Here is a 54537-nt window from a genome sequence, read left to right as displayed (position 1 = left end):
GGAGATCCTCCCGCGCTTCCCGCGCTCGGAAATCGTCGACTTCAACCAGTCGCCGAGCCAGGAGCGCATCTACCCGCAAGGCTCGATCAGCCGTATCAGCGGGCGCCTACGCATGGAAGGGGAGGTGCGCGCCATCGGCGACCTGACGGCCGTGACCTACCGCCTGCCCGACGAGGATTCCAGCCAGAGCGCCTTCGCCGCCGCGCGCAAGGACTTGCTCAAGGCTGACGCCACGCCGCTGTTCTGGTGCGAGAGCCGCGATTGCGGCTCCAGCAACCTGCTGGCCAACTCAGTGTTTGGCAACTCGAAGCTGTTTGGCCCCGACGAACAGCAGGCCTACCTGCTGGTACGACTCGCCGCGCCCCACGAGGACAGCCTGTTGGCGGTTTACACCATCACCCGTGGCAACCGCCGCGCCTATCTGCACGCCGAACAGCTGGACAGCAGCAGCGCCCTCGGCGAACTGCTGCCCAGCCCGGCAACCTTGATGCGCCTGCTCAAGGCCAACGGCGAGCTGACCCTCAGCCACGTGCCGCAGGAGCCGGGCGGCGCCTGGCTTGACCTGCTGGTGCGCACCTTGCGCCTGGATACTGGCGTGCGCGTCGAACTGGCCGGCCAGCACGCCGGTGATTGGCGCGCTGCGCTCACCGCTCAGGGCGTGCGCGATGCGCGTCTGGAGCAGGGCAAGGATGAGGGCGACGGCTTGCATCTGACCTGGCTGCGCTGATTTCCCTGAACTGATTCTTCAAGCCGAATATCCTACGTTGAGAGCGGAAACGCCCTACACTGAGGCTTTCGAGCCAATCGGGGTGTCCAATGTTCGACAACGATCGCCTGTTGCTGCGCCTGCTGTTGCTTGGCCTGCTGGGCGCCAGTATCTGGGTGCTGCTGCCATTTTGGTCGGCGCTGTTCTGGGCCGCCGTGCTGGCCTTCGCCAGCTGGCCGCTGATGCGTCTGCTGACGCAGGCGTTGGGCGGTCGCCAGGCCGCAGCGGCGGGCCTGCTGACCCTCGGCTGGATCGTGCTGGTCGCACTGCCCCTGGTGTGGCTGGGTTTCGGCCTGGTGGATAGGGTGCGCGAAGGGGTCGAGTTGGTGAAGAACCTGCAGGTCGCCGGCCTGCCGCCGCCACCGGCATGGATGGCGCGGGTGCCGCTGATCGGCGACCGCCTGATCGGCTGGTGGTACCAGGCGGACCAGCAGGGCGTGGCGATCTTTTCCGCGCTCAAGCCGTACATGGGGGAGGTCGGCAACTGGGCCCTGGCACGTAGCGCCAAGCTGGGCGCCGGCATTTTCGAGCTGGTGCTTAGCCTGGTGCTGATCTTCTTCTTCTACCGCGATGGCCAGCGCCTGCAAGCGTTCGCCCACGGCGTACTGGAACGCCTGATCGGCGCCGCCGCGCAGCAGTACATGGACATCATCGCCGGCACCGTGCAGCGCGTGGTCAACGGCGTGATCGGTACAGCCGCCGCTCAGGCCGTGCTGGCTACCATCGGCTTTCTCATCGCCGGGGTGCCGGGTGCGCTGGTGCTCGGTCTGCTGACCTTCGTCTGCAGCCTGCTGATGGTGCCGCCGCTGGTGTGGGGCCCGGCCGTCATATGGCTGTTCTATCAGGAGAGCTACGGTTACGCGGTGTTCATGGCGATCTGGGGCTTCTTCGTGATCAGCGGCGTGGACAACATCCTCAAGCCCTACCTGATCAGCCGCGGCGGCAACCTGCCGCTGGTGGTGGTGCTGCTGGGCGTGCTCGGCGGGTTGCTCAGCTTCGGTTTCATTGGCCTGTTCCTCGGGCCGGTGCTGCTGGCGGTGGTGTACAACCTGGTCAGCGCGTGGGTGGCCAGTTCGCAGCGGCCTCCGCCGCCGCCTGTAGTTTGATGTGTCGAAGCGGGTGATGACGCTTGCTCCGGCGTTCCCATGGAGCGCTGTCCGCGAGCAAGCTCGCTCCTACAGTGAAGTTCCTGCGTAGGGCGAATAACCCGGAACGGGTTATCCGCCGCCATGGCGGATGACGCCTGGGGCGTCATGCGTCCTACGATCCGGCGACCTCAGATGTGCTGGCTCGTCACCTGCACCAGCTTGTCCCGCCCGGCGCCCAGGCCGAAGACGATCCCCGCTACCGTCACCACCACGAAGATCACCCCGGTCGCTGCCCAGCCGCCGGTGGCGTCGTGCACCACGCCGACCAGGAATGGCCCGCAGGCCGCCAGGGTGTAGCCCACGCCCTGGGCCATGCCGGAGAGGTTGGAAGCGACATGGGAGTCCGGTGAGCGCAGCACGATCAGCGCCAGAGCGATGCTGAAGGTACCGCCCTGGCCGAGACCGAGCACCACCGCCCAGCCCCAGATGCCAGAGAGCGGGGCGAACAGCAGGCCGAGCAGGCCGGCCAGGGTCAGGCCCATGACGATCACCACGGCGATGCGCTGGTCCTTGCCGCGGGTGGCCAGCCACGGCGCGGCGAGGGCGCTGAACAGCTGCACCATCACCGAGCCGGAGAGCACCAGGCCGGCTTCCACCGCGCTCAGGCCACGGTCGATGAGGATCGACGGCACCCAGCCGAAGACGATGTAGGCCAGCGATGACTGCAGGCCCATGTACAGCGTTACCTGCCAGGCCAGCGGGTCGCGCCACAGGCCCTTCACCTTGTACACCGTGCGGTGGGCGTGATGGTTCTGGCGGGTCTGCGGCAGCCAGATCGCCGCGGCGACGACGGCGGGGATGGCCCAGAACGCCAGCGCTACCTGCCAGTTGTTGTCCATCAATTTTGCCAGCGGCACGGTGGCACCGGCGGCCGTGGCAGCGCCCAGGCACAGGGCCATGGTGTAGACGCCGGTCATGGTCCCGGCGATGTGCGGGAAGTCGCGCTTGACGATGCCCGGCAGCAGCACGCCGATGATGCCGATGCTGGCGCCGGCCACCAGGCTGCCGAGGAACAGCCCGGCCACCGGGAACAGGCTGCGCAGGACGATGCCGCCGGCCAGAGTGAAGAGGATCAGCAGTACGGTGCGCTCGGCGCCCAGACGCCGCGCGAGCATCGGCGCCAAGGGCGCGAACAGGCCCAGGCAGAGCACTGGCAGGGTGGTCAGCAGGCCCGCAGCGGCAGCGGACAGACCGGTGCCGTCACGCACGGTGTTGAGCAGCGGCGACAGGCTGGAAAGCGCCGGGCGCAGGTTGATCGCCACCAGCACCAGGCCCATTAGCAACAGCCAGGTGCGTTGCGGGTGCGGCGCAGCTTTCGCGTCATCGTCCTCGGCGTCGATCAGCAGTTCTTCGGGCGGACAGGACACCTTGTGCTCGGCGTCTTTCGGGTCATTGGGCAAGGACATGGTGGGCATTCCAGGGCAGCAGGCAGAAGAAAGAATTCAGAGTCAGATCAGCAGCGCGCGGTTCGCTTTTGCGGCTGCGTCGGCGTCGCCACGGGCAATGGCGTCCAGCAGCTCTCGGTGTAGTTCGAAGCTCGGTTGAGGCCGGTTCGGGTCGCTGATCGTGCGTTCCAGGCCGGCGCGGATGACCTGGGAGAAATAGCGGTACAGCTCACTGAGCACTGGGTTGTGGGCGCTGTCCACCACACGCTGGTGGAAGGCCAGGTCGTGGGCGATGTATTCGTCCAGCGGGCCACCGTGATGCACGGCGGAGGACTCCAGCGCTTCGCGCAGGGCAGCGAGGTCGGCTTCGGTGCGGCGCTCGGCGGCCAGCCGGCTGGCCTCCACCTCGATGACGCCGCGTGCCTCGAGGGCCTGCTCCACCGAGCTGCGCGCCAGCACCAGCATGGTGTCCAGAGGGTTGGCGCAGGCGCGCACGTAGGTGCCGTCGCCCTGGCGAACTTCGAGCACGCCGGAGAAGGTCAGCACGCGCACCGCTTCGCGCACGGTATTGCGGCTGATACCCAGGGACTCAGCCAGTTCGGGCTCCGGTGGCAGGCGTTGGCCGAGCGGCCAGGTGCCGTCGTCGATACGCAGGCGGATCTGCTCGAGGGCGATGTCCACCAGCGAGCGCTTCTGAATAGGGCTTGGCATGGAAACATCCAATCATCGGATGAATTTGAAGGGGCCAAGATTAGGGCAGAGGTGGAGCGCTGGCAATGCGGGAAGACGAGGAGGCCGCCGGAGCGGGGGGGGCGCTCCGGCGGTGGGCATCGACGCGAATCAGGCGGCGATGTTCACCAGGCTGCCACTGGTCACCTGGAGGGCGGTGACTTCGCTGCTCTGGTACTGCTTGAGCAGGTTGGCCACCAGCTTCTGGTAGGCGGCGCCGGTGTTGGTGCTGGTCGAGGAGGCGCTGGAGGCGGTGGTCGTCGCGCTGTCCGAGGCAGTGCTGGAGGAGTCGTCGGACGAGCCGCTGGAGGCCGAAGCCGGCGGGGGCGGCGGCGGGCCGTCGGGGCGTTGGGCCTGCAGCGCGCTGGAAAGCTCCTCGCCGCTGATGGAGCCGCTGCCGTCGGCGTCGAGCTGGCTGAACAGTTCGCTCAGGCGCTCGCTGTCGTCATCGCTGCTGCCCAGGGCGGAGAGCTCGTCGCTGCTGATGCTGCCATCGCCGTCGCTGTCCAGGGCGCTGATCAGGTCTTCTGCGGAGTCGCCCAGGCTGCCCAGCCCACCCATCTCGCCGGGCGGTGGCGGGGGCGGAGGCATGGCCGCGGACAGCTCGTCCTTGGAAATGCTGCCGCTGTCGTCGCTGTCCAGTTCGCTGAGTAGGGCGTCGATATCGATGTCGCTGCTGTCCGATTCGTCGCTGGAGGATAGCGCGCTGGTCAGTTCGTCCTTGCTGATGCTGCCGTCGCCATCGCTGTCGATGGACTTGAACAGGTCTTCCTGGAATTTCGCCGCGCCCTGAGAACCGCCAGTGCTGCCGCTCTGCGTGGCGGTGGTGCTGCTGGCGGTCTGGGTCCGGGCGAGCGAGCTGGTGTAGTAGCTCGCATAGCTGCTGCTCACGCCGCTGATCATGGGAGATTCTCCGTGGTGGCCAAAGCGGAGGGTTCTCCGCTGATGACAGCCTCGGACCCGCCTGTGTCGCGGGTTTGTGCGCTTTGTCAGCTGGCGGCTACAACGGCGTTACGCTGTTGTGCTTCTGGGCAGGCGCAGCACGGCGGTGGCGCCGCCGCCCGGGGTTTCCTCGAAGAACAGGTCGCCGCCCTGGCGCCGCGCGGCATCGCGGGCGATGGAAAGGCCCAGGCCGACGCCGCCGGAGTTGCGGTTGCGTGAGCCTTCCAGGCGGAAGAACGGTTCGAACACCTGCTCGCGCAGCTCAGCAGGAATGCCGGGGCCGTGGTCGCGGACGCGGATTTCCACTTCGCGGGTGCCGTCGCGCAGTTCGATGCTGACGTCGCCGGCGTAGCGCAGGGCGTTGTCCAGCAGGTTGTTCAGGCACGAACGTAGCGCCATCGGCTGGACCTTGAGCGGCGCGCAGTAGCCTTCCACGCCGACGTCGGCGCCGCGTTCGCAGGCGTCTTCGGCGAGGGAGTCGGCCAGGGCTTTCACGTCGAACCACTGCAGCGGCTCGGTGGCACGTTCCTGCTGCAGGTAATGCAGGGTGGAGTCGAGCATGCCGATCATCTCGGCCAGGTCCTGGCCGATGCGCGTGCGCAGTTGCGGGTTGTCGATTTCCTCGACGCGCAGGCGCAGCCGCGACAGCGGGGTGCGCAGGTCATGGGAGACTGCCACCAGCATGCGGCTGCGTTGCTGCACCTGTTCGCGGATGCGTTCGCGCATGCGGTTGAAGGCGTGGGCGGCCTGGCGCGCTTCGCGCGGGCCAGTTTCCGGCAGCGGCGGGCTGTCCAGGTCCTCGGAGAGGCGCAGTGCGGCGTCGCCCATGCGCTGTACCGGGCGGGCGAGCAAACGGGCGCCGATACCGGCGGCGAGGATCAGCGCCAGCAGCTGGAAGGCGAACGGCGCGCTCCAGAACGGTAGCCGCGGCGGCGGGGGAGGCGGCGGGCGGAAACCTTCGGGCCCCGGCGCGAATCCTTGCGGCGGCGGACCACGCTCGAAGCCCTGCTCCGGCGGCGGGGGCGGCGGCATGTCGGGCCGGTGCGGGCCGTAATGATGGAACCAGGCGAAGGCCAGCAGGTGCGCCACCACGATGGCCAGCAGGAACACCCCGAACAGCCGGGCGAACAGGCTGTCGGCGCGCTCCAGGGGTTTTTCCTTCGCGCGCTCGGGCGCGGACTCAGGCGATATCGCGGACATCGAACAGGTACCCTTCGCCGCGCACGGTCTTGATCAGCCGGGGCGAGCGCGGATCGTCGCCGAGCTTCTGCCGCAGGCGCGAGACCAGCAGGTCGATGCTGCGGTCGAAGGCCTCGATGGCGCGGCCTCGGGCGGCATCCAGCAGCAGTTCGCGGTTGAGCACCCGCCGTGGGCGTTCGAGGAACACCCAGAGCAGGCGGAATTCGGCATTGGACAGCGGCACCACCAAGCCATCGGGCGCATGCAGCTGACGCAGCACGCTGTCCAGGCGCCACTGGTCGAAGCGCACCTGGGCCCGCGGCTCGCCGCGTGCGCCTTCCTCGCCGGTGAGGCTGGCGCCGCGCACACGACGCAGGATGGTCTGGATGCGTGCCACGAGTTCGCGGGGCTCGAAGGGCTTGGCCATGTAGTCGTCGGCGCCCAGTTCCAGGCCGATGATGCGGTCCGCCGGCTCGCAGCGGGCGGTGAGCATGAGGATCGGGATGTCCGACTCGGCGCGCAGGTAGCGGCACAGGGACAGGCCGTCTTCGCCGGGCAACATCAGGTCCAGCACTACCACGTCGAAGCTTTCGTTCTCCAGCGCGCGGCGCATTTCGACGCCGTCGGCAACGCCGTGGGCCTCGATGTTGAAGCGCGCGAGGTAGCCGCAGAGCAGTTCGCGGATCGGCTCGTCGTCGTCCACCAGCAGGGCACGGGTAGTCCAGCGGCGTGGGTCGTCGGTAGGGGTCGGGTACATGAAGAAACCTGTCGCGGGAAAACGTGGGGCAGGATGGCCAAGGGCCGCCAGGGGCATGCGACGCGCGCATGCTAACCCGTCATCGCGTGCGCGGGCCATGGTCGGCGAGGCTGCGGGGCGCGGGTGTCGCCAGCGTGTCCGCTCTGTATCGGGCTCGATACAAAGTCTTCCGATCACCGCGCCAGAGCGGTTTTTTACGCTTTCTTTATGCCGCCCGCCGGGGCTGGGAATCGCTCCTTTACGCGCCGCTTGCGGAAAATTTCCGTCAGGCGGCAACGGCCGCCCAAGCGATGGAGTCGCCCGCGTGAGGAGAAAGAAACCATGAGCGTGCTCGACGGTGTGTCACTGGTCCTGGCCACGGGACTGTTCATCTACCTGCTGGTGGCGCTGTTGCGCGCCGACCGTTCCTAGGAGTGGCCATGAACAGCCATGACGTATTGCTGATCGTCGCCTTCCTGGCGCTGGTGCTGGTGCCGGCGCCGTTCCTCGGGCGCTTCTACTACAAGGTGATGGAGGGGCAGCGCACCTTCCTCAGTCCGCTGTTCCTGCCGGTGGAGCGGGCAATCTACCGCGCGTGCGGCATCCACCCCGAAGATGAGCAGGACTGGAAGAGCTACACCCTGGCCCTGCTGGCGTTCAACCTGGTGGGGCTGGCGCTGTTGTTCGCCATCCTCATGCTGCAGGGGCTGCTGCCGCTCAACCCGCAGCACCTGCCGGGCCTGGAGTGGACGCTGGCGTTCAACACCGCGGTGAGCTTCGTCACCAACACCAACTGGCAGGCATACAGCGGCGAGGCTTCGCTGAGCTACCTGAGCCAGATGCTCGGCCTGACCGTGCAGAACTTCGTCAGCGCTGCCGTCGGCCTGGCCGTGCTGGTGGCGCTGGCACGTGGCATTTCGCGCAAGTCGACGAACAACCTGGGCAACTTCTGGGTCGACCTGACCCGTGCCACCCTCTACGGGCTGATCCCGCTGTGCCTGCTGCTGGCGCTGCTGCTGGTCTGGCAAGGCGTGCCACAGACCTTCCTCGACTATGCCCACGCGCTGACCGTGCAGGGCGCCGACCAGTCCATCCCGCTGGGCCCGGCGGCCAGTCAGATCGCTATCAAGCAACTGGGCACCAACGGCGGCGGCTTCTTCGGCGTGAACTCGGCGCACCCGTTCGAGAACCCGACCATCTGGAGCAACCTGTTCGAGGTCGTCTCGATCATCCTGATCCCGGCCGCGCTGGTGTTCACCTTTGGCCACTACGTGAAGGACCTGCGCCAGAGCCGCGCCATCCTCGGCTGCATGCTGGTGCTGTTCGCCCTCGGCCTGGGTGTATCGCTGTGGGCCGAGTACCAGCCGAACCCTGCGCTCAGCGCGCTGCCGGTGGAACAGGTCGCTCCGCTGGAAGGCAAGGAGAGCCGCTTCGGCACCACCGCCAGCGTGCTCTGGTCGGTGACCACCACGGCGGCCTCCAACGGCTCGGTGAACGCCATGCATGACAGCCTCAACCCGCTGTCGGGCATGGTCGCGATGCTCAACATGATGGTCGGCGAAGTGATCTTCGGCGGCGTCGGTGCGGGCCTCTACGGCATGCTGCTGTTCGTCCTGGTGGCAGTGTTCCTCGCCGGCCTGATGGTCGGCCGCACCCCGGAATACCTCGGCAAGAAGCTCGAAGCCCGCGAAGTGCGCCTGCTGGTGGCGACCCTGCTGGTGATGCCGGTCGGCGTGCTGGTGCTCGGCGCCATCGCCGCCAGCCTGCCGGGCCCGGCCTCGGCGGTGAGCAACCCCGGTGCCCACGGCTTCAGCCAACTGCTCTACGCCTACACCTCGGGCACCGCGAACAACGGTTCGGCCTTCGGCGGCTTCGGCGCCAACACCCCGTTCCACAACCTGATGATCGCCCTGGCCATGCTGATCGGCCGCTTCGGCTACATCCTCCCGGTGCTGGCGATCGCCGGCAGCCTGGCGGCGAAGAAGGCCACCCCGGTCGGCCCCAACAGCTTTCCGACCCACGGCCTGCTGTTCGTCAGCCTGCTGACCGCCACCATCCTGCTGGTGGGCGGCCTGAACTTCCTGCCGACGCTGGTGCTGGGCCCGGTGGCCGATCACCTGACGCTTGGCTTCTGAGGAGCTGCCTCCATGAATGCGAAAACCCAGGAACTGGCCGTGAACAAGGCCGTCGAAAAACGCCCCACCACCGCGCTGTCCGCCCTGTGGAAGCCGGCGCTGGTGCAGGCCTTCGTCAAGCTCGACCCGCGCCAGCTGCAACGCTCGCCGGTGATGCTGGTGGTGGCCCTGACCGCCGTGCTGACCACCGTGCTCTGTGTGGTGGGCGGTGAGTCGGTGCCCACCTTCGTCGCCGTGCAGATCGCCGTGTGGCTGTGGTTCACCGTACTCTTCGCCAACTTTGCCGAGGCCCTCGCCGAGGGCCGTGGCAAGGCTCGCGCAGACAGCCTCAAGGCCGGCACCCAGGGTCTGCAGGCCATGCGCCGGACTGCCAGCGGCAACTTCGAGAAAGTCGCCGCCAGCAGCCTGCGCAAGGGTGACGTGGTGCGTGTCGAAGCCGGTGAACTGATCCCCGGCGACGGCGAGGTGATCGAAGGCGTGGCGGCGGTCAACGAGGCCGCCATCACCGGCGAATCCGCGCCGGTGATCCGCGAATCCGGCGGGGACCGCTCGGCCGTGACCGGCAACACCCGGCTGGTCTCCGATTGGCTGCTGGTGAAGATCACCGCCAACCCCGGCGAGTCCACCCTCGACCGCATGATTGCCCTGGTGGAGGGCGCCAAGCGCCAGAAGACCCCCAACGAGGTGGCGCTGGACATCCTGCTGATCGGCCTGACGCTGATCTTCCTGCTGGTGGTCGTGACCCTGAAACCCTTCGCCCTGTTCGTCGGCGGCAACCTGCCGCTGGTGTTCCTGGTGGCGCTGCTGGTGACACTGATTCCCACCACCATCGGCGGGCTTCTTTCGGCTATCGGCATCGCCGGCATGGACCGCCTGGTGCGCCTGAACGTCATCGCCAAGTCCGGCCGCGCCGTGGAGGCAGCGGGCGACGTGCACGTGCTGATGCTCGACAAGACCGGCACCATCACCTTCGGCAATCGCCGCTGCAGCGCGCTGCACACCGCTCCTGGCGTGCAGCCGCTGGAGCTGGCCGAGGGCGCGTTCCTCGCCTCGCTGGCTGACGACACGCCGGAGGGCAAATCCATAGTGGAGTTCTTGAGGGCGCAGATCATCCTGCCGGAGCCGGACCGCAACCGCGTGACTCCGGTGGCCTTCAGTGCCGAGACGCGCCTGTCGGGCATCAACATCGACGGCCACGTGTACCGCAAGGGCGCGGTGGACGCTGCGCTGGCCTTTATCGGTATGGATCGTGCGCAGATGCCCGAAACCCTCGCCAAGGAGATCGAGCGCATCGCCCAGAGTGGCGGCACGCCGCTGCTGGTGGTGGCCGACGGCAAGCTGCTGGGCGCTATCCACCTGAAGGACGTGGTCAAGCCGGGCATCCGCGAGCGTTTCGCCGAGCTGCGCCGCATGGGCATCCGCACCGTGATGGTGACCGGCGACAACCCGCTGACCGCTGCCGCCATCGCCGCCGAAGCGGGCGTGGACGACGTGATCGCCGAAGCCACGCCGGAGAAGAAGCTGGCGCGCATTCGCCAGGAGCAGGGCGAGGGCCGTATGGTCGCCATGTGCGGCGACGGCGCCAACGATGCCCCCGCGCTGGCGCAGGCCGATGTCGGCATGGCCATGAACGACGGCACCCAGGCCGCCCGTGAGGCCGCCAACCTGGTGGACCTGGACAGCGACCCGACCAAGCTGCTGGACGTGGTGCAGGTGGGCAAGGAACTGCTGGTGACCCGTGGCGCGCTGACCACCTTCTCGGTGGCCAACGACGTGGCCAAGTACTTCGCCATCCTTCCTGCGCTGTTCGCCGGCATCTACCCGCAACTGGGCGTACTCAACGTGATGAAACTGGCCAGCCCGCAGAGCGCCATCCTCTCGGCCATCGTGTTCAACGCGCTGATCATCGTCGCGCTGATCCCCCTGGCCCTGCGCGGCGTGCGCGTGCAGGCCAGCGACGCTTCGCAGCTGCTGCGGCGCAACCTGCTGATCTACGGCGTGGGTGGGCTGGTGGCACCGTTCGTGGGGATCAAGGTGATTGACATGATTCTGGTGGGCGTAGGCCTGGCCTAAGGCACGCGGCTTCCCCCTCACCCTAACCCTCTCCCGGAGGGAGAGGGGACCGTTCGGAGTGATCGGGAAGCACCGATCTCGCCGGATACGCCGAACTACTCCCTCTCCCTCTGGGAGAGGGCTGGGGTGAGGGCAATCCCTCGCTCCGAACCTGACAAGAGGAACACGAACATGCTCAACCAACTCCGCCCCGCCATCGCCTCGCTGGTACTGCTCAGCGCCGTCACCGGCGTCGCCTATCCGCTGGCCGTCACCGGCATCGCCCAGGTCGCCTTCCACGACCAGGCCAACGGCAGCCTGGTCCGCGATGACCAGGGCAACGTGCGCGGCTCGGCACTGATCGCGCAGAAATTCGACGGCGCCCAGTGGTTCCATTCGCGCCCCTCGGCCGGCGACTTCGCCACCGTCTCCAGCAGCGCCAGCAACCTCGCACCCGGCAACCCGGCGCTGGTCGAACGCATCGCCAAGGATGCCGCCGCCCAGCAGATCGGTGCGCAACCGGTGCCGCTTGCGCTGGTTACCACCTCCGGCAGCGGGCTCGACCCGCAACTGCCGCGCGCCGCCGCGCTGTACCAGGTGCCGCGTATCGCCCTGGAGCGTGGCGTACCGGCGGCGAGCCTGGAGAAACTGGTGGAAGCCAACACCGAACGCCCGCTGATCGGCCCCGCCGTGGTCAACGTGCTGGCGCTGAACATGGCTCTGGCCAGCCTGCCTCGCTAGACTCCAGCGCCAGTACCGACGTCTGCCGCGGCACGAGGAAAAACGCCGGGCCGTCCATTGGCAGAGGACGGCTCCTTCTCCCTCTGGGAGAGGGTTGGGGTGAGGGTTTCCTGCAGTCTCATTCCACCCATGAAACGAGCGCCCGGAGCGCTCCGAGGATAGCCCCATGACCGACCCCAACCGTGCCGACGCCCTCCTGGCCGACCTGCCCCCCATGGGCCGTGGCCGCCTCAAGGTATTCCTTGGCGCCGCGCCGGGGGTTGGCAAGACCTACGCCATGCTGCTGGCCGCGCAGAGCCAGTTGCGCCAGGGCGTGAAGTTGCGCGTCGGCGTCGTCGAAACCCACGGCCGCGCCGAGACCGAAGCCTTGCTCGCTGGCCTGCCGCAGCAGGCGCTCAAGCGCTCGGTCTACCGGGGTATCACCCTGGAGGAAATGGACCTCGACGGCCTGCTCGGCGACCCGCCGGCCCTGGCGCTGGTGGACGAACTGGCCCACAGCAACGCCCCCGGCAGCCGTCACGCCAAGCGCTGGCAGGACATCCAGGAGCTGCTCTCCGCCGGCATCGACGTCTACACCACGGTCAACGTCCAGCACCTGGAAAGCCTCAACGACCAGGTGCGCGATATCACCGGCGTGCAGGTGCGCGAAACCGTGCCCGACTGGGTATTGCAGGAAGCCTTCGAACTGCTGCTGGTGGACCTGCCGCCGCGCGAGCTGCTGGAGCGCCTGCGCGAGGGCAAGGTCTACGTGCCCGAACAGGCGCGCGCCGCCATCGATGCCTTCTTCAGCCAGACCAACCTCACCGCGCTGCGCGAACTGGCCATGCAGACCGCCGCCGCGCGGGTCGATGCCGACCTTGCCCATCGCTATCGCCAGCAGGGTGGCGAGGCGCCGGCCGTGCGCGGGCGCCTGCTGGTGGGGGTGGACGGTGAGCACAACGCCGAGCGGCTGGTGCGCCACGCCTGCCGCGTGGCCGAGCGCCGGCACCTGCCCTGGTCGCTGGTGCATGTGGATACCGGCGATGCGCGCAGCGAAGAGTCGCGCATGCAACTGCAGAACGCCCAGCAACTGGCCGAGCGCCTGGGCGGCGACGTGGTGGAACTACGCGGTGGCGAAGTCGCGCGCACCCTCGTCGAGCACGCCAAGGAGCGCCGAGCTACCTTGCTGCTGGTCGGCCGTTCGCGCCAGCGTTGGTATCGCCAGCTGTTCGGCGGCGGTCTTGCGGCGCGCCTGCTGCGCCTGGGCGACGGGCTGGAGATCAGCGTGCTCGACAGCGAGGCTGACCTCGCACCGCCCAAGACCCGCCCGCAAACGTCCTGGCCCTGGGGCAACTACCTGCTCGCCACGCTGGCAGCCGGCTGCGCCAGCGCTCTGGCTTGGGCAGTGGCCAGCGTGCTGGAGCTGCCGAACATCTCCCTGGTGTTCCTTGCCGCCGTTCTGCTGGTGGCGGTGCGCAGCAGCCTCGGCCCGGCGCTGGCCTGCGCGGTGCTGTCGTTCCTGGCCTACGATTTCCTGTTCATTCCGCCGCATTTCTCCTTTTCCATCCAGCGCGAAGAAGACGTGCTGACCCTGCTGTTCTTCCTGCTCATGGCCGGCCTCACCGGCAACCTCGCGGCTCGCCAGCGCCGGCAACTACAGGCGCTGCGCGAGACCCAGGAAGAGACCAGCCAGATGCTCGATCTGTCGCGCAAGCTCACCGCCGCCACCGACCGTCAGGCGGTGATGGCCGCCGCCGCGCAGCAACTGGGCGGCTGGGACGGGCTGGATATCTGCCTGCTCGGCCGGGTCAACGGCGAGTGGAAACTGGAGGGCGGCCTCAACCGCGCGCTGGAGGACCAGGAGCGCGCCGCCGCCGATTGGGCCTGGCAGCACGTCCAGCCCGCCGGCCTGGGTACCGGCACGCTGCCGGGCGGGCGCTGGTGGTGGTGGCCGCTGTCCGGCGAGGACGGCCCGCTGGCGCTGCTCGGGGTCAGCCCGCGTGATTCGCAGCCTTTGTCCGGGTCGCGCCGTCGACTGCTGGCTGCTCTCGGCCAACCGCTGGCGCAGGCATTGGCCCGTGCGCGTCTCGCCGAAGACCTCGAAGCCGCGCGCCTGCATGGCGAAACCGAACAACTGCGCAGCGCGCTGCTGGCCTCGGTCAGCCATGACCTGCGCACGCCGCTGACTTCCATGCGCGGCGCCATCGACAGCCTTCTGGCCCTGGGCGATGCCATCCCGCCGCCGGATCGCCGCGAACTGCTGGAAAGCACCCGTGATGAGGCCGAGCGCCTGGACCGTTACATCCAGAACCTGCTGGACATGACCCGCCTCGGCCACGGCGGCCTGAAGCTGTCGCGCGACTGGGTGTCGCCCGGCGACATCGTCGGCAGCGCGCTCAATCGCCTGCGCGCGGTGGTCGCTCCGTACCGCGTGGAAACACGCGTAGCGCCGGAGCTGCCGCTGCTCTACGTGCATGCCGCGCTGATCGAACAGGCGCTGGTCAACGTGCTGGAAAACGCTGCGCGCTTCTCGCCACCGCAAGGCCGCCTGCGGGTGGCGGTGGAGCAGGGTGACGAGGAATTGCGCTTCCTGGTCAGCGACGAAGGGCCGGGCATTCCGCCGGCGGAGCGCGAGAAGATCTTCGACATGTTCTACACCGCCGCGCGTGGTGATCGCGGCGGCCAGGGCACCGGGCTGGGCCTGGCGATCTGCCAGGGCATGGTTGGCGCCCACGGCGGGCGGATCACCGTCGAGGACGGCATCGACGGGCGCGGTACCACCCTCGTGCTGCACCTGCCGCTGCAGCAGCAGCCGGACCTGGAGCAGCTTGATGCTGCTGTCTGAAAGGCTCAAGCTGGACGCCCCCAGCCAGCCCGGACTGCCGATGAACGCCAGCGCCGCCACGATTCTGGTCGTCGACGACGAACCGCAGATCCGCAAGTTCCTCCGTATCAGCCTCAGCGCCGGTGGTTACAAGGTGCTCGAAGCCGGCACCGGCGAGGAAGGCTTGGCGCAGGCGGCACTGGGCCGCCCGGACCTGGTGGTGCTCGACCTTGGCCTGCCCGACAAGGACGGCCAGGACGTGCTGCGCGAACTGCGCGAGTGGTCGCACGTGCCGGTGCTGGTGCTCTCGGTGCGCGCCAGCGAAAGCGAGAAGGTGCTGGCGCTGGACAGCGGCGCCAACGACTATGTGACCAAACCCTTCGGCATCCAGGAATTCCTCGCGCGCATCCGCGTGCTGCTGCGCCAGGGCGCCAGTGGCGAGACGCAGGAGGCGGTGGTCGCGGTGGGGCCGCTGAGTGTGGATTTCTCCTATCGGCGCGTATTGCTCGATGGTGAGGAAGTGTCCCTGACCCGCAAGGAATACGCAGTGCTCTCGACCCTTGCGCGACACGTTGGCCGGGTGGTGACCCAGCAGCAATTGCTCAAGGACATCTGGGGGCCGACGCATACCGAGGACACGCACTATCTGCGGGTGGTGGTCGGGCATCTGCGGCAGAAGCTTGCGGATGATCCGGCGACGCCGCGGTTCATTGTCACCGAAGCGGGGGTTGGTTATCGCTTGCGCGAGGGCTGAACGCACGGGGCCACTCTTGGCACGTAGGGCGCATAACCCGGAACGGGTTATGCGCCAATACCACCGCGGCGGATATCGCTGGCGCGTTATGCGCCCTACGAAACCGCCTCTGGGAGAGTTGGTCAGGGCGTCTTCTCTGCTCAATCCTGGCTGCGGGCTCCGTTTAGCGGGACGGTCGTGCAGGCTGACGCCATGGTTTCGCCTTGTGCCGGACGGTCCCCTCTCCCTCTGGGAGAGGGCTAGGGTGAGGGCAGATCCCAGCGCAGGCGTATCGGGTAGGAACGGACTCTGTCCGCGATGCTCTTGCTTCAGGCGGGGTGTTCATGCGCCGCTTCGGCGTACGCGCGGATTCCCTGTTTCGCCCCCTCGGGCGACCTACTTTGCCAAACGACGCAAAGTAGGCAAAGGTCTTGCCCCGGACATCCGGTTTTTCGCTTGGGGCGAAAAATACCCTCGTTGAACGGGGCAGTCGGCCTGCGCGGATATTTCTCTGGAAGTCTTCAAGAGCCAAAGCCAAAGCCAAAGCCGGATCAATGCGCACGCTCTTCGTAGGAGCGAGCTTGCTCGCGAACCGCCCAAAGTCGAAACCTGCCCGCGATTCATCGCTCTTGTCGGAAGAGCACCAGCCCGATCAGTAAGGATTCTCCGCCTCATACCGATCCAGCGTATCGCTGGCGATCTGCCGGCCGAGGGCGATGAGTTCGGGGGCCTTGTAGAACTCGAAGAAGCGGCAAACGCGCTTGGGCACGTTGATCAGGATGTCAGGCGGGTAGCCGGCGATCTTGTATTGCGCCAGCGAGGTCTGCATCACCTCGAAGCTCTGGTTCACCAGTTCCAGCAGCGAGGCCGGGCTGCTGCTGTCGATCACGTGGCTGCCGGTGGCCGAGCGGGGCGAGCCCTTGGCCTGCGGTGCGGCGGCCGGTTGCTGCATTTCCGGTTCGGCGGGTTCTTCCGACGTAGCCGGCACCGGGTGGAGCAGGGCGTCGGCGATCAGTTCCGGCGGCGGTTCGACTTCGCCGCGGCGGAAGAAGCTCAGCTTGTTCGACAACCCCGAGATCACCGAATCGAAGCGGCCCTTGAGCGCCGCCGGGCGCTCGATCACCGGCAGCGAATACTGGCGCTGGTTGGTGGCATTGAGGTTGACCGCGACGATCAGGTCGGCGTGGGTTGAGACCACCGGGACGATCGGCAGCGGGTTGAGCAGGCCGCCGTCCACCAGCATGCGGGTACCCTGCATGACTGGAGTGAACAGGCTGGGGATCGCCGCCGAGGCGCGCATGGCCTGGTGCAGGCAACCTTCCTGGAACCAGATTTCCTGCTGGTTGGTGAGGTCGGTGGCCACCGCCGTGTAGGGGATCGGCAGCTGTTCGATGTCGATCTCGCCGAGAATTTCGTGGATCTTGCCGAATACCCGCTCACCTCGAATGGCGCCGAGACGGAAGCTGACGTCGAGCAGGCGCAGCACGTCGAGGTAGTCCAGGCTTTCCACCCAGTCGCGGTACTCGCCCAGCTTGCCGGCGGCGTAGATGCCGCCAATCACTGCGCCCATGGAGCAGCCGGCGATACACACCACCTCATAGCCGCGCCGTTCGATCTCCTCGATCACTCCGATATGCGCATAACCGCGCGCGCCGCCGGAACCGAGTACCAGCGCGATCTGTTTTGACATGGGGCAACTCCGCGTGACGAACCCTGCGACGATACGCCGTGGGCAGCGGCCGCGCCAAGCCGGGCTTTGCTAGAATCGCCGTTTGATTTCCCTGCCCGGAGCCTCCCGATGAGCGAACCGATCCGCCTGACCCAGTACAGCCACGGTGCCGGCTGTGGCTGCAAGATTTCCCCCAAGGTCCTGGAGGTCATCCTCGCGGGCAGCGGCGCGCAGAACCTCGACCCCAAGCTGTGGGTCGGCAACGCCTCGCGCGATGACGCCGCCGTCTACGAAATCGATGCCGAGCGCGGCGTGGTGTCGACCACCGACTTCTTCATGCCGATCGTCGACGATCCCTTCGACTTCGGCCGTATCGCCGCCACCAACGCCATCAGCGACATCTACGCCATGGGCGGCGACCCGCTGATGGCCATCGCCATCCTCGGCTGGCCGGTGAACGTGCTGGCGCCGGAAATCGCCCGCGAAGTGATCGCCGGCGGCCGCAAGGTCTGCGACGAAGCCGGCATCCCGCTGGCCGGCGGGCACTCCATCGACGCTCCCGAGCCGATCTTCGGCCTGGCCGTCACCGGGCTGGTGGAGAAGCGCTTCATGAAGCGCAACGACACCGCCACCGCCGGCTGCAAGCTGTACCTGACCAAGCCGCTGGGCATCGGCATCCTCACCACCGCCGAGAAGAAGGCCAAGCTGCGCGCCGAAGACGTGGGCGTCGCCCGCGACTGGATGTGCACCCTGAACAAGCCCGGCGCGCGCTTCGGCAAGCTCGATGGGGTGAAGGCGATGACCGACGTCACCGGTTTCGGCCTGCTCGGCCACCTGGTGGAAATGGCCGACGGCAGCGGCCTGACCGCGCGCGTTCGCTACGGTGCCGTGCCGCGTCTGGCCAGCGTCGAGTATTACCTTGAAGCCGGTTGCGTGCCCGGCGGGACCCTGCGCAACTTCGACAGCTACGGCGAACGTATTGCGCCGTTGCCCGAACTGCACAAGCTGCTGCTGTGCGACCCGCAGACCAGCGGTGGTTTGCTGGTGGCGGTGGAGCCGGACGGCGAGGCGCAATTCCTAGCCACGGCGAAGGAGCTGGGCATGGACCTGGCGCCCATCGGCGAACTGGTCGGCCGACAGAGTCACGCGGTCGAGGTGATGTGATGCGCGACAACACCCGCCACTACCGCGAACTGTTCCTCGGCGATGTGAAGATGATGGACGTGCGTGCCCCGGTCGAATTCGACAAGGGCGCGTTCCCCAATGTGATCAACCTGCCGCTGATGAACGACATCGAGCGGCAGAAGGTCGGCACCTGCTACAAGCAGAATGGCCAGCAGGCGGCCATCGCGCTGGGTCACGAGCTGGTCATGGGCAAGCTCAAGGCAGAGCGCATCGAGGCCTGGGCGAACTTCGCCAGGGCCAACCCCGAGGGTTACCTGTACTGCTTCCGCGGCGGGCTGCGTTCGCAGATCACCCAGCAGTGGCTGAAGACCGAAGCCGGCATTGACTACCCGCGCGTGGTCGGCGGCTACAAGGCGATGCGTGGTTTCCTCTTCGACACCACCCGTGCTGCCGTCGAGGAATGCCAGTTCGTGCTGGTGGGCGGCCTGACCGGCACCGGCAAGACCGAAGTCATCGCCCAGCTGGCCAACAGCCTGGACCTGGAAGGCCATGCCAACCACCGTGGCTCTGCCTTCGGCCGGCGCGCCACGCCGCAGCCGGCGCAGATCGACTTCGAGAACCGCCTAGCCATCGACATCCTGAAGAAGCGCCATGCCGGCACGGAGCAGTTCGTGCTGGAGGACGAAGGGCGCATCGTCGGCAGCTGCTCGGTGCCGCTGGAGCTTTATCAAGGCATGCAGCACTACCCGCTGGTGTGGCTGGAAGACAGCTTCGAGCAGCGCGTCGAGCGCATCCTCAAGGACTACGTGGTGAACCTGTGCGCCGACCATGTGCAGGTAGTGGGCGAGGAGGGCGGCTTCGACTCCTTCGCCGTGTACCTGCGCAAGAGCCTGTCCGGTATCGTCAAGCGCCTGGGCGGCGAGCGTTATCAGCGTCTGGCGGCGATCATGGATGAAGCCCTGGAGGAGCAGAAACGCAGCGGCGCAGTGGACCTGCACCGGGGCTGGATCGAAGGGCTGCTGGGTGAATACTACGACCCGATGTATGCCTTCCAGCGCGAGAGCAAGGGCGAGCGCGTGGAGTTCCGCGGCACCCAGGACGAGGTGGTCGAGTATTTGCGCTTCCGCGCGGAGCGCTGATCCCCGTACCCAGTAGGGCCGCAATTGGCACCGGTATCACGGCGGAGCACCGACGTAGGATGGGTGGAGCTTGCGATACCCATGCTGCTGCCGGTGCACGAGAACGATGGGTATCGCTGCGCTCCACGCCATCTTACTCAAGCGCTGGTCGGGGAGGGGGGCAGGGGGCGGTTCGCGAGCAAGCTCGCTCCTACAGCACGACTGAACAGCGGAGCGCTCTTCGTAGGAGCGAGCTTGCTCGCGAACAGAACGTAGGGCGGATAACGTGCCAGCGTTATCCGCCGTTGTGGCATCGGCGGATAACCCGTTCCGGGTTATGCGCCCTACGGGCTGCAGCGGATTGACGGGTTCTTACGCGCTCTTGCCGTCGTACTCCTTCACCGTCAGCCCCGCCAGGTCCACGCCCGGCAGGCAGCGCACGTTGATCGCCGCCATCGGCGTGCCGTCCGGCATGGCGCCGTAGGCCAGCGGCGCGCAGCCGCAGGTGGGGCAGAAACGGTGCTCGATGCGATGGGTGTTGAACGTATAGGTGCTCATCGCACTTTCAGGAGTCGTCAGCTTCAGCTTGCCACGCGGCACGAACCACAGGAGCGAGCCCTTGCGTCGGCAGATCGAGCAGTTGCATGACACGACTTCACCGACATCCCCTTCCACTTCGAACGCGATCTGCCCGCAATGGCAGCTGCCCTGATGCACCATGATCCTTCTCCTTGTCGGGATACCCCGTGGGCAAACAGTGTAGTAGTCGCTTGAACGTCATCCGTCCGGTGGCATACTGCGGCGCGGTCCGGCAGGCCTCTGCGCTGCGTTCTAAGCTGGATTCACCCCCGAATACTTCCAGGAGTTTCGTCATGCCGCGTATTCCCCTGATCATCGCCCTGCTGCTCGCCGTCGCCGGCTGCTCGGGCAAGACCGTCAACCGCGACAGTTGCGCCAACGAACTGAACGCCGCCTGGCACGAACTGGACCTGGCCAAGGCCGAAGGTTTCGCCGGCACTGTCAGCTACTCCAAGGCCGTCGGCCTGCTGACTGCCGCCAAGACCCAGCAGCAGGTCGAGGCTTATGATGGTTGCTCCGACAAGGCCAGCCGCGCGCGCTTCTACATCAAGGAATCCCGCGCCGGCCGCTGAGCCGTGTATCGCCGGGCCGCCTGAAGCGGCCCGCGCCTTTCCCATCGCATCGCCCGCCGTTCTGCCAGGATCAGCCCATGCAACTCGACTTTACCCGACTGTCCAAGGCCGAGGCCTACCGCTGGCTGGCCTCCACGGTCACGCCGCGGCCCATCGCCTGGGTCAGCACGCTGTCCAAGGATGGCCAGAGCAACCTCGCGCCGTTCAGCTTCTTCCAGGTCATCAGCGATTCGCCGCCGACCTTGCTGGTCAACACCAGCGTGCGTGAGGACGGCAGCGTCAAGGACACCCTGTGCAACGTGCGCGAGACCGGCGAGCTGGTGATCCACCTGGTCAGCGCCGACCAGGCCGAGAACATGAACGCCACCGCCGCCTGGCTGCCCCACGGCGTCAGCGAGATCGAGCAGGCCGGCATCGCCACCGTGCCCAGCGAGCGCGTGGCGCCGCCCCGTGTGGTCGGCGCGCCGGTGGCCTTCGAATGCCAGCTGGCGGAAATCATGCCGTATCCAGCGGACAACCCTTCCAGCATGCTGATCTTCGCCCGCGTGCTGCTGGCGCACATCGATGAATCGGTGATGCAGGACGAGCGCCATGTCGATCCGGCGAAGCTGGACCTGGTAGGGCGCCTGGGCGGCACCCAGTACAGCTACACCCGCGACACCTTCAGCATGATTCGCCCGAAGTAGGGCTTTACGACTGGCGCTGCCGCGTCAGGCGAGTTCCAGCTCCAGGCCGAGCTGCCAGTGGACGCCGACCATGTGCGCCACGTCCAGCCGTTCGCCGAGCGCGAAGAGTTCCGAGAGCAGTGGGTCGCGGCGGTCGAATTCCAGCGTGCGGTCGTGAATCAGGCTGACGATGCCGCGCACCAGGCGCCAGCCGGTCCGGGTATCGAACCAGCCGTCCAGCCAATCGCCCTTGACCTCATCGCAGGCCAGCGGGCAGACGAAGCTGCGAATCGGTAATTGCCCGCGAGCCAGCAGCAGTGGGTCGAGGCGGCGCTGCTCGCGGTAAAGCTCCGGTAGTTGCAGTTCGCAGGCGAATCCCGCCAGCGGGAGCTGCAGGACCAGTTGGTAGTAGGCATTTATCCGAGCACCTGGAGAGAAAAGTCCGGTGTCGGAATCTGAACGATCAGGCTGTCAGCTCGCTGTCGGCGATTTCCGTATCTGGGCCAGGAAAGCCTTGTTCAGTGTTCTGGATACGACCTCCACGTATCTCTGTGCAGCATCACCGTGCCATCACCGTCGTGCCCTCTATCCAGTCGGTGCGCGGCGCTCCTAATGTTCCGCGCAAAAGCAGCGATAACGATCAGGAGACCTTCGGGGATTTCCTGCAACGCCATTGCGGATGGGGGGAGAAGCCATGGTTGCCTTCGTGCAGCGTCGTCTGGCCGATATGGGAACGGCGAAGAAACTGGCCATCGGGTTCGGCCTGGTGTTGTTGCTGACCGCCCTGGTGGCGGTGATCGGCGTGACCTCGCTACGGTCGATTTCCCAGCGTTTCGACCTGCTCGGCGACATGTCGACCATCAACCGCGAGTTGCTAGAGATGCGCCAGAGCGAGAAGGACTTCGTGATCGACGCCAGTGATGCCTCGGCCAAACGCCTGCGCGAACACGCCGGCAACCTCGGCGAAGCGGTGGCGCGGCTCAAGGCCCAGCCGGAGGAGGCAGCGGCCATGGCCCGCGTAGAGCAGGGCGTCGCCGATTACCTCGCGGCCTTTGCCAGCTTCGAGAAGTCCAGCAAGAGCCGGCGACTGTCGCTGGACGCCGCCACCTGGTCGGTCAACGGAGCGTCCAACAGCCTGGACATCCTGCAATCCAGCCTGGCCGATGACGGCGCCTACGAACTCAAGGATTCCCAGGGCCAGAAGGGCGAGGAACTGCTGCAGCAGGCGGCCCAGGTCAGCCAGCTCTATCGCCTGGTGCTGCAGGGCCTGAACGAGGCGCGCTCGCGCATGGAAGCTGGCGGCGAGGAGAAGGCCGAGGGCGGCCGCATCAAATCCGCCGCCGAGGCGCTGGAGCTGTCCGCCAAATTGCAGGAGGCGATCACCGATCCAACCTACGTCTCGGTGCTCAAGGACGTCATCACCAACATCAACGCCTTCGTCGAGAAGCTCGATGAGTACACCGCCAGCCTCGAGCAGGAAAAGCAGGTCCACGCACAGATGAACGATCGCGCGGCGCTGGTCATGCAGCAGGTCGACGACGCCTACGCCGCCCAACGCGCAGCCATGCAGAGCCAATTACGCACCAACACGCTGCTGATCGTCGCTTCGGCGGCGCTGGCGCTGCTGGTTGGTGCGCTGGCGTCGATGTTGATCACCTGGATGATCGTGCGGCCGCTGCGCCAGGTGATCGGCATGGCTCGACGCATCGCCGAGGGTGACCTGAGCGTGAGCATCGAGGTGCGGCGCAAGGATGAGGTCGGCCAATTGATGGGCGCAGTCGGCAGTATGGCGGACAGCCTGCGCGGCATCGTCAGCCGGTTGAGCGATGGCGTGGGGCAGATCACCGCCTCGGCACAGGCGCTGTCCAGCATTACCGAGCGCACGCAGCACGGGGTGAACAGCCAGAAGGCCGAGACCGACCAGGTCGCCACGGCGATGAACCAGATGGCGGCCACCGTCCATGACGTGGCGCGCAATGCAGAAGAAGCCGCCAGCTCCGCCGAACAGGCCGACGGCAAGGTGGCCAGCGGGCAGGACGTGGTGCGCCAGACGCTGGGCCGCATCGAGCAACTGGCCGATGCGGTGCGCGCGGCCACGCAGAGCATCGAGCAGCTTGGCCGCGAAAGCCAGAGCATCGGCAGCGTGCTGGACGTGATCAAGAATGTCGCCGAGCAGACCAACCTACTGGCGCTCAACGCCGCCATTGAGGCCGCGCGAGCGGGCGAGCAGGGCAGGGGCTTTGCCGTGGTTGCGGACGAGGTGCGGGCGCTGGCGCGGCGCACCCAGCAGTCCACCGCGGAGATCGAGACGTTGATTGCCGCCCTGCAGAACGGCGCGACTACATCGGTGCAACGTATGCAACGCAGTCACGCGCTGGTGGAAATGACCGTCGGCGACGCGGTACAGACCGAGGCCGCGCTGGGCACCATCGCCTCGGCGGTGGCGGTGATCCACCAGATGAACCAGCAGATCGCCGCCGCTTCCGAGCAACAGAGCGCGGTGGCCGAGGAGATCAGCCGCAGCGTCAGCAGCATCCGTGGCATCGCCGACGAATCGGCGCAGGCCATGGAGTCCACCGCGTCGTCCAGCGTCGAGCTGGCGCAGCTCAGCCGCGAACTACAGGGGCTGGTCGGGCAGTTCCGCCTGTGAAGCCTGGGCGCTGGTCGCCTGCTCGCGCTTGCGCTGCTGGTGCCAGCGCCGGTACGCGTTGACCCCCGCGCGCACCGAGCTGAACACCAGCGGCGGCTTCACCTCGCCCAAAGCACCGGAGCGCTTGAGCATCACCAGGGTTTCGCCGGTCACCCGTGCCAGGGACAGGTGCACGCCCTGAGCGTTGAGGGTCTGCTGCACTTCGCGCAGCGAGGTCAGGCCGCTGATATCCAGGTTGAGGATGCCTTCGGCATTGAGCAGCACCGCCCGCGCGTTTGGCGCCTCGGCCACCACTTCCAGCAGACGCTGTTTGAAGTAGTCGGCGTTGAAGAACAGGATCGGCGCGTCGAAGCGGTAGATCACCAGCCCCGGCAGGGTGTGGGCGTTGGGGTACTGCTCCAGCTCCACCTGGCCGTCGATGCCGTGCACCCAGCCCATCACCGCGTCGTGCGGGCGATAGGTGAGGTAGAGCAGGCGCAGCAGGGCAAGCATGATGGCGACGAAGATGCCCGGCAGTACGCCGACGCTGAGCACGCCGATGGTGGTCAGAACGCACAGCCCGAACTCGAATCGGCTCAGCGCCCAGAAGCCGCGCAGCGCGCGGAAGTCGATCAGCCCCCAGCCGGCCATCAGCAGCACCGCGCCCAGCGCCGGCATCGGCACCCAGCCCAGCGGCTTGCTGAACAGCAGCAGGACCAGGCCGATCACCAGCGCGGCCACTACGCCGACCATCTGGCTCTTGCCGCCGACCATGTCGTTCACCGCGGTGCGCGAGTCGGCGCCGCTGATGACGAAGCCCTGGGAAATCCCCGCGCCGATATTGGCCATGCCCAGCGCCATGAACTCGTGGTTGGCGTCGATGGCGTAGCCGTGGCGGGCGGCGAAGCTGCGCGCGGTGAGCATGGCGCTGCAGAAGCTGACGATGGTGATGCCCATGGCGTCGCGGAACAGGCTGCCCAGCTCCTCGTAGTTGGTCTTCGGCCAGCTCAGCTGTGGCAGTCCTTGCGGTACTTCGCCGAGCAGCTTGATGCCGTACTGGTCGAGGCCGAACACTGCGGCGATGATCGAGGCGAACAGCACGCCCACCAGCGCGCCGGGAATCTTCGGGTAGCGACGCGGCAGCAGGATCATCAGCGCCAGGGTGCCGACCCCTAGTGCCAGGGTCGGGAAATGCGTATCGGCGAGGTTGCGCACCAGGGCGATCAGGCCGCGGACGAAGCCGCTGGTCTCGCTGTGGTAGCCGAGAATCTTGCCGAGTTGCCCGGCGATCAGGCTCAGGCCAATGCCGTTCAGGTAACCCACCAGCGTGGGCCGCGAGAGGAAGCTGGCGACGAAGCCGGCGCGGGCGAAACCGGCAGCGATGGACATGGCGCCCACCAGCACCGCGACGATCATCGACAGCTGCAGCAGGCGCTCCGGGTTGCCGGCCGCCAGCGGTGTGATGGCCGCCGCGACCATCGCGGCGGTGGCGGCATCCGGGCCGACCATCAGCTGCCGCGAGCTGCCGACGATGGCGTAGATCAGCATCGGCAGGATGCAGGCGTAGAGCCCGACCTGCGGCGGGAAGCCAATGATCTGCGAATAGGCGATGGCGGTGGGAATCTGCACCGCGGCCACCGACAGGCCGGCCTGCACATCGCGCGGTAGCCAGTCGAAACGATAGTGCAGCAGGCTGTCCAGGCCGGGCAGCCAACGGGCGAGGGACATTCGGGGGGATCTTCCTTGGAATCGACCAGGGGAAATCCTAGCTGGAAAGGCTCAACAGAGCTTATCGGAAATCATCGAGATAGAGCGAGGAATGCAGAACTCCGGGAGCGGGCCATGTCCGCGAACATCCTCCCCCTGTGATTCTGGCGCAGTGCCTTTTCCCTCACCCCAGCCCTCTCCCAGGGGGAGAGGGAGCCGATTGTGCCGGCTGACGCTGTAGTTTCATCCTGCGCCGAACGCTCCGCTCTCCCTCTGGGAGAGGGTTAGGGTGAGGGCCGATCCGAGCACAGGAATCCTGGTGGGAGCGGCCGTCAGACCTTCAGCACCAGCTTGCCGAAGTTCTCGCCGCTGAACAGCTTGGCCAGGGTCTCGGGGAAGGTTTCCAGGCCTTCGACGATGTCTTCCTTCGACTTCAGCTTGCCTTCGGCGATCCAGGTCGCCATGTCCTTGAAGCCTTCCTGGAAGCGGTGGGCGTAGTCCATCACCACCATGCCTTCCATGCGCGCGCGATTGACCAGCAGCGAGAGATAATTGGCCGGGCCGCGCACGGCTTCCTTGTTGTTGTACTGGCTGATCGCGCCGCAGATCACCACCCGCGCCTTGGGCGCCAGGCGGGCGAGCACGGCATCGAGGATGTCACCGCCGACGTTGTCGAAGAACACGTTCACGCCCTTGGGGCATTCGCGCTTGAGGCCGGCGTTGACGTCCTCGGCCTTGTAGTCGATGGCGCCGTCGAAGCCCAGTTCATCCACCAGGTAGCGGCACTTGTCGGCGCCGCCGGCGATGCCGACCACGCGGCAGCCCTTGATCTTGGCGATCTGCCCGACCACGCTGCCCACCGCGCCGGCGGCGCCGGAGACCACCACGGTGTCACCGGCCTGGGGCAGGCCGACGTCGAGGAAGCCGAAGTAGGCGGTCATGCCGGTCATGCCCAGCGCGGACAGGTACAGCGGCAGCGGCGCGCGCTGGCTGTCGACCTTGTAGAAACCCTTGGGCTCGCCGAGGAAGTAATCCTGCACGCCGAGGGCGCCGTTCACTTCGTCGCCGACCTTGAAGTCCGGGTGCTGCGAGGCGATCACCTTGCCCACGCCCAGGGCGCGCATCACGTCGCCGATGGCCACCGGGGCGATGTAGGACTTCGCGTCGTTCATCCAGCCGCGCATGGCCGGGTCCAGCGACAGGTACTGGTTCTTCACCAGGATCTGGCCGGGGCCGGGCTCGCCGACCGGGGTTTCCACGTAGGCGAAGGTGTCGCGGGTAGCGGCGCCGACCGGGCGCTGGGCGAGCTGGAACTGACGGTTGATCTGGGCGGACATGGCAGTGGACTCAGTCAGGGGGAAAGCCTAGGTGATAGTCCGCGCGCGGCGTTGGGGCAAGTTCCGTCCGCCGGGGGAATGTCCGTCCATCGGTTCCAGTGATCCGGATTTGGCCGAATCATCATCGGCATGGATGCAACGACGTCGCCCCGCCTGATAGTGCTTCGCGCCCGCAACGCGCTGGCTAGACTGCGACGGTTATCCCCATTCGCTTCGCAACGCTTTCGAGGAACGCTCATGAGTCAGCTGCTTTCCGGCCAGGTCGCCCTGGTCACCGGCGCCGCCAACGGCATCGGCCGCGCCACCGCCCAGGCCTTCGCCCAGCAGGGCGTGAAGGTCGTGGTTTCCGACGTCGACGCAAAGGGCGGCGAAGGCACCGTCGAGCTGATCCGCGCGGCGGGTGGCGAGGCGACCTTCATCCGTTGTGACGTGACCCGCGACGCCGAGGTCAAGGCGCTGGTGGAAGGCACCGTGGCTGCCTACGGCCGCCTGGACTACGCCTTCAACAACGCCGGCATCGAGATCGAGAAGGGCAAGCTGGCCGATGGCGAGGAGAGCGAGTTCGACGCCATCATGGGCGTCAACGTCAAGGGTGTCTGGCTGTGCATGAAGCACCAGATTCCGGTGATGCTGGAGCAGGGCGGCGGCGCCATCGTCAACACCGCCTCGGTTGCCGGCCTGGGCGCCGCGCCGAAGATGAGCATCTATGCCGCCTCCAAGCACGCGGTGATCGGCCTGACCAAGTCCGCCGCCATCGAGTACGCAAAGAAGAAAATCCGCGTCAACGCGGTGTGCCCGGCGGTGATCGACACCGACATGTTCCGCCGTGCCTACGAGGCCGATCCGAAGAAGGCCGAGTTCGCCGCCGCCATGCACCCGGTGGGTCGCGTCGGCCGCGTCGAGGAAATCGCCTCCGCGGTGCTCTACCTGTGCAGCGACCACGCCGGCTTCACCACCGGCATCGCGCTGCCGGTGGATGGCGGCGCCACGGCGATCTGATCGTCCCGGGCTAGCCGCGCGCGGCTAGCCTCAGCACCCACGCTGCCCCGTCACACCTGTAGGAGCGAGCTTGCTCGCGAACGAATTTTCCGGACGCTTCGGCGCTGGGCGGTTCGCGAGCAAGCTCGCTCCTACAAAAGCCCGCTAGCCTGACGATCCCGCCCCGTTCGCTACAAACTTTCGCATTCTGTTACAGGAAGAAGTGGTATTGGCCTGCAAGGCCAGTTACAAGCGCCCAAGAGGCCGAAACAATCGGCCCATTCCAGTTGGAGAATAATGACAATGACCAACGATCCCTTGCTGACGCTGTTCATGCCCATCGCCCTGGGCATCATCATGCTGGGCCTCGGCCTGTCCCTGACCATCGCCGACTTCGCCCGCGTGGTGCGTTATCCCAAGCCCGTGCTGATCGGCCTGGTGTGCCAGATCATCCTGCTGCCCCTGGCGTGCTTCCTCATTACCCTGGGCTTCGCCCTCGAAGCGGCGCTCGCCGTGGGCATGATGCTGCTCGCCGCATCGCCCGGCGGCACCACCGCCAACCTCTACAGCCACCTGGCCCACGGCGACGTCGCGCTGAACATCACGCTGACCGCGGTGAACTCGGTGATCGCCATCCTCACCATGCCGCTGATCGTGAACATGTCGCTGCTGTACTTCATGAACGACGGCCAGACCATCCCGCTGCAGTTCGCCAAGGTGGTGCAGGTGTTCATCATCGTCCTCGGCCCCGTGGCCATCGGCATGATCGTGCGGCGCCTGCTGCCGGGCGTGGCGGCGGCACTGCAGAAGCCGGTGAAGATCCTCTCCGCGCTGCTGCTGGCGGTGATCATCGGCGTGGCCGTGACCAAGGACTGGCAGACGTTCCTCACCTATGCGCCCATCGTCGGCGCGGCGGCACTGTGCTTCAACCTGCTGAGCCTGGCCGTGGGCTACTGGATTCCGCGCCTGCTCAAGCTGTCCAAGCCGCAATCCATCGCCATCGGCATGGAAATCGGCATCCACAACGGCACCCTCGCCATCGCCCTAGCGCTCAGCCCGATGCTGCTGAACAACAAGACCATGGCGATCCCGGCGGCCATCTACGGCGTGCTGATGTTCTTCACCGCCGGCCTCTTCGGCTGGTGGGTCAGCCGTGGCGTGGCCAAGACCGCACCGGAGCAGGCGCCGGCCTGATGCGCTGAGTTCCCTTCAGGTTTTGTAAAGCATTGCGGGTCTGCCCCCCGCAGGATGGTAGGGAACCGGCCGGCGTTAGCCCGGCCAATGCCACGCCGGGGCATCGAACATGCCCTGGTCGCGGATGCTTGTCTGGCCCAGTTCCTTGTCCAGGTGCAAGCAGTTGCACTCGGGGTGCTCCTCCAGCGTGGCGATCAGCCGGCTGGCGTGGGACACGACCCAGACCTGGGTGTGCTTCGAGGCGGCGATGATGAGGCGCCCCAGCGCCGGCAGCAGGTCCGGGTGCAGGCTGGTTTCCGGTTCGTTGAGCACCATCAGCGACGGTGGGCGCGGGGTGAGCAGGGCGGCGACCAGCAGCAGGTAGCGCAGGGTGCCGTCGGAGAGTTCCGCCGCGCTCAGCGGGCGCAGCAGGCCGTATTGCTTTAGCGCCACGGCGAAGCGTCCGCCGGGCTGGCAGTCGATCTGCAGTTCGGCGCCGGGGAAGGCGTCGGTGATGGCGGTTCCCAGCGCAGTCGCGTCGCCGATTTCACGAATGGTCTGTAGCGCAGCGGCGAGGTCGCGGCCGTCGTGGTGCAAAACCTGCGTGCGGGTGCCGAGCTGCGGCTGGCGCGCGGGGGCGTCGGCGTCGGTGCGGAAGTGGTCGTAGAAGCGCCAGCCGCGAATCTGCTCGCGCAGCAGCAGGGCTTCGGGGCAGTCGGAGCCGCTGCCGATCTGGGTGAACAGGCTGTCGAAGGTCGGAATGTGCTGCTCCAGCACCTGCCAGCTGCGGCCTTCGCGGGCGCGCAGCATCGGCCCGTTGCGTTCCACCAGTTGCGAGGCGGGGCGGTACCAGGGGCCGGCCCAGATGCTTTCGTGCTTGATCTCCGGGTCCAGCCCGAAGGCGCTGACCACCGGAGGTGGCGGCAAGCCGAGGGCGATGGCGTAGCCGAAATCCTCGCCGGCAAAGCCCAGGCGCAGGCGCTTCACTTCGTTGCGCGGGCCGCCCTGGACTTCCACTTCGCCCGAGCGCATACGCCGGGAATGGGTTTCCGGCCCGGCCCAGAAGGTGGATTCCAGCCCACCCTCGCGCGCCAGCGCATTCACCACGCCGCCCTGGGCGGTTTCGGCGAGCAGGCGCAGGGCGCGGTAGAGGTTGGACTTGCCGCTGCCGTTGGCGCCGGTGATCAGGTTCAGCCGGCCCAGTGGCAGCACCAGCGAGTTGATCGAGCGGTAGTTGGCGACGGCCAGGGTGTGCAGCATGCGGGGCGATCCGGTTCGGGCAATCGCCCGCATGCTAGCAGAAGGGGCTTACGCGGAACGGCGCCAGTTCAGCACCAGTTGGGTCAGCAAGCCGGCCACCAGTCCCCAGAAGGCCGAGCCGACGGAGAACAGGGTGAAGCCCGAGGCGGTGACCAGGAAGGTGACCATCGCCGCTTCGCGCTGGCGCGCGTCAGCCATGGCGTTGGTCAGGCCGTTGGTGATCGAGCCGAGCAGGGCCAGGGCGGCGATGGACAGCACCAGCGCCTTGGGCAACGCGGCGAACAGTGCGGCCAGGGTGGCGCCGAAGATGCCGGCGATGCCGTAGAACAGCCCGCACCAGAGCGCGGCGGTGTAGCGCTTGTGCGGGTTCTCATGGGCTTCCGGGCCGGTGCAGATGGCTGCGCTGATGGCGGCCAGGTTGATGCCGTGGGAGCCGAACGGCGCCAGCAGCAGCGAGGCGATGCCGGTGGTGGAGATCAGCGGCGAGGCGGGCACCTGGTAGCCGTCGGCGCGCAGCACGGCGAGGCCTGGCATGTTCTGCGAGGCCATGGCGACGATGAACAGCGGGATGCCGATGCTGATGGTGGCAGCCAGCGAGAAGCTCGGGGTGGTCCACACCGGGCGGGCGATTTCCAGCTGGAAGTGGCTGAAGTTGAGCAGGCCGAGGAAGCCGGCCAGGGCGACGCCCACCAGTAGCGCGGCGAACACCGCATAGCGCGGCGACAGGCGCTTGGCGATCAGGTAGCTGACGAACATCGCCACCACCAGCGCTGTCTGCTGCTGCGCGGCGTTGCAGATTTCGATGCAGATGCGGAACAGCACGCCGGCCAGCAGCGCCGAGGCCAGCGAGCCGGGCACCTGGCGCATCAGGCGCTCGAAGCTGCCGGTGACGCCGCAGAGGGTGATCAGCGCGGCGCACACGATAAATGCGCCGATGGCCTCACCGTAGGGCACGCCGGGCAGGCTGCTGATCAGCAGTGCGGCGCCGGGGGTGGACCAGGCGATGACGATGGGTGTGCGGTAGCGCAAGGTGAGGCCGATGGTGGTCAGGGCCATGCCGATGGACAGCGCCCAGATCCACGAGGAAATCTGCGCGGTGGTCAGCCCCGCCGCCTGGCCGGCCTGGAACATCAGCACCAGCGAGCTGGTGTAGCCGGTGAGCATGGCGACGAACCCGGCGACGATGGCGGCGGGGGAGGAGTCTGCCAGTGGGCGCATGGGTGCGCTGGCGGGAGTGGTGTCAGTCATGCACGAACTTCCATCAGGTGCGGGTGAACAGAGGGTAGAGCGAAGCGACCAGCAGCGCCGCCATGCCGACATTGAACAGGCGAAGCCGCAGTGGGTCTTCCAGCCAGCGCCGCAGCAGACTGCCGAGCACCGTCCAGACGCCGACGCTGGGCAGGTTGACCACGGCGAACAGGGTGGCGATCAGCACCACGTTGCCGATCCAGCTATTGGCCGGCAGGTAGGTGGCGATGGCGCCTACGGCCATCACCCAGGCCTTGGGGTTGACCCACTGGAAGGCGGCAGCCTGGAGGAAGGTCATCGGCTTGGCGTGGTGTTCGCCCTTTGCTTCGGGCGCGCCGGAGCGGGCGATCTTCCACGCCAGATACAGGAGATACGCGCCGCCGGCGTAGCGCAGCGCGGTATAGGTGGCCGGGAAACGCTCGAACAGCTGGTGCAGGCCCAGGCCCACGGCGACCACCAGCAGCAGGAAGCCGATGCTGATGCCGAGCATGTGCGGGATGGTCCGGCGCACGCCGAAGTTCACGCCCGAGGCCAGCAACATCATGTTGTTGGGACCGGGGGTGATGGAGGTGACGAAGGCGAAGAGCACGAAGGCGCCGAGGAGTTCGAGGGGCATGGCGGTATACCGGTCTAGTTGTACGGCCAGCCTAATCCCGCGGGCTCCGGGCTGTCCCATAACAGCCAGCGGCCGAGTGGCCCGTACAGTGCGAACGGCAGTGGCGTGCGCGGGAGTGCGCCGGTATGGTGCGGGGAAGCCGTACGACTGATGGAAGATTGCCACCATGGAACAGAATCCCTATGCCGCCCCCAAGGTCGAGCTGGTGGATCAGAGCGCTCCGGGGGCCTTCCTCGCTGGGCGCTGGAACCCCGGCCACCTGCGTCTGCTCGGTTTCTTGAGTCTCGCGCTGCTGCTGTGCAATGTGGTGTTGTTCGCCTTGTCCTTCGCGGCAGCGCTGCATGAGTCGAGTACCTGGCAGCGCTACGAACTCTGGGTCGGCGTGCTCAGCACGGTGCTCGGCTGCTTCCTGCTGTGGCGCACCCGCCGCTTTCTCGAGGATCGCTTCAACGCCCGTGGGCTGGCCTGGCCGGTCGGGCTGTCGATTGCCATCGCGCTGGTGATGCAGCTCTACAGCCTGATCTTCGACGAGCAGCTCAGCGGCGAATTCAACGGCGCACTGATGGGCTTCATGGGGCTGTTCGTGCCCACTGGTATTGTCACCCTGTGGTACGGCATCCGTCTGCTGAAGATCGAATTGCCGTACCCGTCGGTGAAGATCATGGGCTGGCTGGAGGTCACCTCCGGCCTGTGCCTGCTCAGCGTCCTGCTGTTCCTGCCCGGCACTGCCCTGGCGGTGGCCAGCCTGCTGCCGCTGGCGCTGATGTTCCTGCGCGCTGCCCGCGAGCTGGAAGCCGCTGCGCGCTAATCCTCGTCCTGCGACCAGGCGATGGCCTGGTTGACCGCCAGCCAGCCACGCACCGCGTCTTCTCCGGCTTCATCGAAGGCGCGTTGCAGCAGGCGCCCCTGTTCCTGGCGCAGGGCCTTCTCCAGCTTGCCGCCTTCGGCCGTCAGCTCCAGCAGGCGCCGGCGCTTGTCGTTGTCGCAGGCTTCGCTACGGAGCAGATCGCGTTCCAGCAACTGGCGCAGCGGCACGTTCAGCGCCTGCTTGGTCACGCCCAGGGCGGACAGCAACTCGCTGACGGAGAGCCCCGGATTGCGCGCGATGAAGAACAGGATGCGGTGGTGCACACGGCTCAGGCCGCGACGCTCCAGCATTTCGTCCGGTTTCGCGGTGAAGGCCCGGTAGCTGAAGAAGAAGGCTTCCATGGCCTGGAGTTGCAGGGCATTTTTTATTAGGTCAGGCATATTGACGTATCCGTCTCGGGCGTCGTAGCTTCGGTCAAGCAGTTTGACTCATTCTCCCGTGCTCCCGCTACCGGTGACCCCATGGCCTTCTCCGAACGCATCGCCCGACTGAAAAGCTCTCTGATCCGTGAAATCCTCGCTGCGGCGCAGCGCCCGGAGGTGATGTCCTTCGCCGGCGGCCTGCCCGCCGAGCCGATGCTGCCGAAGGTGAATTGGGACGCCATGCCGGCGAGTATGGGGCAGTACGGAATGAGCGAAGGGGAGCCGGCGCTGCGCGAGGCGATTGCCGCCGAGGCACGCGCACTGGGCGTGCCCTGCGAAGCGAGCCAGGTGCTGATCGTCAGCGGCTCGCAGCAGACGCTCGACCTGGTCAGCAAGCTGTTCATCGATCCAGGCACCCAAGTGCTGCTCGAGGCGCCGACTTATCTCGCTGCGCTGCAGGCCTTCCAGCTGTTCGGCGCGAGCTGCCTGACCGTGCCGCTGGGCGCCGAAGGCCCGGACGTCGCCGCATTGCGCCAGCGTCTGCAGACCAGCAAGCCGGCCTTCGCCTACCTCATCCCGACGTTCCAGAACCCGTCCGGCGTGCGCTACAGCGAACAGCGCCGTGATGAAGTAGCCGCCGTGCTCGACGAGTTCGGCGTCACCCTGATCGAGGACGAGCCCTATCGCGAACTGGTGTTCGATGAGGGCGCCGCGACCCCGCTGGTCAGCCGCCTGAAGAAGTCCAGCTGGATCTACACCGGCACGGTGTCGAAGACGCTGCTGCCGGGCCTGCGCGTGGGCTTCCTGATCGCGACGCCGGACCTGTTCCCGCACCTGCTGCGCCTGAAACAGTCCGCCGACCTGCACACCAACCGCGTCGGCCAGTGGCAGGCGTTGCAGTGGTTCGGCACCGAGGCCTACCGTGGCCATCTGGCTGAGCTGCGCGATTTCTACCGCATCCGCCGCGACGCCATGCAGACGCAGCTGGAGCAGCATTTCGGCGATCTGGCCGAGTGGAACGTGCCCCAGGGCGGCCTGTTCTTCTGGCTCAGGCTCAAGCAGCCGCTGGACACCCGCACACTGCTGGACGCGGCGCTGGCGCAGAACGTGGCGTTCATGCCCGGTGAGCCTTTCTTCACCGAACCGGATGCCAACCCTGGCTATTTGCGGCTTAACTTCAGCCACGTGGCGCCCGAACGCGCCGGCGAGGGGTTGCGCCGCCTGGCGGCGGTGATCCGTGAAGCCCAGGCCCAGTGAGGAGATGAGCATGTACACCGTTTACGGCGATCAACTGTCCGGCAACTGCTACAAGGTCAAGCTGGCCCTGCACCTGCTCGGCCTGCCTTACCAGTGGCACGAGGTCAACATCCTCAAGGGCGAGACGCAGACCGCCGAGTTCCTGGCGATGAACCCCAATGGCAAGGTTCCCGTGCTGAAGCTCGAGGACGGCACCTGCCTGTGGGAGTCCAACGCCATCCTCAACTTCCTCGCCGACGGCAGCGAACTGCTGCCCAGCGAACCGCGCCTGCGTACCCAGGTGCTGCAGTGGCAGTTCTTCGAGCAGTACAGCCATGAGCCCTACGTGGCGGTGGCGCGCTTCATCGAGTTCTACCTCGGCTTACCCGAGGAGCGCCGCGAGGAATACGCGCGGTGCCACAAGGGCGGCTACAAGGCACTGAAGGTGATGGAGAAGCAGCTGGAGCAGACGCCTTATCTGGTGGGCGACACCTACTCCATCGCCGATATCACCCTGTATGCCTATACGCATGTGGCGCACCAGGGCGGCTTCGACCTGTCGAACTTCCCGGCCATCAACGCCTGGCTGGCGCGGGTGGCGGATCACCCGCGGCATGTGGCCATGCAGGACTGATCTGCGTCTGCTTCTTGAAAACGCCGTTTCCCTGGAAGCGGCGTTTTTCTTTGTGCGCCCGGTGCTCTTGGTAGGAGCGAGCTTGCTCGCGAACAGGTTTCCGGCAGCACCTGACCTTGGGCGATTCGCGAGCAAGCTCGCTCCTACAGGCTGATCCGGGCGTCGGTGAAGAAAACCGGCAAAGTGCCATCAGACGAATCCGAAAAACCGCTCTAAACCGCGGATTCCGGCGCTTTGGGGTTGACCGGCATCATGGCGGCGTTTTGTCGCCCTCCCTAATCTGGACGCGCTGCCATGCGGGATGTACCGATGTGGCCGGGCGCGAGCGGCAGGCAGTGTCGTTGTCCGGCATGGGGAGGGGAAAGATGGCCTATCTGGTTTGGCAGGCGGATCTCGATACCGGGATCGGAGTGATCGACGCACAGCACAAGCGCATCGTCGAAATGATCAACCAGTTGCACGAGGCCCAGGCCCATCACGACCGAGCGATGCTCGGCGGCGTGATCGAGGAACTGGTCGACTACACCATCTCGCACTTCGCCTTCGAGGAGACGCTGCTGGAAGACTCTGGCTACCAGTTCACCCGTGCGCACAAGAAGGTCCATGAACTCTTCATCAAGCGCGTTTCCGACTACCGCACGCGCTTCGATGCCGGCGAGGATGTCGCCGAGGAGCTCAAGGGCCTGCTGGGCCGTTGGCTGTTCAACCATATCCGTAATGACGACGCCAACTACGTGGACGCTGTGAAGGCGACCATGCACGAGCTGACCCGCGACCAGAGCCACGGCGGTTGGCTTTCGCGCTCGATGAAGCGATTCTTCGGCTGAATCGCCCCCTGTTTCGGCAGTGAATGCCGACGCGAATCGCCCCTGGCTGGCTATGCTCTGAGCACAACTACAAGCTATGTCACAGGGGTATTCGCGCATGAAGACGCTGTTGAAGTCACTGTTGCTGCTTTCTTTCCTGTCGTCCTTCCCATTGTTCGCCGCCCAGCCGACCGCCACCTCGGGCTCGGACGACCAGCGCGCCAAGGCGCTGCTATCCAAGGCGGTGGCCGCCTACAAGCAGGAGGGCGACAAGGCCTTCGCCGCATTCAGCCGTCAGGGAGAATTCGTCGATGGTGAGCTCTATGTGTTCGTAGTGGACAGCAAGGGCACCATGCTCGCCAGCGGCGGGCCGTCGGTGGTGCTGATCGACCGGGACGTTTCTTCCACTCTCGATCCGTCGCTCCAGGCACAGTTCGCCAAGGCGCTGAAGTCCCCTGAAACCGGCAAGGTGCAACAGGCCGACTATCGCTGGAAGAACTGGGCGGATGGCAAGGTGGAGCGCAAGCACGTCTATTACCAGCGCGTCGGCGAGCGTTTCCTCGCAGTGGGTTACTACATTCCGCGGGCGTCGGCGCAGCAGGCGGCGGCCATGCTGGACAAGGCGGTGAAAGCCGTCGAAGCCGACCCGGACGGGACCTTCAAGAAGATCACCGCACGGGACAAGACCTTTATCGAGGATGACCTCTACGTCTTCGTGGTCGACCTGGACACCTCGAAGTTCGTCGCCCACGGCTTCAACACGCGGATGGTCGGCACCGATTTCGAATCGCTCAAGGACCCGGGCGGCAACCCCATCGGCCACGCCATGCTGGAACTGGCCAAGTCAAAGGGCGAAGCCGAGTTCGAGTACCAGTGGCGCAACCCGGTGACCAGCAAGGTGGAGAACAAGCACGCCTTCCTGCGCAAGGCCGGGCACTACCTGGTGGCGGTGGGTTACTACACCCGCTGATCTCTGTTGCGCAGGCACAAAAAACCGGCCCGAGGGCCGGTTTTTTCATGGCGGCGGTTCGCGATCAGCGGATCAGGCTGAGGAACTCGCTGCGGGTGGCGGCGTTCTCGCGGAACTCGCCGAGCATCACCGAGGTGACCATCGAGGAGTTCTGCTTCTCGACACCGCGCATCATCATGCACATGTGCTTGGCTTCGATCACCACGGCCACGCCCAGCGCGCCAGTGACCTGCTGCACAGCCTCGGCGATCTGCCGCGACATGTTTTCCTGGATCTGCAGGCGCCGGGCATACATGTCGACGATGCGCGCGACCTTGGACAGGCCCAGCACCTTGCCATTGGGGATGTAGGCGACGTGGGCCTTGCCGATGAAGGGCAGCAGGTGGTGCTCGCACAGCGAGTAGAGCTCGATGTCCTTGACCAGCACCATCTCGCTGTTGTCGGAGCTGAACAGGGCGCCGTTGACGATCTCCTCCAGCGTCTGCTGGTAGCCGCGGCAAAGATACTGCATGGCCTTGGCGGCACGCTTGGGCGTGTCGACCAGACCTTCGCGGGTGACGTCCTCACCGAGCTGGCTGAGGATCGCGGAGTAGTTTTGTTCCAGGGACATGATCTACCTGTGGCAATGACAAAAATAAAAACCGTGGCGCAGGGTAGGGCGCGCGGCCCCCTCTGGCAAGCGCCTGCTGCCGGTTGGCGCGTTATGGCTGATGGTTTGGTGCCATGCGCTGCACCTGGATTACCGTGCCGGATTTATTCGTCGCGACCTTCGAGCATGGTGCGTCGCAGCATCACGTAGATCGCTCCGGTACCGCCGTGGCGTGGCAAGCAGGAGGCAAAGCCGAGCACCTGCGGATGCTGGCGCAGCCAGGTGTTCACGTGGCTCTTCACCATCGGGCTGCGGCCATCGACGCGTGCGGCCTTGCCATGGGTGACGCGGACGCAGCGGATCTCGAAGCGAGTGGCTTCGGCGATGAAGTCCCAGAGGGTTTCGCGGGCCGTCTCGATCTTCATGCCGTGCAGGTCGAGGCTGCCCTCGAAGGCGATCTGGCCGGCCTTGAGCTTGCGGATCTGGCCTTCCTGGACACCATCGCGAGCCCAGTAGAGTTCGTCTTCGGGGCCGACGTCGATGACGAACTGGTCGGACAGACCGTCCACCCGGATGTTCTCGGTGCGCACAGTCGCGTTCTGCCGCAGCTCCTTGAGCTGCTTGCGGTCGGCCTTGGGTTTGCCGGTGTCGGCCTGGTCCACGGTGATGCGCTTGACGCCGCGCATTTCGCGGGCGAACTGGGAAAAATCGTCGTCTTGCATGCGCACCTCCTCGAAGAGCCGCGCAGTCTAACGGATCGTGCCGGTCCTACGGAAATTCGCCCAGGAAATCAGTTGCGGCGCTTCATCAGTCGCGGCGACAGGCTCAGGCCGTCGCGGCCACGGGCACGGCGGCGGGCGGCGCGCCAGAAGGTGACGCCCAGCCAGAGACATAACAGGCCGATGACCAGCAGCACGGCGCCAGCGCCCGGTTCGATGTGCAGCACGCCCACCGCGGGCTGGCGGCGGAGCAGGGCGGCGACGCCGGCCATGCTGGACAGGATGCCGAAGGTGGCGATCACCGCGGCAATCGCGGCGGCGAAGCGCCAGCGCCAGCGGCCCGGACGTTTCGGGCGCAGGCTGGGTGGATCGAACTTCTCGGTCATCTTCATCCCGACTTCCTCATCTGTTGAACGAGGCTATGACCGGTGGGGAGGGGTGGGGTTCCAACCCCAGGGTCGGGAAGCGCGGCGAACCCGCTGGGTGAGCGGGTTCGCGGGCTTTCGCGCCTAAACTGAGCCTAACCCCTGGCGCTTGTCGCTGCCGCCCGTCGGGACGAATGGCTTCAGACCAGCGCCTGGGCCTGTGCGACCACGGCGGCGAAGTTGTCGCCCAGGGCGGCGATTTCCGCACGGTGCAGGTCGCGGGCGGCGAGCACGCCACCTTCGGGAGTGGGAATGTCGCGGGTGGCGCAGGCTGCGTCCACCAGGGTGCAGCGATAACCGTAGTCCTTGGCGGCGCGGACGGTGGTGCTGATGCTGGAGTGGGTCATGAACCCGCAGACGATCAGGTCCAGGCGACCGCTGGCCTGCAGGCGGTCATGCAGGTCGGTGCCGGCGAAGGCGTTGGGCAGGCGCTTGTCCACCACCACCTCGCCCGGCAGCGGGGCCAGCTCCGGCAGGAATCGGCCGCGCGGGCCCTGCGGGTCGAGCAGGCCACCGACCACGCCCAGGTGATGCACATGGACGATGGGAGTGCCCATGTTCCGGGCCGTCTCCAGCAGCAGGCGAATCTGCGCCACCGCCGCGTCCAGGTCAGGCAGGGCGAGCACGCCGCTGCGGTATTCCTCCTGGGCGTCGATGATCAACAGAGTGCTCTGGCGCAGGGTGGCCGGCGGATATCCGCGCCCACTGATCTGCAGCATGCTGAGCGGATGGGACATGTCTGGACTCCTGTAAATGCATGTTCACTCATTGTGGGCCGTAACGCGTCCGCTGTGAATCTTTGCGAACTCGCGCCAAAGTGGTAATGGCATTCTTTGACGGAACCGCCCGGAGGCGCCCCAGAGCCCCCACGTTCCGCTAGAATGCGCCACTTTTTGCGAGCTGCGAGGACTGCTGCCGTGACCGAATCCCGTTTGCTGACCCTGCGTGACCACATCCGCTGGGCCGTCAGCCGCTTCCACGCCGAGGAACTGTTCTTTGGCCACGGTACCGACAACGCCTGGGACGAAGCCCGCCAGCTGGTGCTGGGCGCGCTGCACCTGCCCTGGGAAATGGCCGATGCCTACCTGGACTGCCGCCTGGAGGACAAGGAGCGCGAGTACCTGATGCACCTGTTGCGCCGGCGTATCGAGGAGCGCGTGCCCACCGCCTACCTGCTGGGCGAAGCCTGGTTCTGCGGCATGCCTTTCGTGGTGGATGAGCGCGTGCTGGTGCCGCGTTCGCCCATCGCCGAGCTGATCGAACGCCGCTTCGAGCCCTGGCTCGCGGCCGACCCCGCGCGAATCCTCGACCTGTGCACCGGCTCGGGCTGTATCGGCATCGCCTGTGCCAGCGCCTTCCCAGACTCCGAGGTGGTGCTGGGCGACCTGTCGTTCGACGCCCTGGAAGTGGCCAACATCAACATCGAGCGCCACGAGCTCGGCGAGCGCGTCTACACCGTGCAGGGCGATGGTTTCGAAGGCCTGCCGGGCCAGCGTTTCGACCTGATCGTGTCGAACCCGCCCTATGTCGATGCCGAAGACTTCGCCGACATGCCGGCCGAGTACCACCACGAGCCCGAGCTGGGCCTGGCCTGCGGCAACGACGGCCTGGACCTGGTGCGGCGCATGCTGGCCGAGGCCGGGGACCACCTGACCGAGCGCGGCACGCTGGTGGTGGAAGTGGGCAACAGCCAGGTGCACGTGGCGGCGCTTTATCCGGAAGTGGACTTCACCTGGCTGGACTTCGAGTACGGCGGCCATGGCGTGTTCCTGCTCTCGGCGCAGCAGTGCCGCGAACACCAGGCGCTGTTCAAGTCCCGCGTAAACGCCTGAATCCGAACCTGTAGGAGCGAGCTTGCTCGCGAACAGGGCTCACCAGTCGCGACGAGGCTGGGCGGTTCGCGAGCAAGCTCGCTCCTACAAAAAGCGGCTTCGGGTGGGTTCAGCGCGATCGCTCGACGGCCTCGCCGATGCGTCGGCGGGGCGCAATGGCTCAATGCGTGGCGATCCAGATCAGCAACCCCGCCTGGAACACGGCGAACACCGTCAGGCAGGCAATGGTGAAGCGCAGGCTGGTGTCGTCGCGGCGGAAGGTCTCGATGCGCTGTTCCAGCCGGCGGATTTCGTTGGACTGGGTGGCGAGGTTCTGGTCGGCCTGTTCCAGCATGGAGCCGGCCTCCAGCAGCGGGAGTATCTGCACCTTCTCCTTGTGCCAGTCGTCATACAGCTCGCTGACCCGGCCGACGCTGTAGCGCGCCTTCAGCAGCCGCGAATCTTCGTAGATCACGTCGAAGCCCTGGGCGCGCAGGAAGTGGTCGCGGCGTTGCCGGGCCTCTTCGTTGGGTGCGTCCTTCATCGCCAGCGCGCCGCCCTCGACGCGGTAGTGCGACCACTTCTTTTTCGCCCAGGCCACTCCCTGGGCCAGCAGGAAGCGCCCGAGGCCGCGGTTCAGCGGATCGGTGGCAAAGCCTGAATCGGCGCCAAAGCGCACTTCCTTGTTGCGGTGGTCCGCCCAGACCTCCAGCAGGTTCACTTCCTTGCGCAGCACCTGGCCGGGCACCTGAACGGTCAGGCGCAGCAGGCTCTGCTCGGCGTTGTGGCGTTCCACCCGGCCCAGCTGGACGAAGCGCAGCGGGCGCGCGCCGGTAGTGCGGTCGGTGGGCAGCGGCGCCAGGCGCAGCAGGCGATAGTGTTCCGGCGCCAGCTCGGCCCACGGGTGCGGGCGGGCGGCGGCCTCGTCGGCGGCGACGGCGGTCTGTTCGGCTTCGGTCATGGGGATCTACCTCGGGGCCTGGTGGGCGTGACCAGGGCTCTCCCGTGGTTTATCGACGCAGCGGCGGATTTCTTGAGACGTTCGCTCCAGATTCCGCCAGCGTGCCTCCAGGCAGGGTCTGCGCCTGCCGGATGAACGCCGTGACGCGCTGCACCAGCTCGCGGGCCAGCGGCAGGTTGGGGTTGTTGTAGGAGGCGAGTTGCTGCGGACCGCTGGTCGGAACGATGCGCAGGATGTGGTTCATCCCCGAGATCAGGTGGAAGTCGCTGTCGGGCTTGGCGCGCTTGAGCGCCTGGGCATCCTCGACACCCACCTGGATGTCGTTGGTGCCTTGAAGGATCAGGGTGGGCAGCTTGAGCGCGGCGAAGGCGTGGGCGGGGTCCTGGCGGAACAGCGAAATCAGGTACGGCTGCACGCTGGGACGGAACAGCACTTTCAGCGGCTCCGGCACCCTGGGCTGCAATTGCCCGGCCTGCAGGCCGTCGATCAGTTGGTCGGCTTGCGCCAGCAGGGGCGGGGGCAGGCGGCCCTGCAACTGCTCGCGCAGGACTTCGCCGATCGGGCGGGCGCTGCCGGCCAGGGAAATCAGGGCCTCGGCGTGGGTTTGCGGCGCGGCGAGGCTGGCGATCAGCGCGCCTTCGCTGTGGCCGATGAGAATCTGCCGGCCGAAGCGCGGGTCGTGGGCCAGCTTGTCGCTCCAGGCCACCACGTCGCGGACGTAGGCCTCGACGCTGAGTTCTTCCTCGCGCGGCGCCGCGGGCAGGCTGCGGGCCACGCCGCGCTTGTCGTAGCGCACGCTGGCGATGCCATTCTCCGCCAGCGCCTCGGCCAGTTTGCGCAGGTAGGCGTTCTGCCCGCCCTCGGGGTTGTTGCCGTCGCGGTCGGTGGGGCCGGAGCCGGCGATCAGCAGGGCCACCGGTGGTGGACTGTCAGTCTGCGGCAGCAGCATCGTGCCGCCCAGCACACCGTGACCTGTGTCCAGGTCATAGGGGCGTTGCAGGATGCTGGTGGGGGCTGCCTGGGCAAAGGAAGAAATGAGCAGGAAGTAGAACAGGGCGAGACGGCGCATCGATGACTTCACGATGGGGCTGATGGCGCTTTGATCCTCGCGGGCCGCGAAGGTTCGCAGGGCGGATTGACGCAGGTATACTGCTCGGCCTTTTCGAATCCCAGTCTTTTCGCGGAGCCTCGCATGTCCGGCAACACCTACGGCAAGCTGTTCACCGTCACCACCGCTGGCGAAAGCCACGGCCCGGCGCTGGTCGCCATCGTCGACGGCTGCCCGCCCGGCCTGGAGATTTCCCTGGAAGACCTGCAGCGCGACCTGGACCGCCGCAAGCCCGGCACCAGTCGCCACACCACCCAGCGGCAGGAAGCCGACGAGGTGGAAATTCTCTCCGGCGTGTTCGAGGGCAAGACCACCGGCACCCCGATCGGCCTGCTTATCCGCAATACCGACCAGAAGTCCAAGGACTACTCGGCGATCAAGGACCTGTTCCGCCCGGCCCACGCCGACTACACCTACCACCACAAGTACGGTGTGCGCGACTACCGTGGCGGCGGCCGCTCCTCGGCGCGCGAGACCGCCATGCGCGTGGCCGCCGGCGCCATCGCCAAGAAGGTGCTGGCAGGCATGGGCATCCGCGTGCGCGGCTACATGAGCCAGCTCGGCCCGATCGAAATCCCCTTCAAGACCTGGGACAGCGTCGAAGAGAACGCCTTCTTCAGCCCCGACCCGGACAAGGTCCCGGAGCTGGAGGCCTACATGGACCAGCTGCGCCGTGACCAGGATTCGGTCGGCGCGAAGATCACCGTGGTCGCCGAAGGCGTGCCGCCGGGCCTGGGCGAGCCGATCTTCGACCGCCTGGATGCCGAACTGGCCCACGCGCTGATGAGCATCAATGCGGTGAAGGGCGTAGAGATCGGCGCCGGCTTCGCCAGCGTCGCCCAGCGCGGGACCGAGCACCGCGACGAGCTGACCCCGGAAGGCTTCCTGTCGAACAATGCCGGCGGCATCCTCGGCGGCATCTCCTCCGGCCAGCCGATCGTCGCCCACCTGGCGCTCAAGCCGACCTCCAGCATCACCACCCCCGGCCGTTCCATCGACGTGAACGGCAACCCGGTGGACGTGATCACCAAGGGCCGCCACGACCCGTGCGTGGGCATCCGCGCGACCCCCATCGCCGAGGCGATGATGGCCATCGTGCTGCTCGACCATCTGCTGCGTCATCGCGCGCAGAATGCCGACGTGAAGGTCGGCACTCCGGTCCTCGGTCAGCTCTGATCGACCTGAACCTTCCGCGGGCCAACCGGTTCGCGGAAGGTTCGTCGCGCCGCCGATGACGCAGGTCCCTTACTGGCGGTTGTCCAGTTTCTACTTCTTCTACTTCTGCCTGCTGGGCGGGACGGCGCCGTTCCTCGCGCTGTATTTCCATCACCTGGGCTTCTCCAGCGCGCGCATCGGCGAGCTGGTCGCCATCCCCATGCTGATGCGCTGCGTGGCGCCGAACCTGTGGGGGTGGCTGGGCGACCGCAGCGGCCAGCGGCTGGCCATCGTGCGCTTTGGCGCGGTGTGCACGGCGCTGTGCTTCGCCGGCATATTCCTCGGCCACAGCTATGCCTGGCTGGCGCTGATCATGGCCGGGCACGCGTTCTTCTGGCACGCGGTGCTGCCTCAGTTCGAAGTGATCACCCTGGCGCACCTGAGTGGGCGCACCGAGAGCTACAGCCGCATCCGCCTGTGGGGTTCCATAGGCTTCATCTGCACCGTGGTCGGTCTGGGCAGATTGTTCGAGTTTGCCAGCCTGGACGCCTATCCGCTGGCGTTGCTGGCGATCATGCTCGGCATCGTCGGGGCCAGCTGGTGGGTGCCGAACGCCCAGCCGCCGGCGCGGCAGGACGAAGCCAGCGCCGGTGGCTTCCGTCAGCAACTGCTCAAGCCCGGCGTGCTCGCGTTTTATCTCTGCGTGTGCCTGATGCAGCTGTCCCACGGCCCGTACTACACCTTCCTGACCCTGCACCTGGAAGCGCTCGGCTATGCCCGTGGCCTGATCGGCCAGCTCTGGGCGCTGGGCGTGGTGGCCGAGGTGCTGCTGTTCCTGGTCATGCCGCGCCTGCTCAAGCGTTTTTCCCTGCGCCAGGTGCTGGTGGCGAGCTTCCTGCTGGCGGCCTTGCGCTGGCTGCTGCTGGGCACGCTGGCCGGGCACCTGTCGGTATTGCTGTTCGCCCAGTTGCTGCACGCGGCAACCTTCGGCAGCTTCCACGCCGCCGCTATCCATTTCGTCCAGCGCAGCTTCCAGGCGCGCCAGCAGGGCCAGGGCCAGGCGCTCTACGCCGCGCTGGCGGGGACCGGCGGCGCGCTGGGCGCGCTTTACTCCGGCTACAGCTGGGGTAGCCTTGGCCCGGCCTGGACCTTCTCCATCGCCAGCCTTGCCGCGCTGGCCGCCGCCTTCATCATCTGGACCCGTCTGAACGAGGACCCGCATGAACGACACCCGTGAACAGCTGACCCGGCAGATCATCGACGCCGGCCGCTTCCTCTATGGCCGCGGCTGGTCGCCGGCCACCAGCAGCAACTACTCGGCGCGCCTGGCGGCCGCCCGCGCGCTGCTCACCGTCTCCGGCAAGCACAAGGGCCAGCTTGGCGAGGACGACGTGCTGGAAACGGATCTTTCCGGCAACAGCCTGGAGCCCGGCAAGAAGCCTTCGGCGGAAACCCTGCTGCACACCCAGCTCTACGCCTGGCGCGCGGAGATCGGTGCGGTGCTGCACACCCATTCGGTCAACGCTACCGTGCTGTCGCGCCTGACCGCCGGCGACCGCCTGGAGCTGGAGGACTACGAGCTACAGAAGGCCTTCAGCGGCGTCACCACCCACGAAGGCCGCGTGACCGTGCCGATCTTCGACAACGACCAGGACATCGCGCGCCTGGCCGCCCAGGTACAGCCCTGGCTCGATGCGCATCCGGACTGCCCCGGTTACCTGATCCGCGGCCACGGCCTGTACACTTGGGGCCCACGCATGGCCGATGCCCTGCGCCAGATCGAAGCCTTCGAATTCCTCTTCGAATGCGAACTGAAAGTACTGAGCCTTCGCGGCGGCACGCGCTGAGCGAATCCGGCCCGCTTTTGCGGAAACAGCCCAGAAGGATAACGACCATGAGCAGCCTGACCGTCTATCACGAATCCAACCCCGAGCAGCCACTGAAGCTGCTGACCCATGCCGAGGACATCGCCTCCACCCTGGGCGAGCTGGGCGTGCGCTTCCAGCGCTGGGCGGCCAACGCCCCCATCGTCCCCGGCGCCAGCCAGGAAGAAGTGATCGCTGCCTACCAGCACGAGATTCGCCGCCTGCAGGAAGAAGAGGGCTACGTCACCGTCGACGTCGTCAGCCTCACCGCCGACCATCCGCAGAAGGACGAGTTGCGCGCCAAGTTCCTCGACGAGCACCGCCACGGGGAGGACGAGGTGCGCTTCTTCGTCGCCGGCCGAGGGCTGTTCACCCTGCACATTGAGGATCACGTCTATGCCGTGCAGTGCGAGAAGAACGACCTGATCTCGGTTCCCGCCGGAACTCGCCACTGGTTCGACATGGGCGAGCGCCCGCACTTCGTCGCCATCCGTCTGTTCAACAACGCCGAGGGCTGGGTTGCGAAGTTCACCGGTGACGAGATCGCCAAGCGGTTTCCGTTGCTGGAAGACTGAAACTATTGCGCGAGCGTGTTCGCGTCCAAGTATCGTCGTTACCTGAACCACCCTCTCCCTAACCCTAGCTACGCGCCCCGCTCCGAAGGGAGAGGGGACTGGTCGGTGCCGGCTGACACTCTGGCTTCAATTGGCACATACGGCTCCCTCTCCCTTCAGGGAGAGGGAGGGGGTGAGGGGGCTCTTGCACGAGCCGTTCAGCTTTCCTGGAGTTCCCATGACAATCAAGGTCATCCTCACTGACATCGAAGGCACCACCAGCGCAGTCAGCTTCGTCTTCGACGTGCTCTTCCCCTATGCCGCCGCGCACCTGCCGGACTACGTGCGCGAGCACGCCGCCGAGCCCGCCGTAGCCGAGCAGCTGGCTGCTGTGCGCGCCGACAGCGGCGAGGCGAACGCCGACACCGACCGCTGCATCGAAATCCTCCTCGGCTGGATCGCCGAAGACCGCAAGGCCACGCCACTCAAAGCGTTGCAGGGCATGGTCTGGGAGCAGGGCTACCGCGCCGGTCAACTCAAGGGCCACGTCTACCCGGACGCTGTCGACGCGCTGCGCCAGTGGCACGCCGAGGGCTACCAGCTGTACGTCTATTCCTCCGGCTCGATCCAGGCGCAGAAGCTGATCTTCGGCTGCTCCGAGGCCGGCGACCTGTCGCCGCTGTTCTCCGGCTACTTCGACACCACCAGCGGGCCCAAGCGCGAGGCTGATTCCTACCAGCGCATCGCCGCTGCCATCGGCCTGCCGGGCGAGGAAATCCTCTTCCTGTCCGACGTGGTCCAGGAGCTGGACGCCGCGCAGCTGGCCGGCCTGCAGACTATCGGCCTGGCCCGCGAGGGCGGTGTGTTGGAAGGCCACGACACCGTGGCCAGCTTTGCGGTGATCGACCCGGCGCGGGTCTGAGCGCCACTGTTGGCTTACGCCCGTGCCGTTGCGGCGCGGGCGGCTATGCTGATCAGGCCGACAATCGCATAGAGGGATCTTCTATATGGGTTCGACCCTGAGTGGCCTGATCAGCCTGATCATCTTTGCCCTGGATATCTGGGCGATCATCAACGTGGTGAAAAGCAACGCCGAGATGTCGATGAAGATCATCTGGATTCTGGTGATCGTCATCCTGCCGGTGCTGGGCCTGATTATCTGGGCGGTAGCGGGGCCGCGGGGGAATGTGAAGATCTAGTGCTCCCTGTAGGAGCGGGCCCTGCCCGCGATCCGCCGGCAGGGCCGGCGCCTCTTTCCGCCCCGATGTTGGTCCTGTATTGCTGCGTTAGCTTGGGTATTTCTGCGTCGCTTCGGCGTGCGCGCGGACTTCGTGTTTCGCCCCCCCTGGCGACCTACTTTGCCAAACGACGCAAAGTAGGCAAAGGTCTTGCCCCGGACATCCGGTTTTTCGCCTAGGCGGAAAATACCCTCGTTGAATCGAAGTTTCAGGGGCCCGCGTTGACGGGCCATCCCTGGCCAGACAACGCTCTCGCGACATCCATGTCGCTCAACCCCTGAAACTCCAATTCAACGAGGCCTCCTGAACGGGGCGTTCGGAGTGCGCGGGTATTTCTCTGGAATTCTTTCTGAGCCAGAGCCAGAGCCAGAGCGGTGTGCGGCTTTTCGTAGGAGCGAGCTTGCTCGCGAACCGCGTTGCTCCGGAGCCTCCATCAATCAAACCGATAATGCATCCGCACGCACCCCGGCTCGATGACCTTGGCCGACAGCAATGTCGGCGACACTCGCAGACCGGTCGCCGGAAACAGCGGGAAGCCGCCGCCGATGATCTCCGGCATCACGTAGACCTCCAGCTCATCCAGCGCCCCGCGCTCGAGGAAGGCCATTTGCAACTGGCCGCCGCCGAGCATCCACACGTCGCCATCCTCCTGCGCTCGCAGCTCCGCGACCAGCGCGTCGACATCGCTGCGGATTTCCAGCGGGCCCTTCGGGTCATCGATGGGGCGAGAAGTCACCACCAGCACGCGTTGTGCGCCGTAGGGCCAGGGGCCGGGATCGGCGGCGAGGAAGTCGTAGGTCGCACGGCCCATGACGACCACGCGAATGCGCTGGAGGAACAGGCTGTAGTCGTGTTCGCCCAGCTGCAGTTGGTCATGCTTGAACAGCCAGTCCAGCCCGTGTTCCGGGGTGGCAATGAAGCCGTCGAGGCTGCTGGCGATGTAGCCCAGAATCCTGGCCATGTGGGGGCTCCCTAGGTAAGCTTTGCACCAATATATAAATGAATGCTCATTTATAAAAGAGGTTGGCATGGCTCGAACCAAGACGGTAAGTGACGAAGCGATACTCGACGCCGCCATGGCGCTGATGCTGCGTGAAGGGCCGGAGGCGGTGACCTTCGCCGCTGTCGGCCGCGAGGTCGGGCTGTCCGCCGCGACGCTGGTGCAGCGATATGCAACCAAGGCCGAGTTTCTTCGTGCCGCGCTGCTGCGCGCCTGGGATCAACTGGATGAGCAGACCGCGTGCCTGGACGAGAGCGCCGAACTGAGCCCGGAAGGTGCTGTGCAGATGCTCGTGGCGATGTTCCCAGTGGGCGAGGGCGAGACGGATTACGCCGAAGGCCTGCTGATCCTGAGGGAAGACATGCGCGATCCGCTGCTGCGAGAGCGCGGTGCGCAGTGGGGCGCCACGTTGGCCAAGGCATTGGGGCGGCGATTGAGCGATGACCCGCTGAGGCAACCGGTACTCGGCCGGCTGATGGCCAGCCAATGGCAGGGCGCGCAGCTATGGTGGGCCTTCGAGCGCCAGGGCGACCCGGCCAGCGCCATCGGCGCAGAGTTGCGGTGCTGGTGCGAAGTCGTGCTGAAGGCGGAAAGAGTTGCGGGATAGGGCGCAGGGATAGAGACTCATCCGATGCATTACTGCCTGATCGAAACAGACCTCGGCTGGTTCGGGCTCGCCTGGAGCCCGCAAGGGATCACGCGCGCCTATCTGCCCGGCGACGCCGTGCACGGCGTGCGCGAGCGCTTCGACAAGCTCGGCAGCGAAACTGCCCACTGGCCGGCGTTCATCGACGAGGCGCGCCAGCTGATCCTGGGGTATGCGCGGGGCGAGGCAGTGTCCTTCGGCAATCTGCCACTGGACCTTTCCGCGGTGAGCGGTTTTCACCGCCGGGTCTACGACGACATTCTCCAGCTGGGGCGCGGCGAAACCACGACCTACGGCGAGATCGCCCGGCGCCTGGGTGATGTCGGCTTGTCCCGCGCGGTGGGTCAGGCGATGGGCAACAATCCGATCCCGCTGATCATCCCGTGCCACCGTGTGCTCGCCAGTGGCGGCAAGACTGGCGGCTTCTCCGCGCCGGGCGGCAGTACGTCGAAGATGCGCATGCTGGCGCTGGAAGGTTACGTGGACCCGCAGGCAGCGCAGACCGCTTTCGATTTCTAGCTAGGCCCTTTCCAGCGCTCCTTCCAGGCGCAACAACAGCTCCTTGCGCGGCAGGCCGCCGGCATAACCGGTGAGGCTGCCGTTGCTGCCGATCACTCGGTGGCAGGGGACGATGATGCTGATCGGGTTGGCACCGTTGGCCGCACCCACTGCGCGGATTGCCGTGGGCCGGCCGATGCGCCGCGCGAGTTCCGCATAGACGGTGGTGTAGCCGTACGGAATCTCCACCAGTGCCTGCCAGACCTGGCGCTGGAACTCGGTGCCGCCTGTATTGAGGCGCACATCGAAACGCTGGCGCTTGCCGGCGAAATATTCGTCCAGCTGTCGCGCCACTTCGTCCAGCAACGGGCTGCCCTGTTGCCAGTGCGGTTCGGGATAGTGGCGCGTCTCCAGGTCCATGTAGAGCATTCGCAGGCCGCCCTCGTCGCCGGCCAGCAGCAGGCGGCCGGTGGGGCTGTCGTGGTAGCGGTAGTGCATGGTCATCCTCCGGTGCGGCCGGCTTGGGAATAGGCGTGCCACAGATAGACGGCGGCGTAGGCGCGCCAGGGGCGCCAGGCTTCGGCGCGGCGTTGCAGTTCGCGGGCGGTGATGCCGTCGGCGCCCCATACCGGCGACTTGAGCAGGCCCAGGTCGGCGGCGGGGAAGGCGTCCGGATCGCCGAAGGCGCGCAGGGCGACGTACTCGGCGGTCCAGGGGCCGATGCCGGGGAGGGCGCAGAGGCGTTTCACCAGGTCCTCGGCGCCGTCGTCCACGTGCAGCGCCAGCGCGCCGCTGGCGCAGGCGGCGGAGAAGCGCTGCAAAGTCTCCACCCGTTTGCCCGGCATGCCGATACCGGCGAGGTCGGCTTCGGCCAGGGCCTCGGGCGTCGGGAACAGGCGGGTTGGCTGGCCTTCGACTTCTCCGGGCAACGTCTCGCCCAGACGCTGCACCAGCCGCCCGACGATGGTCACCGCGGCTTTCACCGTGACCTGCTGGCCGACGATGGCGCGCACGGCCTGTTCGAACGGGTCGAACGCGGTGGGCAGGCGCAGGCCGGGGGCTTGCAGTAGGAGCGGGCCGAGGACGGCATCTTCGCCCAGGTGCCCGGCGATAGGCGCGGGGTCGCTGTCCAGGTCGAACATCTTGCGCACCCGAGCCGTCAGCGCCTCGGCGTGACGGGTCGGCAGGTGCAGCTCCAGTTCCAGCTCGGCGCAGTCATCCAGCGGCGTAACGCTGAACCAGCCGCTGTCCGCGCCCAGCCGGACGCTGCGGGCGTAACGCCGGGGCGACAGGCATTCGACTCCGGCCAGGCTGCGCAGGGCGAAGTGCTCGTGGAACTGCTGCCAGTCCCAGGGGGCCCGGTAGGGCAGGCGGATGCTGCGGGAGTCGGTGGCTGTGTTGTTCATGCGGCGACCTTACCTGTTGCGCGGCGGGCTGTCCTCCCGCGCCTGACTTTCAAACTGTCGCGCTCAGGCTGTTTATATGGAAGGCGCCGACAGCAGGGTTCGACCTGTCATCTTCCGGCACGTAGAATGCGCGCCTCTTTCGGGGCGGCCCGGCCGTCCCCTCCTTGTGTCTTGTCCCGACGGGAGCCCACTGCATGCACGATTACCAGGAAACCCTCTACGACGGCTATGGCCAGCGTTTCAGCGTCGACAGGATGCTCCACGAGGTGCGCACCGAGCACCAGCACCTGGTGATCTTCGAGAATGCCCGCATGGGCCGGGTGATGGCGCTGGACGGCGTGATCCAGACCACCGAGGCCGACGAGTTCATCTACCACGAGATGCTCACCCACGTGCCGATCCTCGCCCATGGCGCGGCCAAGCGCGTGCTGATCATCGGTGGCGGCGACGGTGGCATGCTGCGCGAGGTGTCGAAGCACGCCAGCGTCGAACACATCACCATGGTCGAGATTGACGGCACCGTGGTCGACATGTGCAAGGAATTCCTGCCGAACCATTCCCAGGGGGCCTTCGACGATGCGCGCCTGAACCTGGTGATCGACGACGGCATGCGCTTCGTCGCCACCACCGCGGAGAAGTTCGACGTGATCATCTCCGACTCCACCGACCCGATCGGTCCGGGCGAAGTGCTGTTCTCGGAGAACTTCTACCAGGCCTGCCACCGCTGCCTGAACGAAGGCGGCGTGCTGGTGACGCAGAACGGCACGCCGTTCATGCAACTGGACACCGTGCGCAACACCGCCGGCCGCATGAACGGCCTGTTCGCCGACTGGCACTTCTACCAGGCGGCCGTGCCGACCTACATCGGCGGCTCGATGACCTTCGCCTGGGGTTCGACCAACCCGGCGCTGCGCAAGGTCGACGCCGCTGCCCTGGCCCAGCGCTTCGCTGCCAGCGGTATCCAGACCCGCTACTACAACCCTGCCATCCACCAGGGCGCCTTTGCCCTGCCGCAGTACGTGCTGCAGGCCATCGGCAAGCCGGCCAACGACTGATCCACTGCTGCCCGCTGCGCCCCTGCGCGGCGGGTGGGGGGGCGGCAGTTATCCGCCGGGCGGAACACTTTCTTCACATGCTGCCCGGCACTATGCCCGCCGTCAGGCGGTCCCACCTCCGCCTGTTCACGCTTGCATCATCTCGAAACGAATCAGCGGCTAGGGTTAAGGTCCGCTTAAGGCGCGCACAATAGAATGCGGCGCCGCTGCTTTTGCGGTGTAATGCCGCAGCCTTTCGCGCTCGCGCGGGCAGCCGTTCTGCCCGGCCATGGCGACGCTCCTTCGAACCCGAACGTTCATAACGGAACCAAGAAATGGGCCAATCAGAAGTCCTGACCAACCGCCAGACCGGTGCGAGCCTTACGCGGCCGACCGTGTCCAGCCACCTGGCATTCACCGCACTAAGCGTCGTTACGCTGATGGTGATGTACTCGCTGCTGCGCCTTGCGCTGTTCATCTACAACCGCGAGCTGATCGGCACCACGCCGGCGTCCACCTTCGTCGAAGCCTTCCTCACCGGCATGCGCTTCGACATCCGCGCGGTGGTCTACATAGTCGCGCCGCTGGTGTTCGCCGTGGTCAGCGTACGCGCCATGGGTTGGCGTTGGTTGTGGAAGACCTGGCTGACTATTGCCGCGAGCATCACGCTGTTCCTCGGTGTGCTGGAGATGGACTTCTACCGTGAGTTCCACCAGCGCCTGAACAGCCTGGTGTTCCAGTACATGTCCGAAGACCCGAAGACGGTCATGAGCATGATCTGGTACGGCTACCCGGTGGTCCGCTACCTGCTGGCCTGGGCCATCGCCACCTGGCTGCTGTACATGCTCTTCCGCGGGATCGACCGCGCCACCCGCCCGGCCGTCAACGGCCCTTCGGCTGCCGCCTGGTATATCCGCGTCGCCGTGCTGCTGGTGCTGATCGTGCTGTGTGTCGTCGCTGCCCGCGGCACTCTGCGCCAGGGCCCGCCGCTGCGCTGGGGCGATGCCTTCACCACCGACTCGCAGTTCGCCAACCAGCTCGGCCTGAACGGCACCCTGAGCCTGATCAAGGCTGCCGAGAGCCGCTTCTCCGAAGACCGCGACAACATCTGGAAATCCACCCTGCCCCAGGACCAGGCCCTGGCCACCGTGCGCAAGATGCTGGTGATGCCGGACGACAAGCTGGTCGACGCCGATGACGCACCGGTTCGCCGCGACTACACGCCGCCGGCCGATGGCACTCTGCCGGTGAAGAACGTCGTGGTGATCCTGATGGAAAGCTTCGCCGGTCACTACGTTGGTGCGCTGGGCGCTCCAGGCAACATCACACCGTACTTCGACAAGCTGGCGAAGGAAGGGCTGCTGTTCACCCAGTACTTCTCCAACGGCACCCATACCCACCAGGGCATGTTCGCCACCATGGCGTGCTTCCCTAACCTGCCGGGCTTCGAGTACCTGATGCAGACGCCCGAAGGTGGCCACAAGTTCTCCGGCCTGCCGCAGCTGCTGTCGGCGCGCAAGTTCGAGGATGTTTACGTCTACAACGGCGATTTCGCCTGGGACAACCAGTCGGGCTTCTTTGCCAACCAGGGCATGACCTCGTTCATCGGTCGTAATGACTTCGTCAACCCCGTGTTCTCCGACCCGACCTGGGGCGTGTCCGACCAGGATATGTTCTCCCGCGGTAACGAGGAACTGGACAAGCTGCACGCTACCGGCAAGCCGTTCTATGCGCTGCTGCAGACCCTGTCCAACCACGTTCCCTACGCGCTGCCCAAGGACCTGCCGGTACAGCCGGTGACCGGCTATGGCAGCCTGGACGAGCACCTGACCGCGATGCGCTACTCCGACTGGTCTCTGGGACAGTTCTTCGAGAAGGCCAAGAAGTCTCCGTACTACAAGGACACCATCTTTGTGGTCGTCGGCGACCACGGCTTCGGTACTCCCGAGCAGCTGACCGAGATGGACCTGTTCCGCTTCAACGTACCGCTGCTGGTCATCGCCCCCGGCATCCAGGAGAAGTTCGGCGCTACCCGCGACACCGTCGGCACCCAGATCGACATCGTGCCGACCATCATGGGCCGCCTGGGCGGCGAAGCGCGTCACCAATGCTGGGGCCGGGACCTGCTGAACCTGCCTGAGGGCGACAAGGGCTTCGGCATGATCAAGCCGTCGGGTAGTGGCCAGGACGTGGCGCTGGTTTACGGCAACCGCATCCTGATCAAGCCTAAGGAAGGCGACATCCGAGTCTATGACTACAAGCTGGGTAAGGACTTCGGCGCGACTCGTATCGAGAACACGCCGGAGCAGTCGGAGATGAAGACTCGTCTGGAATCCTTCATCCAGACCGCCACCCAGGCCCTGCTGGACAACAAGACCGGTGTTGTCGACGGCAAACCTGACGTGAAGTGATCGAGCGGTAAGCGAAAAAGGGGCCTTCGGGCCCCTTTTTCTTTGGCATTTCGTAGACGTGAGCGTGCTCGCGAAGAACTTTGGCGACAGTGCCACGGTGTGGTTCGCGAGCAAGCTCGCTCCTGCAGGGGAAGCAGCTTGCCAAAGCCTTGGCGTGGGAATAGATAAGCGGACACGCGGCAAGAAGAAGTTATAAAGTAAGACGATATCGATCTA

54 protein-coding genes and 1 pseudogene (1 of these 55 running past the window's edge) are annotated in these 54537 nt (G+C 66.4%); 32 read left to right on the top strand and 23 right to left on the bottom strand.

All coding sequences use genetic code 11. The annotated features are described in order from the left end of the window. A protein-coding gene (locus IB274_RS19620; protein WP_412548434.1) for a DUF4892 domain-containing protein crosses the window boundary here: on the top strand, nt 1–727 show its 3' portion. 164 nt of this gene lie to the left of the window's left edge; the window shows 727 of its 891 coding nt (coding positions 165–891); its start codon lies off the left edge, out of view; it ends in the stop codon at nt 725–727. Nucleotides 728–816: 89 nt separating this feature from the next. Further along, nucleotides 817–1872 carry an AI-2E family transporter gene (locus tag IB274_RS19615; protein WP_192433899.1) on the top strand — a complete coding sequence of 352 codons (1056 nt, stop codon included), beginning with the start codon at nt 817–819 and terminating at the stop codon, nt 1870–1872. 170 nt (nt 1873–2042) lie between these two features. Here the strand turns inward: IB274_RS19615 and IB274_RS19610 are convergent, their stop codons facing one another. From IB274_RS19610 to IB274_RS19590, 5 genes are all read right to left on the bottom strand, one after another. Next, nucleotides 2043–3320: a CynX/NimT family MFS transporter gene (locus IB274_RS19610; protein WP_192433897.1), complete on the bottom strand. Its 1278-nt coding sequence runs from the start codon at nt 3318–3320 to the stop codon at nt 2043–2045. Nucleotides 3321–3362: 42 nt separating this feature from the next. After that, nucleotides 3363–4010, bottom strand: a complete 648-nt coding sequence (locus tag IB274_RS19605; protein WP_192433895.1) for a FadR/GntR family transcriptional regulator — start codon at nt 4008–4010, stop codon at nt 3363–3365. Between the two features lie 129 nt (nt 4011–4139). Next, nucleotides 4140–4931, bottom strand: a complete 792-nt coding sequence (xopAW, locus tag IB274_RS19600) for a XopAW family type III secretion system calcium-binding effector (RefSeq protein WP_192433893.1) — start codon at nt 4929–4931, stop codon at nt 4140–4142. A gap of 108 nt (nt 4932–5039) precedes the next feature. Then, nucleotides 5040–6170 (bottom strand): sensor histidine kinase, encoded by a 1131-nt coding sequence (locus tag IB274_RS19595; RefSeq protein ID WP_192433891.1) that lies wholly within the window; start codon nt 6168–6170, stop codon nt 5040–5042. Further along, nucleotides 6151–6906 (bottom strand): response regulator, encoded by a 756-nt coding sequence (locus IB274_RS19590; RefSeq protein ID WP_192433889.1) that lies wholly within the window; start codon nt 6904–6906, stop codon nt 6151–6153. Before IB274_RS19590 ends, IB274_RS19595 begins: the two co-directional genes overlap by 20 nt. 321 nt (nt 6907–7227) lie before the next feature. On the opposite strand from IB274_RS19590, the gene kdpF reads away from it, so the two are divergent. The 6 genes from kdpF (at nt 7228) to IB274_RS19560 (ending at nt 15370) form a co-directional block, all read left to right on the top strand. After that, on the top strand, nt 7228–7317 hold the full coding sequence (gene kdpF, locus IB274_RS19585) for a K(+)-transporting ATPase subunit F (RefSeq protein WP_009618573.1): 90 nt from the start codon (nt 7228–7230) through the stop codon (nt 7315–7317). 8 nt (nt 7318–7325) lie between these two features. Beyond that, entirely contained in the window at nt 7326–9020 is a 1695-nt protein-coding gene (gene kdpA / locus IB274_RS19580; RefSeq protein WP_192433887.1) for a potassium-transporting ATPase subunit KdpA, read from the top strand. A 12-nt stretch (nt 9021–9032) separates the two neighbouring features. Further along, nucleotides 9033–11093, top strand: coding sequence for a potassium-transporting ATPase subunit KdpB (gene kdpB, locus IB274_RS19575; protein WP_192433885.1), 2061 nt, complete (start codon nt 9033–9035; stop codon nt 11091–11093). Nucleotides 11094–11264: 171 nt separating this feature from the next. Then, nucleotides 11265–11813, top strand: coding sequence for a potassium-transporting ATPase subunit KdpC (gene kdpC / locus IB274_RS19570; protein WP_192433883.1), 549 nt, complete (start codon nt 11265–11267; stop codon nt 11811–11813). A 166-nt stretch (nt 11814–11979) separates the two neighbouring features. Continuing rightward, nucleotides 11980–14637 carry a sensor histidine kinase gene (locus IB274_RS19565; protein WP_192433881.1) on the top strand — a complete coding sequence of 886 codons (2658 nt, stop codon included), beginning with the start codon at nt 11980–11982 and terminating at the stop codon, nt 14635–14637. A gap of 40 nt (nt 14638–14677) precedes the next feature. After that, nucleotides 14678–15370, top strand: a complete 693-nt coding sequence (locus IB274_RS19560) for a response regulator (RefSeq protein WP_192433936.1) — start codon at nt 14678–14680, stop codon at nt 15368–15370. A 631-nt stretch (nt 15371–16001) separates the two neighbouring features. On the opposite strand, the gene IB274_RS19555 is transcribed toward IB274_RS19560, so the two are convergent. Further along, on the bottom strand, nt 16002–17039 hold the full coding sequence (locus IB274_RS19555; RefSeq protein WP_192433879.1) for a patatin-like phospholipase family protein: 1038 nt from the start codon (nt 17037–17039) through the stop codon (nt 16002–16004). 108 nt (nt 17040–17147) lie between these two features. Between IB274_RS19555 and selD the strand changes: the two genes are divergently transcribed. Then, nucleotides 17148–18182 (top strand): selenide, water dikinase SelD, encoded by a 1035-nt coding sequence (gene selD, locus IB274_RS19550; protein WP_192433877.1) that lies wholly within the window; start codon nt 17148–17150, stop codon nt 18180–18182. Then, complete coding sequence (gene mnmH / locus IB274_RS19545; protein WP_192433875.1) at nt 18182–19282, top strand: tRNA 2-selenouridine(34) synthase MnmH; 1101 nt, start codon at nt 18182–18184, stop codon at nt 19280–19282. The genes selD and mnmH overlap by 1 nt, the downstream gene beginning before the upstream one ends. 351 nt (nt 19283–19633) lie before the next feature. Here mnmH and IB274_RS19540 read toward each other — a convergent pair whose 3' ends face one another. After that, on the bottom strand, nt 19634–19981 hold the full coding sequence (locus tag IB274_RS19540; RefSeq protein WP_192433873.1) for a GFA family protein: 348 nt from the start codon (nt 19979–19981) through the stop codon (nt 19634–19636). Between the two features lie 152 nt (nt 19982–20133). Between IB274_RS19540 and IB274_RS19535 the strand changes: the two genes are divergently transcribed. Together IB274_RS19535 and IB274_RS19530 are read left to right on the top strand one after the other, a co-directional pair. Further along, the gene (locus tag IB274_RS19535; RefSeq protein WP_192433871.1) at nt 20134–20412 is read left to right on the top strand and encodes a hypothetical protein; all 279 of its coding nucleotides are present in this window, start codon (nt 20134–20136) and stop codon (nt 20410–20412) included. A 77-nt stretch (nt 20413–20489) separates the two neighbouring features. Then, nucleotides 20490–21098, top strand: coding sequence for a flavin reductase family protein (locus IB274_RS19530; RefSeq protein ID WP_192433870.1), 609 nt, complete (start codon nt 20490–20492; stop codon nt 21096–21098). Between the two features lie 24 nt (nt 21099–21122). Here the strand turns inward: IB274_RS19530 and IB274_RS29710 are convergent, their stop codons facing one another. Continuing rightward, nucleotides 21123–21278 (bottom strand): hypothetical protein, encoded by a 156-nt coding sequence (locus IB274_RS29710; protein WP_225614930.1) that lies wholly within the window; start codon nt 21276–21278, stop codon nt 21123–21125. A gap of 478 nt (nt 21279–21756) precedes the next feature. Between IB274_RS29710 and IB274_RS30160 the strand changes: the two are divergent. Beyond that, a pseudogene (locus IB274_RS30160) lies at nt 21757–22869 on the top strand (HAMP domain-containing protein); the annotation flags it as partial. Further along, nucleotides 22846–23727 carry a methyl-accepting chemotaxis protein gene (locus IB274_RS30155; protein WP_412548437.1) on the top strand — a complete coding sequence of 294 codons (882 nt, stop codon included), beginning with the start codon at nt 22846–22848 and terminating at the stop codon, nt 23725–23727. The pseudogene IB274_RS30160 and the gene IB274_RS30155, both read left to right, overlap by 24 nt. Here IB274_RS30155 and IB274_RS19515 read toward each other — a convergent pair. Beyond that, nucleotides 23695–25434: a SulP family inorganic anion transporter gene (locus IB274_RS19515; RefSeq protein WP_192433866.1), complete on the bottom strand. Its 1740-nt coding sequence runs from the start codon at nt 25432–25434 to the stop codon at nt 23695–23697. The two genes, IB274_RS30155 and IB274_RS19515, sit on opposite strands and share 33 nt — an antisense overlap. A 311-nt stretch (nt 25435–25745) precedes the next feature. Next, nucleotides 25746–26750 (bottom strand): NADP-dependent oxidoreductase, encoded by a 1005-nt coding sequence (locus IB274_RS19510; protein ID WP_081520648.1) that lies wholly within the window; start codon nt 26748–26750, stop codon nt 25746–25748. Between the two features lie 237 nt (nt 26751–26987). Between IB274_RS19510 and IB274_RS19505 the strand changes: the two genes are divergently transcribed. Both IB274_RS19505 and IB274_RS19500 read left to right on the top strand, forming a co-directional pair. Further along, nucleotides 26988–27749 carry an SDR family oxidoreductase gene (locus IB274_RS19505; RefSeq protein ID WP_081520647.1) on the top strand — a complete coding sequence of 254 codons (762 nt, stop codon included), beginning with the start codon at nt 26988–26990 and terminating at the stop codon, nt 27747–27749. 282 nt (nt 27750–28031) lie between these two features. Continuing rightward, entirely contained in the window at nt 28032–28922 is an 891-nt protein-coding gene (locus IB274_RS19500) for a bile acid:sodium symporter family protein (RefSeq protein WP_081520646.1), read from the top strand. 75 nt (nt 28923–28997) lie between these two features. Here the strand turns inward: IB274_RS19500 and IB274_RS19495 are convergent, their stop codons facing one another. The 3 genes from IB274_RS19495 to IB274_RS19485 are packed head-to-tail and all read right to left on the bottom strand — an operon-like array spanning nt 28998 to nt 32025. Next, entirely contained in the window at nt 28998–30161 is a 1164-nt protein-coding gene (locus IB274_RS19495) for an AAA family ATPase (protein WP_192433864.1), read from the bottom strand. Between the two features lie 48 nt (nt 30162–30209). Continuing rightward, on the bottom strand, nt 30210–31409 hold the full coding sequence (locus tag IB274_RS19490; protein WP_192433862.1) for a benzoate/H(+) symporter BenE family transporter: 1200 nt from the start codon (nt 31407–31409) through the stop codon (nt 30210–30212). Nucleotides 31410–31422: 13 nt separating this feature from the next. After that, nucleotides 31423–32025, bottom strand: a complete 603-nt coding sequence (locus tag IB274_RS19485) for a LysE family translocator (RefSeq protein ID WP_192433861.1) — start codon at nt 32023–32025, stop codon at nt 31423–31425. Nucleotides 32026–32191: 166 nt separating this feature from the next. Between IB274_RS19485 and IB274_RS19480 the strand changes: the two genes are divergently transcribed. Further along, nucleotides 32192–32833, top strand: coding sequence for a hypothetical protein (locus tag IB274_RS19480; protein WP_192433859.1), 642 nt, complete (start codon nt 32192–32194; stop codon nt 32831–32833). On the opposite strand, the gene IB274_RS19475 is transcribed toward IB274_RS19480, so the two are convergent. Further along, complete coding sequence (locus IB274_RS19475) at nt 32830–33273, bottom strand: MarR family transcriptional regulator (RefSeq protein WP_192433857.1); 444 nt, start codon at nt 33271–33273, stop codon at nt 32830–32832. The genes IB274_RS19480 and IB274_RS19475 overlap by 4 nt on opposite strands. A gap of 81 nt (nt 33274–33354) precedes the next feature. On the opposite strand from IB274_RS19475, the gene IB274_RS19470 reads away from it, so the two are divergent. The 4 genes from IB274_RS19470 (at nt 33355) to IB274_RS19455 (ending at nt 36901) form a co-directional block, all read left to right on the top strand. Then, nucleotides 33355–34512, top strand: coding sequence for a PLP-dependent aminotransferase family protein (locus tag IB274_RS19470; RefSeq protein ID WP_192433855.1), 1158 nt, complete (start codon nt 33355–33357; stop codon nt 34510–34512). Nucleotides 34513–34522: 10 nt separating this feature from the next. Further along, complete coding sequence (locus IB274_RS19465; RefSeq protein ID WP_192433852.1) at nt 34523–35125, top strand: glutathione S-transferase family protein; 603 nt, start codon at nt 34523–34525, stop codon at nt 35123–35125. Between the two features lie 365 nt (nt 35126–35490). Continuing rightward, the gene (locus IB274_RS19460; RefSeq protein ID WP_192433850.1) at nt 35491–35952 is read left to right on the top strand and encodes a bacteriohemerythrin; all 462 of its coding nucleotides are present in this window, start codon (nt 35491–35493) and stop codon (nt 35950–35952) included. Between the two features lie 97 nt (nt 35953–36049). Next, nucleotides 36050–36901, top strand: coding sequence for a cache domain-containing protein (locus tag IB274_RS19455; protein ID WP_225614929.1), 852 nt, complete (start codon nt 36050–36052; stop codon nt 36899–36901). Nucleotides 36902–36965: 64 nt separating this feature from the next. On the opposite strand, the gene folE is transcribed toward IB274_RS19455, so the two are convergent. The 4 genes from folE to IB274_RS19435 form a co-directional block, all read right to left on the bottom strand. Then, complete coding sequence (folE, locus tag IB274_RS19450; protein WP_024765420.1) at nt 36966–37511, bottom strand: GTP cyclohydrolase I FolE; 546 nt, start codon at nt 37509–37511, stop codon at nt 36966–36968. Between the two features lie 143 nt (nt 37512–37654). Then, nucleotides 37655–38212, bottom strand: coding sequence for a Smr/MutS family protein (locus IB274_RS19445; RefSeq protein WP_081520635.1), 558 nt, complete (start codon nt 38210–38212; stop codon nt 37655–37657). 68 nt (nt 38213–38280) lie between these two features. Further along, nucleotides 38281–38601: a hypothetical protein gene (locus tag IB274_RS19440; protein WP_151186520.1), complete on the bottom strand. Its 321-nt coding sequence runs from the start codon at nt 38599–38601 to the stop codon at nt 38281–38283. Nucleotides 38602–38774: 173 nt separating this feature from the next. After that, nucleotides 38775–39371 carry a cysteine hydrolase family protein gene (locus IB274_RS19435; protein WP_081520633.1) on the bottom strand — a complete coding sequence of 199 codons (597 nt, stop codon included), beginning with the start codon at nt 39369–39371 and terminating at the stop codon, nt 38775–38777. A 180-nt stretch (nt 39372–39551) separates the two neighbouring features. On the opposite strand from IB274_RS19435, the gene prmB reads away from it, so the two are divergent. After that, nucleotides 39552–40466 carry a 50S ribosomal protein L3 N(5)-glutamine methyltransferase gene (gene prmB, locus IB274_RS19430; RefSeq protein ID WP_192433848.1) on the top strand — a complete coding sequence of 305 codons (915 nt, stop codon included), beginning with the start codon at nt 39552–39554 and terminating at the stop codon, nt 40464–40466. A 160-nt stretch (nt 40467–40626) separates the two neighbouring features. Here the strand turns inward: prmB and IB274_RS19425 are convergent, their stop codons facing one another. Then, complete coding sequence (locus IB274_RS19425; protein ID WP_192433846.1) at nt 40627–41406, bottom strand: hypothetical protein; 780 nt, start codon at nt 41404–41406, stop codon at nt 40627–40629. A gap of 49 nt (nt 41407–41455) precedes the next feature. Continuing rightward, nucleotides 41456–42475 (bottom strand): alpha/beta hydrolase, encoded by a 1020-nt coding sequence (locus tag IB274_RS19420; RefSeq protein WP_192433844.1) that lies wholly within the window; start codon nt 42473–42475, stop codon nt 41456–41458. A gap of 123 nt (nt 42476–42598) precedes the next feature. Between IB274_RS19420 and aroC the strand changes: the two genes are divergently transcribed. The 6 genes from aroC (at nt 42599) to IB274_RS19390 (ending at nt 47287) form a co-directional block, all read left to right on the top strand. Then, nucleotides 42599–43690 (top strand): chorismate synthase, encoded by a 1092-nt coding sequence (aroC, locus tag IB274_RS19415; protein ID WP_192433842.1) that lies wholly within the window; start codon nt 42599–42601, stop codon nt 43688–43690. Between the two features lie 55 nt (nt 43691–43745). Continuing rightward, nucleotides 43746–44906, top strand: a complete 1161-nt coding sequence (locus tag IB274_RS19410; protein WP_192433840.1) for an MFS transporter — start codon at nt 43746–43748, stop codon at nt 44904–44906. Beyond that, a complete protein-coding gene (locus IB274_RS19405; protein WP_192433838.1) occupies nt 44890–45516 on the top strand; it encodes a methylthioribulose 1-phosphate dehydratase in 627 nt (208 codons plus the stop codon). The genes IB274_RS19410 and IB274_RS19405 overlap by 17 nt, the downstream gene beginning before the upstream one ends. A 47-nt stretch (nt 45517–45563) precedes the next feature. Beyond that, on the top strand, nt 45564–46109 hold the full coding sequence (locus IB274_RS19400) for a 1,2-dihydroxy-3-keto-5-methylthiopentene dioxygenase (RefSeq protein WP_024765430.1): 546 nt from the start codon (nt 45564–45566) through the stop codon (nt 46107–46109). A gap of 217 nt (nt 46110–46326) precedes the next feature. Next, nucleotides 46327–47010, top strand: coding sequence for an acireductone synthase (mtnC, locus tag IB274_RS19395; protein ID WP_192433836.1), 684 nt, complete (start codon nt 46327–46329; stop codon nt 47008–47010). An 85-nt stretch (nt 47011–47095) separates the two neighbouring features. Continuing rightward, nucleotides 47096–47287, top strand: a complete 192-nt coding sequence (locus IB274_RS19390; RefSeq protein ID WP_045208647.1) for a PLDc N-terminal domain-containing protein — start codon at nt 47096–47098, stop codon at nt 47285–47287. Between the two features lie 472 nt (nt 47288–47759). On the opposite strand, the gene IB274_RS19385 is transcribed toward IB274_RS19390, so the two are convergent. Further along, nucleotides 47760–48287: a dihydrofolate reductase family protein gene (locus tag IB274_RS19385; RefSeq protein WP_192433834.1), complete on the bottom strand. Its 528-nt coding sequence runs from the start codon at nt 48285–48287 to the stop codon at nt 47760–47762. 67 nt (nt 48288–48354) lie between these two features. Here IB274_RS19385 and IB274_RS19380 point away from each other — a divergent pair, with 67 nt between their 5' ends. Next, complete coding sequence (locus IB274_RS19380) at nt 48355–48933, top strand: TetR/AcrR family transcriptional regulator (RefSeq protein WP_192433832.1); 579 nt, start codon at nt 48355–48357, stop codon at nt 48931–48933. Nucleotides 48934–48957: 24 nt separating this feature from the next. After that, nucleotides 48958–49491: a methylated-DNA--[protein]-cysteine S-methyltransferase gene (locus IB274_RS19375; protein WP_192433830.1), complete on the top strand. Its 534-nt coding sequence runs from the start codon at nt 48958–48960 to the stop codon at nt 49489–49491. Here the strand turns inward: IB274_RS19375 and IB274_RS19370 are convergent, their stop codons facing one another. Both IB274_RS19370 and IB274_RS19365 read right to left on the bottom strand, forming a co-directional pair. Further along, nucleotides 49492–49968 carry a methylated-DNA--[protein]-cysteine S-methyltransferase gene (locus IB274_RS19370; RefSeq protein ID WP_192433828.1) on the bottom strand — a complete coding sequence of 159 codons (477 nt, stop codon included), beginning with the start codon at nt 49966–49968 and terminating at the stop codon, nt 49492–49494. A gap of 2 nt (nt 49969–49970) precedes the next feature. After that, on the bottom strand, nt 49971–50876 hold the full coding sequence (locus tag IB274_RS19365; protein WP_192433826.1) for a DNA-3-methyladenine glycosylase family protein: 906 nt from the start codon (nt 50874–50876) through the stop codon (nt 49971–49973). Between the two features lie 194 nt (nt 50877–51070). On the opposite strand from IB274_RS19365, the gene speE reads away from it, so the two are divergent. Both speE and IB274_RS19355 read left to right on the top strand, forming a co-directional pair. Further along, nucleotides 51071–51931 (top strand): polyamine aminopropyltransferase, encoded by an 861-nt coding sequence (gene speE, locus IB274_RS19360; protein WP_192433824.1) that lies wholly within the window; start codon nt 51071–51073, stop codon nt 51929–51931. Between the two features lie 314 nt (nt 51932–52245). Beyond that, nucleotides 52246–54321, top strand: coding sequence for an LTA synthase family protein (locus IB274_RS19355; RefSeq protein WP_192433822.1), 2076 nt, complete (start codon nt 52246–52248; stop codon nt 54319–54321). Nucleotides 54322–54537: the final 216 nt, after the last annotated feature.

It is taken from the genome of Pseudomonas sp. PDM18 (assembly GCF_014852585.1).
Lineage (GTDB): Bacteria > Pseudomonadota > Gammaproteobacteria > Pseudomonadales > Pseudomonadaceae > Pseudomonas.
Note: the sequence above shows the minus strand (reverse complement) of the source record. Positions and strands in the feature narration are given on the sequence as shown.

Coding starts and splice junctions, on each gene's coding strand:
- IB274_RS19615 (WP_192433899.1), top strand. CDS start 817: ATGTTCGACAACGATCGCCTGTTGCTGCGCCTGCTGTTGCTTGGCCTG.
- IB274_RS19610 (WP_192433897.1), bottom strand. CDS start 3,320: ATGTCCTTGCCCAATGACCCGAAAGACGCCGAGCACAAGGTGTCCTGT.
- IB274_RS19605 (WP_192433895.1), bottom strand. CDS start 4,010: ATGCCAAGCCCTATTCAGAAGCGCTCGCTGGTGGACATCGCCCTCGAG.
- xopAW (WP_192433893.1), bottom strand. CDS start 4,931: ATGATCAGCGGCGTGAGCAGCAGCTATGCGAGCTACTACACCAGCTCG.
- IB274_RS19595 (WP_192433891.1), bottom strand. CDS start 6,170: ATGTCCGCGATATCGCCTGAGTCCGCGCCCGAGCGCGCGAAGGAAAAA.
- IB274_RS19590 (WP_192433889.1), bottom strand. CDS start 6,906: ATGTACCCGACCCCTACCGACGACCCACGCCGCTGGACTACCCGTGCC.
- kdpF (WP_009618573.1), top strand. CDS start 7,228: ATGAGCGTGCTCGACGGTGTGTCACTGGTCCTGGCCACGGGACTGTTC.
- kdpA (WP_192433887.1), top strand. CDS start 7,326: ATGAACAGCCATGACGTATTGCTGATCGTCGCCTTCCTGGCGCTGGTG.
- kdpB (WP_192433885.1), top strand. CDS start 9,033: ATGAATGCGAAAACCCAGGAACTGGCCGTGAACAAGGCCGTCGAAAAA.
- kdpC (WP_192433883.1), top strand. CDS start 11,265: ATGCTCAACCAACTCCGCCCCGCCATCGCCTCGCTGGTACTGCTCAGC.
- IB274_RS19565 (WP_192433881.1), top strand. CDS start 11,980: ATGACCGACCCCAACCGTGCCGACGCCCTCCTGGCCGACCTGCCCCCC.
- IB274_RS19560 (WP_192433936.1), top strand. CDS start 14,678: ATGAACGCCAGCGCCGCCACGATTCTGGTCGTCGACGACGAACCGCAG.
- IB274_RS19555 (WP_192433879.1), bottom strand. CDS start 17,039: ATGTCAAAACAGATCGCGCTGGTACTCGGTTCCGGCGGCGCGCGCGGT.
- selD (WP_192433877.1), top strand. CDS start 17,148: ATGAGCGAACCGATCCGCCTGACCCAGTACAGCCACGGTGCCGGCTGT.
- mnmH (WP_192433875.1), top strand. CDS start 18,182: ATGCGCGACAACACCCGCCACTACCGCGAACTGTTCCTCGGCGATGTG.
- IB274_RS19540 (WP_192433873.1), bottom strand. CDS start 19,981: ATGGTGCATCAGGGCAGCTGCCATTGCGGGCAGATCGCGTTCGAAGTG.
- IB274_RS19535 (WP_192433871.1), top strand. CDS start 20,134: ATGCCGCGTATTCCCCTGATCATCGCCCTGCTGCTCGCCGTCGCCGGC.
- IB274_RS19530 (WP_192433870.1), top strand. CDS start 20,490: ATGCAACTCGACTTTACCCGACTGTCCAAGGCCGAGGCCTACCGCTGG.
- IB274_RS30155 (WP_412548437.1), top strand. CDS start 22,846: ATGGGCGCAGTCGGCAGTATGGCGGACAGCCTGCGCGGCATCGTCAGC.
- IB274_RS19515 (WP_192433866.1), bottom strand. CDS start 25,434: ATGTCCCTCGCCCGTTGGCTGCCCGGCCTGGACAGCCTGCTGCACTAT.
- IB274_RS19510 (WP_081520648.1), bottom strand. CDS start 26,750: ATGTCCGCCCAGATCAACCGTCAGTTCCAGCTCGCCCAGCGCCCGGTC.
- IB274_RS19505 (WP_081520647.1), top strand. CDS start 26,988: ATGAGTCAGCTGCTTTCCGGCCAGGTCGCCCTGGTCACCGGCGCCGCC.
- IB274_RS19500 (WP_081520646.1), top strand. CDS start 28,032: ATGACCAACGATCCCTTGCTGACGCTGTTCATGCCCATCGCCCTGGGC.
- IB274_RS19495 (WP_192433864.1), bottom strand. CDS start 30,161: ATGCTGCACACCCTGGCCGTCGCCAACTACCGCTCGATCAACTCGCTG.
- IB274_RS19490 (WP_192433862.1), bottom strand. CDS start 31,409: ATGACTGACACCACTCCCGCCAGCGCACCCATGCGCCCACTGGCAGAC.
- IB274_RS19485 (WP_192433861.1), bottom strand. CDS start 32,025: ATGCCCCTCGAACTCCTCGGCGCCTTCGTGCTCTTCGCCTTCGTCACC.
- IB274_RS19480 (WP_192433859.1), top strand. CDS start 32,192: ATGGAACAGAATCCCTATGCCGCCCCCAAGGTCGAGCTGGTGGATCAG.
- IB274_RS19475 (WP_192433857.1), bottom strand. CDS start 33,273: ATGCCTGACCTAATAAAAAATGCCCTGCAACTCCAGGCCATGGAAGCC.
- IB274_RS19470 (WP_192433855.1), top strand. CDS start 33,355: ATGGCCTTCTCCGAACGCATCGCCCGACTGAAAAGCTCTCTGATCCGT.
- IB274_RS19465 (WP_192433852.1), top strand. CDS start 34,523: ATGTACACCGTTTACGGCGATCAACTGTCCGGCAACTGCTACAAGGTC.
- IB274_RS19460 (WP_192433850.1), top strand. CDS start 35,491: ATGGCCTATCTGGTTTGGCAGGCGGATCTCGATACCGGGATCGGAGTG.
- IB274_RS19455 (WP_225614929.1), top strand. CDS start 36,050: ATGAAGACGCTGTTGAAGTCACTGTTGCTGCTTTCTTTCCTGTCGTCC.
- folE (WP_024765420.1), bottom strand. CDS start 37,511: ATGTCCCTGGAACAAAACTACTCCGCGATCCTCAGCCAGCTCGGTGAG.
- IB274_RS19445 (WP_081520635.1), bottom strand. CDS start 38,212: ATGCAAGACGACGATTTTTCCCAGTTCGCCCGCGAAATGCGCGGCGTC.
- IB274_RS19440 (WP_151186520.1), bottom strand. CDS start 38,601: ATGAAGATGACCGAGAAGTTCGATCCACCCAGCCTGCGCCCGAAACGT.
- IB274_RS19435 (WP_081520633.1), bottom strand. CDS start 39,371: ATGTCCCATCCGCTCAGCATGCTGCAGATCAGTGGGCGCGGATATCCG.
- IB274_RS19425 (WP_192433846.1), bottom strand. CDS start 41,406: ATGACCGAAGCCGAACAGACCGCCGTCGCCGCCGACGAGGCCGCCGCC.
- IB274_RS19420 (WP_192433844.1), bottom strand. CDS start 42,475: ATGCGCCGTCTCGCCCTGTTCTACTTCCTGCTCATTTCTTCCTTTGCC.
- aroC (WP_192433842.1), top strand. CDS start 42,599: ATGTCCGGCAACACCTACGGCAAGCTGTTCACCGTCACCACCGCTGGC.
- IB274_RS19410 (WP_192433840.1), top strand. CDS start 43,746: ATGACGCAGGTCCCTTACTGGCGGTTGTCCAGTTTCTACTTCTTCTAC.
- IB274_RS19405 (WP_192433838.1), top strand. CDS start 44,890: ATGAACGACACCCGTGAACAGCTGACCCGGCAGATCATCGACGCCGGC.
- IB274_RS19400 (WP_024765430.1), top strand. CDS start 45,564: ATGAGCAGCCTGACCGTCTATCACGAATCCAACCCCGAGCAGCCACTG.
- mtnC (WP_192433836.1), top strand. CDS start 46,327: ATGACAATCAAGGTCATCCTCACTGACATCGAAGGCACCACCAGCGCA.
- IB274_RS19390 (WP_045208647.1), top strand. CDS start 47,096: ATGGGTTCGACCCTGAGTGGCCTGATCAGCCTGATCATCTTTGCCCTG.
- IB274_RS19385 (WP_192433834.1), bottom strand. CDS start 48,287: ATGGCCAGGATTCTGGGCTACATCGCCAGCAGCCTCGACGGCTTCATT.
- IB274_RS19380 (WP_192433832.1), top strand. CDS start 48,355: ATGGCTCGAACCAAGACGGTAAGTGACGAAGCGATACTCGACGCCGCC.
- IB274_RS19375 (WP_192433830.1), top strand. CDS start 48,958: ATGCATTACTGCCTGATCGAAACAGACCTCGGCTGGTTCGGGCTCGCC.
- IB274_RS19370 (WP_192433828.1), bottom strand. CDS start 49,968: ATGCACTACCGCTACCACGACAGCCCCACCGGCCGCCTGCTGCTGGCC.
- IB274_RS19365 (WP_192433826.1), bottom strand. CDS start 50,876: ATGAACAACACAGCCACCGACTCCCGCAGCATCCGCCTGCCCTACCGG.
- speE (WP_192433824.1), top strand. CDS start 51,071: ATGCACGATTACCAGGAAACCCTCTACGACGGCTATGGCCAGCGTTTC.
- IB274_RS19355 (WP_192433822.1), top strand. CDS start 52,246: ATGGGCCAATCAGAAGTCCTGACCAACCGCCAGACCGGTGCGAGCCTT.